At 66.5% G+C, this 57249-nt stretch carries 52 protein-coding genes and 3 tRNA genes (2 of these 55 cut by a window edge); 47 read left to right on the plus strand and 8 right to left on the minus strand.

Features of this window, described 5'->3' with window-relative positions; all coding sequences use genetic code 11:
* The 7 genes from aroC to IMX13_RS07215 form a co-directional block, all read left to right on the plus strand.
* A protein-coding gene (aroC, locus tag IMX13_RS07185; protein ID WP_053516854.1) for a chorismate synthase crosses the window boundary here: on the plus strand, positions 1 to 24 show its final stretch. It extends 1080 nt beyond the left edge of the window; 24 of the gene's 1104 nt are visible here — the last part of the coding sequence; its start codon lies off the left edge, out of view; the stop codon is at positions 22 to 24.
* The gene (locus IMX13_RS07190; RefSeq protein WP_053516856.1) at positions 17 to 1054 is read left to right on the plus strand and encodes a D-glycerate dehydrogenase; all 1038 of its coding nucleotides are present in this window, start codon (positions 17 to 19) and stop codon (positions 1052 to 1054) included. Before aroC ends, IMX13_RS07190 begins: the two co-directional genes overlap by 8 nt.
* Positions 1055 to 1144: 90 nt before the next feature.
* Positions 1145 to 2173 carry an aspartate-semialdehyde dehydrogenase gene (locus tag IMX13_RS07195; RefSeq protein ID WP_053516858.1) on the plus strand — a complete coding sequence of 343 codons (1029 nt, stop codon included), beginning with the start codon at positions 1145 to 1147 and terminating at the stop codon, positions 2171 to 2173.
* Positions 2174 to 2243: 70 nt separating this feature from the next.
* Positions 2244 to 4160, plus strand: a complete 1917-nt coding sequence (locus IMX13_RS07200; protein WP_193396101.1) for a FimV/HubP family polar landmark protein — start codon at positions 2244 to 2246, stop codon at positions 4158 to 4160.
* 26 nt (positions 4161 to 4186) lie between these two features.
* Positions 4187 to 4546 carry a VOC family protein gene (locus IMX13_RS07205; protein WP_074900255.1) on the plus strand — a complete coding sequence of 120 codons (360 nt, stop codon included), beginning with the start codon at positions 4187 to 4189 and terminating at the stop codon, positions 4544 to 4546.
* Between the two features lie 32 nt (positions 4547 to 4578).
* Complete coding sequence (gene truA, locus IMX13_RS07210) at positions 4579 to 5349, plus strand: tRNA pseudouridine(38-40) synthase TruA (protein ID WP_053520070.1); 771 nt, start codon at positions 4579 to 4581, stop codon at positions 5347 to 5349.
* Positions 5346 to 6002, plus strand: a complete 657-nt coding sequence (locus IMX13_RS07215; RefSeq protein ID WP_053520071.1) for a phosphoribosylanthranilate isomerase — start codon at positions 5346 to 5348, stop codon at positions 6000 to 6002. Before truA ends, IMX13_RS07215 begins: the two co-directional genes overlap by 4 nt.
* A gap of 23 nt (positions 6003 to 6025) precedes the next feature.
* Here the strand turns inward: IMX13_RS07215 and IMX13_RS07220 are convergent, their stop codons facing one another.
* Entirely contained in the window at positions 6026 to 6913 is an 888-nt protein-coding gene (locus IMX13_RS07220; protein ID WP_053520072.1) for a LysR family transcriptional regulator, read from the minus strand.
* A 96-nt stretch (positions 6914 to 7009) separates the two neighbouring features.
* On the opposite strand from IMX13_RS07220, the gene trpB reads away from it, so the two are divergent.
* The 5 genes from trpB to glmM all read left to right on the plus strand — a co-directional run bounded on the left by trpB (position 7010) and on the right by glmM (position 12169).
* Complete coding sequence (gene trpB / locus IMX13_RS07225; RefSeq protein ID WP_193396102.1) at positions 7010 to 8227, plus strand: tryptophan synthase subunit beta; 1218 nt, start codon at positions 7010 to 7012, stop codon at positions 8225 to 8227.
* Positions 8224 to 8913 carry a hypothetical protein gene (locus IMX13_RS07230; protein WP_193396103.1) on the plus strand — a complete coding sequence of 230 codons (690 nt, stop codon included), beginning with the start codon at positions 8224 to 8226 and terminating at the stop codon, positions 8911 to 8913. Before trpB ends, IMX13_RS07230 begins: the two co-directional genes overlap by 4 nt.
* A 1-nt stretch (position 8914) precedes the next feature.
* A complete protein-coding gene (trpA, locus tag IMX13_RS07235) occupies positions 8915 to 9724 on the plus strand; it encodes a tryptophan synthase subunit alpha (RefSeq protein WP_193396104.1) in 810 nt (269 codons plus the stop codon).
* Between the two features lie 205 nt (positions 9725 to 9929).
* Positions 9930 to 10805, plus strand: a complete 876-nt coding sequence (accD, locus tag IMX13_RS07240; RefSeq protein ID WP_053520076.1) for an acetyl-CoA carboxylase, carboxyltransferase subunit beta — start codon at positions 9930 to 9932, stop codon at positions 10803 to 10805.
* Positions 10805 to 12169 carry a phosphoglucosamine mutase gene (gene glmM / locus IMX13_RS07245; protein WP_053520077.1) on the plus strand — a complete coding sequence of 455 codons (1365 nt, stop codon included), beginning with the start codon at positions 10805 to 10807 and terminating at the stop codon, positions 12167 to 12169. The genes accD and glmM overlap by 1 nt, the downstream gene beginning before the upstream one ends.
* An 85-nt stretch (positions 12170 to 12254) precedes the next feature.
* On the opposite strand, the gene IMX13_RS07250 is transcribed toward glmM, so the two are convergent.
* From IMX13_RS07250 to IMX13_RS07260, 3 genes are read right to left on the minus strand one after another with little or no spacing between them, the layout of a single operon-like run.
* Positions 12255 to 13112 (minus strand): polysaccharide deacetylase family protein, encoded by an 858-nt coding sequence (locus tag IMX13_RS07250; RefSeq protein WP_193396105.1) that lies wholly within the window; start codon positions 13110 to 13112, stop codon positions 12255 to 12257.
* A complete protein-coding gene (locus tag IMX13_RS07255; RefSeq protein WP_053520079.1) occupies positions 13105 to 14250 on the minus strand; it encodes a glycosyltransferase family 4 protein in 1146 nt (381 codons plus the stop codon). The genes IMX13_RS07250 and IMX13_RS07255 overlap by 8 nt, the downstream gene beginning before the upstream one ends.
* Before the next feature lie 19 nt (positions 14251 to 14269).
* Positions 14270 to 16153 carry a DUF3413 domain-containing protein gene (locus tag IMX13_RS07260; protein ID WP_193396106.1) on the minus strand — a complete coding sequence of 628 codons (1884 nt, stop codon included), beginning with the start codon at positions 16151 to 16153 and terminating at the stop codon, positions 14270 to 14272.
* Positions 16154 to 16302: 149 nt separating this feature from the next.
* Here IMX13_RS07260 and IMX13_RS07265 point away from each other — a divergent pair, with 149 nt between their 5' ends.
* The 28 genes from IMX13_RS07265 to IMX13_RS07400 all read left to right on the plus strand — a co-directional run bounded on the left by IMX13_RS07265 (position 16303) and on the right by IMX13_RS07400 (position 45785).
* Positions 16303 to 17280 carry a 2-oxoglutarate and iron-dependent oxygenase domain-containing protein gene (locus IMX13_RS07265; protein ID WP_111186385.1) on the plus strand — a complete coding sequence of 326 codons (978 nt, stop codon included), beginning with the start codon at positions 16303 to 16305 and terminating at the stop codon, positions 17278 to 17280.
* A gap of 621 nt (positions 17281 to 17901) precedes the next feature.
* Positions 17902 to 18657, plus strand: a complete 756-nt coding sequence (tpiA, locus tag IMX13_RS07270; protein ID WP_193396107.1) for a triose-phosphate isomerase — start codon at positions 17902 to 17904, stop codon at positions 18655 to 18657.
* A 33-nt stretch (positions 18658 to 18690) separates the two neighbouring features.
* A complete protein-coding gene (gene secG, locus IMX13_RS07275) occupies positions 18691 to 19128 on the plus strand; it encodes a preprotein translocase subunit SecG (RefSeq protein ID WP_065175541.1) in 438 nt (145 codons plus the stop codon).
* Positions 19129 to 19179: 51 nt separating this feature from the next.
* Positions 19180 to 19264: transfer RNA gene (locus tag IMX13_RS07280), tRNA-Leu, on the plus strand.
* Between the two features lie 111 nt (positions 19265 to 19375).
* Positions 19376 to 19732: an NADH-quinone oxidoreductase subunit A gene (locus IMX13_RS07285; RefSeq protein ID WP_053519909.1), complete on the plus strand. Its 357-nt coding sequence runs from the start codon at positions 19376 to 19378 to the stop codon at positions 19730 to 19732.
* Positions 19723 to 20277 carry an NADH-quinone oxidoreductase subunit B gene (locus IMX13_RS07290; protein WP_005410463.1) on the plus strand — a complete coding sequence of 185 codons (555 nt, stop codon included), beginning with the start codon at positions 19723 to 19725 and terminating at the stop codon, positions 20275 to 20277. The genes IMX13_RS07285 and IMX13_RS07290 overlap by 10 nt, the downstream gene beginning before the upstream one ends.
* Positions 20278 to 20310: 33 nt before the next feature.
* Positions 20311 to 21057: an NADH-quinone oxidoreductase subunit C gene (locus IMX13_RS07295; RefSeq protein WP_065181852.1), complete on the plus strand. Its 747-nt coding sequence runs from the start codon at positions 20311 to 20313 to the stop codon at positions 21055 to 21057.
* Positions 21054 to 22361, plus strand: coding sequence for an NADH-quinone oxidoreductase subunit D (locus tag IMX13_RS07300; RefSeq protein ID WP_193396108.1), 1308 nt, complete (start codon positions 21054 to 21056; stop codon positions 22359 to 22361). The genes IMX13_RS07295 and IMX13_RS07300 overlap by 4 nt, the downstream gene beginning before the upstream one ends.
* 97 nt (positions 22362 to 22458) lie before the next feature.
* Entirely contained in the window at positions 22459 to 22986 is a 528-nt protein-coding gene (gene nuoE / locus IMX13_RS07305; protein ID WP_006381132.1) for an NADH-quinone oxidoreductase subunit NuoE, read from the plus strand.
* A 4-nt stretch (positions 22987 to 22990) separates the two neighbouring features.
* On the plus strand, positions 22991 to 24331 hold the full coding sequence (gene nuoF, locus IMX13_RS07310; protein ID WP_193396109.1) for an NADH-quinone oxidoreductase subunit NuoF: 1341 nt from the start codon (positions 22991 to 22993) through the stop codon (positions 24329 to 24331).
* Positions 24328 to 26562 (plus strand): NADH-quinone oxidoreductase subunit NuoG, encoded by a 2235-nt coding sequence (gene nuoG, locus IMX13_RS07315; RefSeq protein ID WP_193396110.1) that lies wholly within the window; start codon positions 24328 to 24330, stop codon positions 26560 to 26562. Before nuoF ends, nuoG begins: the two co-directional genes overlap by 4 nt.
* Positions 26559 to 27653 carry an NADH-quinone oxidoreductase subunit NuoH gene (gene nuoH / locus IMX13_RS07320; protein WP_193396111.1) on the plus strand — a complete coding sequence of 365 codons (1095 nt, stop codon included), beginning with the start codon at positions 26559 to 26561 and terminating at the stop codon, positions 27651 to 27653. Before nuoG ends, nuoH begins: the two co-directional genes overlap by 4 nt.
* A 4-nt stretch (positions 27654 to 27657) precedes the next feature.
* The gene (nuoI, locus tag IMX13_RS07325) at positions 27658 to 28146 is read left to right on the plus strand and encodes an NADH-quinone oxidoreductase subunit NuoI (RefSeq protein WP_053519915.1); all 489 of its coding nucleotides are present in this window, start codon (positions 27658 to 27660) and stop codon (positions 28144 to 28146) included.
* Positions 28147 to 28155: 9 nt separating this feature from the next.
* On the plus strand, positions 28156 to 28815 hold the full coding sequence (locus tag IMX13_RS07330; protein ID WP_053519916.1) for an NADH-quinone oxidoreductase subunit J: 660 nt from the start codon (positions 28156 to 28158) through the stop codon (positions 28813 to 28815).
* Positions 28812 to 29117: an NADH-quinone oxidoreductase subunit NuoK gene (nuoK, locus tag IMX13_RS07335; RefSeq protein WP_053519917.1), complete on the plus strand. Its 306-nt coding sequence runs from the start codon at positions 28812 to 28814 to the stop codon at positions 29115 to 29117. Before IMX13_RS07330 ends, nuoK begins: the two co-directional genes overlap by 4 nt.
* 7 nt (positions 29118 to 29124) lie before the next feature.
* Positions 29125 to 31287: an NADH-quinone oxidoreductase subunit L gene (nuoL, locus tag IMX13_RS07340; RefSeq protein WP_193396112.1), complete on the plus strand. Its 2163-nt coding sequence runs from the start codon at positions 29125 to 29127 to the stop codon at positions 31285 to 31287.
* Positions 31288 to 31310: 23 nt separating this feature from the next.
* Positions 31311 to 32819, plus strand: a complete 1509-nt coding sequence (locus tag IMX13_RS07345) for an NADH-quinone oxidoreductase subunit M (protein WP_193396113.1) — start codon at positions 31311 to 31313, stop codon at positions 32817 to 32819.
* A gap of 15 nt (positions 32820 to 32834) precedes the next feature.
* Positions 32835 to 34295 carry an NADH-quinone oxidoreductase subunit NuoN gene (gene nuoN / locus IMX13_RS07350; protein WP_053519920.1) on the plus strand — a complete coding sequence of 487 codons (1461 nt, stop codon included), beginning with the start codon at positions 32835 to 32837 and terminating at the stop codon, positions 34293 to 34295.
* A 126-nt stretch (positions 34296 to 34421) separates the two neighbouring features.
* Positions 34422 to 34498 (plus strand) — tRNA-Met (locus tag IMX13_RS07355).
* An 82-nt stretch (positions 34499 to 34580) separates the two neighbouring features.
* Positions 34581 to 34657, plus strand: a tRNA-Met gene (locus IMX13_RS07360).
* Positions 34658 to 35024: 367 nt separating this feature from the next.
* Positions 35025 to 35615, plus strand: coding sequence for a ribosome maturation factor RimP (gene rimP, locus IMX13_RS07365; RefSeq protein WP_053518672.1), 591 nt, complete (start codon positions 35025 to 35027; stop codon positions 35613 to 35615).
* Between the two features lie 4 nt (positions 35616 to 35619).
* On the plus strand, positions 35620 to 37131 hold the full coding sequence (gene nusA / locus IMX13_RS07370; RefSeq protein ID WP_053518673.1) for a transcription termination factor NusA: 1512 nt from the start codon (positions 35620 to 35622) through the stop codon (positions 37129 to 37131).
* 92 nt (positions 37132 to 37223) lie between these two features.
* Positions 37224 to 39866: a translation initiation factor IF-2 gene (gene infB, locus IMX13_RS07375; protein ID WP_065181857.1), complete on the plus strand. Its 2643-nt coding sequence runs from the start codon at positions 37224 to 37226 to the stop codon at positions 39864 to 39866.
* A 123-nt stretch (positions 39867 to 39989) separates the two neighbouring features.
* Positions 39990 to 40373: a 30S ribosome-binding factor RbfA gene (gene rbfA / locus IMX13_RS07380; RefSeq protein WP_053518676.1), complete on the plus strand. Its 384-nt coding sequence runs from the start codon at positions 39990 to 39992 to the stop codon at positions 40371 to 40373.
* Between the two features lie 111 nt (positions 40374 to 40484).
* Positions 40485 to 41393, plus strand: coding sequence for a tRNA pseudouridine(55) synthase TruB (gene truB / locus IMX13_RS07385; protein ID WP_193396114.1), 909 nt, complete (start codon positions 40485 to 40487; stop codon positions 41391 to 41393).
* Between the two features lie 172 nt (positions 41394 to 41565).
* Positions 41566 to 41826, plus strand: a complete 261-nt coding sequence (gene rpsO / locus IMX13_RS07390; RefSeq protein WP_005417886.1) for a 30S ribosomal protein S15 — start codon at positions 41566 to 41568, stop codon at positions 41824 to 41826.
* A 151-nt stretch (positions 41827 to 41977) separates the two neighbouring features.
* A complete protein-coding gene (gene pnp, locus IMX13_RS07395) occupies positions 41978 to 44086 on the plus strand; it encodes a polyribonucleotide nucleotidyltransferase (protein ID WP_053518678.1) in 2109 nt (702 codons plus the stop codon).
* 136 nt (positions 44087 to 44222) lie between these two features.
* On the plus strand, positions 44223 to 45785 hold the full coding sequence (locus IMX13_RS07400) for a winged helix-turn-helix domain-containing protein (RefSeq protein ID WP_193396115.1): 1563 nt from the start codon (positions 44223 to 44225) through the stop codon (positions 45783 to 45785).
* Here IMX13_RS07400 and IMX13_RS07405 read toward each other — a convergent pair.
* Positions 45754 to 46800, minus strand: a complete 1047-nt coding sequence (locus IMX13_RS07405) for a serine hydrolase (protein ID WP_227255344.1) — start codon at positions 46798 to 46800, stop codon at positions 45754 to 45756. The genes IMX13_RS07400 and IMX13_RS07405 overlap by 32 nt on opposite strands.
* A gap of 260 nt (positions 46801 to 47060) precedes the next feature.
* Here IMX13_RS07405 and IMX13_RS07410 point away from each other — a divergent pair, with 260 nt between their 5' ends.
* Entirely contained in the window at positions 47061 to 48251 is a 1191-nt protein-coding gene (locus IMX13_RS07410; protein WP_065181860.1) for a glycoside hydrolase family 18 protein, read from the plus strand.
* Positions 48252 to 48288: 37 nt separating this feature from the next.
* On the opposite strand, the gene IMX13_RS07415 is transcribed toward IMX13_RS07410, so the two are convergent.
* The 3 genes from IMX13_RS07415 to IMX13_RS07425 are packed head-to-tail and all read right to left on the minus strand — an operon-like array spanning position 48289 to position 50418.
* Entirely contained in the window at positions 48289 to 49848 is a 1560-nt protein-coding gene (locus tag IMX13_RS07415; RefSeq protein WP_128988813.1) for a PepSY-associated TM helix domain-containing protein, read from the minus strand.
* 10 nt (positions 49849 to 49858) lie between these two features.
* Positions 49859 to 50122 (minus strand): hypothetical protein, encoded by a 264-nt coding sequence (locus IMX13_RS07420; protein WP_053518684.1) that lies wholly within the window; start codon positions 50120 to 50122, stop codon positions 49859 to 49861.
* Positions 50122 to 50418 carry a hypothetical protein gene (locus IMX13_RS07425; protein ID WP_053518685.1) on the minus strand — a complete coding sequence of 99 codons (297 nt, stop codon included), beginning with the start codon at positions 50416 to 50418 and terminating at the stop codon, positions 50122 to 50124. Before IMX13_RS07425 ends, IMX13_RS07420 begins: the two co-directional genes overlap by 1 nt.
* A 431-nt stretch (positions 50419 to 50849) precedes the next feature.
* On the opposite strand from IMX13_RS07425, the gene thrS reads away from it, so the two are divergent.
* From thrS to pheT, 6 genes are all read left to right on the plus strand, one after another.
* Complete coding sequence (gene thrS, locus IMX13_RS07430) at positions 50850 to 52751, plus strand: threonine--tRNA ligase (protein WP_193396117.1); 1902 nt, start codon at positions 50850 to 50852, stop codon at positions 52749 to 52751.
* A gap of 63 nt (positions 52752 to 52814) precedes the next feature.
* Complete coding sequence (infC, locus tag IMX13_RS07435) at positions 52815 to 53342, plus strand: translation initiation factor IF-3 (protein WP_075076340.1); 528 nt, start codon at positions 52815 to 52817, stop codon at positions 53340 to 53342.
* A gap of 266 nt (positions 53343 to 53608) precedes the next feature.
* A complete protein-coding gene (gene rpmI, locus IMX13_RS07440) occupies positions 53609 to 53806 on the plus strand; it encodes a 50S ribosomal protein L35 (protein WP_005410436.1) in 198 nt (65 codons plus the stop codon).
* An 11-nt stretch (positions 53807 to 53817) separates the two neighbouring features.
* Positions 53818 to 54177 carry a 50S ribosomal protein L20 gene (rplT, locus tag IMX13_RS07445; protein WP_005410435.1) on the plus strand — a complete coding sequence of 120 codons (360 nt, stop codon included), beginning with the start codon at positions 53818 to 53820 and terminating at the stop codon, positions 54175 to 54177.
* Between the two features lie 190 nt (positions 54178 to 54367).
* Positions 54368 to 55363 (plus strand): phenylalanine--tRNA ligase subunit alpha, encoded by a 996-nt coding sequence (locus tag IMX13_RS07450; protein ID WP_065181862.1) that lies wholly within the window; start codon positions 54368 to 54370, stop codon positions 55361 to 55363.
* Positions 55364 to 55448: 85 nt separating this feature from the next.
* Positions 55449 to 57249, plus strand: partial view of a phenylalanine--tRNA ligase subunit beta gene (pheT, locus tag IMX13_RS07455; protein WP_193396118.1) — the 5' portion only. 581 nt of this gene lie beyond the right edge of the window; only the first 1801 of its 2382 coding nucleotides appear in the window; its start codon is at positions 55449 to 55451; its stop codon lies beyond the right edge, outside the window.

The raw sequence follows: 57249 nt of genomic DNA on the forward strand, positions 1-57249 counted from the left end.
ATTCCCGGGCAGGTCGATGGCTGAAACGCGGCCGACGGTGTGGGTGAGCCAGCCGCTGATCGAGGCGGCCATCGCGCCGCTGCGTGATCGCGTGCAGCTGCGCACCACCGACGCCGTCACCGTGTGGTCGCCTGAGCAGATCGCCGCACAACTGGCCAGCGCCGATGGCGCGATCATCACCCTCAACGAGCGTATCGGCGCGGCCGAGCTGGCCAATGCCTCGCGGCTGCAGGTCGTTGCCAACGTCGGCGTGGGCTACAACAACCTGGATGTGACCGCGCTCAGCGCGGCGGGCATCCTGGCCAGCAATACCCCCGACGTGCTTACCGAGACCACCGCCGATCTGGGCTTCGCACTGCTGATGGCCGCCGCGCGCCGGATCACCGAATCCGAACGCTGGCTGCGTGAAGGGCACTGGCAGCAATGGTCGTTCCAGACCATGCTCGGTGCCGACATCCACGGCAGCACCCTGGGCATTCTCGGCATGGGGCGGATCGGCCAGGGCATCGCCCGTCGCGGCGCGCATGGTTTCGGCATGAAGGTGCTGTACCACAACCGCTCGCGACTGCCAGCAGATGCCGAAGCAGCAGTCGGTGCCGCTTATGTCGATCTGGATACGCTGCTGGCGCAGTCCGACCATCTGGTGCTTGTGCTGCCTTACACCCCGGCCTCGCACCACCTGATCGACGCCGCTGCGCTGGCGAAGATGAAACCGACGGCCACGCTGGTGAACATCGCGCGCGGAGGCCTGGTCGACGAAACAGCGCTGGCCGATGCACTGGCCCATGGGCGCCTGGCCGCTGCCGGGCTGGACGTCTACGAAGGCGAGCCGGCCGTACGCCCGGAACTGCTGGCGCTGCGCAACGTCGTGCTGACCCCGCACATCGGCAGCGCTTCGCTGGCCACGCGTACGGCGATGGTGCAGCGGGCCGTGGACAACCTGCTGGCCGCGCTCGGCCTGGCCGGCGGGCCGGCGCACATGCCGAGCGCGATCAATGCCGACGCGGCGCTGGCCGCACGTGCCGCCCTGGGCAAAAAAAACGGGAAACGATAGGGAGCCTCCGCGCGTTCCGTCCGAGGAGGTTCCCCGAACCCAGCTGTCGTGCGTGAATTTTTCCCATCCGTTTTCTTGAGAGTTCCCCCCATGAGCAATGCACAACGCCGCTTCCATGTCGCCATCGTCGGTGCCACCGGCGCCGTCGGCGAGACCATGCTGGCCATCCTGGCCGAGCGCGGTTTCCCGGTCGGAACCCTGAGCCTGCTTGCCTCCGAGCGTTCGGCCGGTGGTGAGGTCGAGTTCAACGGCGAGAAGGTCAGGATCCAGGACCTGGCGAGCTTCGATCCGAAGGGTGTGGAGATCGCCCTGTTCTCCGCAGGTGGCAGCGTCTCCAAGGAGTACGCACCGAAGTTCGCCGCCGCCGGTGCGGTGGTGATCGACAACTCCTCGGCCTTCCGTTACGACGATGACGTGCCGCTGGTGGTATCGGAGGTCAATCCGGACCAGATCGGCAATCGTCCGCGCGGCATCATCGCCAACCCCAACTGCTCGACCATGCAGATGCTGGTCGCGCTGGCGCCGCTGCATCGTCGCTATGGCATCGAGCGCATCAACGTCTCCACCTATCAGTCGGTGTCCGGCGGTGGACGCTCCGCACTGGAGGAGCTGGGCAAGCAGACCGGCCAGCTGCTGAGTTTCCAGGAGATCGATCCGCAGCGTTTCCCGGTGCAGATCGCCTTCAACCTGATCCCGCACATCGACGACTTCCAGGACAACGGCTTCACCAAGGAAGAAATGAAGCTGGTGTGGGAAACCCGCAAGATCCTGGGCGACGACAGCATCCTGGTGAACCCGACCGCGGTGCGCGTGCCGGTGTTCTACGGCCATTCCGAGTCGGTGGCGATCGAGACCCGCGACAAGGTCACCGTGGCCGAGGCCCGTGCGCTGCTTGAACAGTCGCCCGGCATCGAGGTGGTCGACCGCCATGAAGCCGGCGGCTATCCGACGCCGGTCACCCACGCATCGGGCACCGATGCGGTGTACGTCGGCCGCATCCGCGAGGATCTGTCGCATCCGCGTGGCCTCAATCTGTGGATCGTGTCGGACAACGTGCGCAAGGGCGCAGCCCTGAACGCGGTGCAGCTGGCAGAGCTGGTCGCTGCCGAGCAGCGTTGATCGACAGCCCGGGCGCCCTGGGCTGCTCTGTGCGTGCGGACCCCGGTCCGCACGCTTTATAGTGTCGCCCATGAATAAACGGGCCAAGGGCGCATCGCGCCCGCTCACCTATCTGTCTGCCGCACTGCTGGCTCTGGCCAGCAGTCCGGTGTTCGCGCTGGGGCTGGGCGACATCCGCGTCCTGTCCAGACCCGGTCAGCCGCTGCTGGCGGAGATTCCGGTGGTGTCCGCCGATCCTTCGGAGCTGGAGAATCTGCGCGTGGCGCTGGCATCGCCAGCCACGTTCGAACGTGTCGGCCTGCAACAGCCGACCGGCCTGGTGGGCGAGCTCCAGTTCGAGCTGACCCGCAATGCGCAGGGGCGGGCCGTGGTGCGGGTCACCTCGCAGATGCCGGTGGAGACGCCGTCGCTGAGCTTCCTGGTCGAGGCCGACTGGGGACAGGGACGGTTGGTGCGCGAGTATTCGGCCCTGATCGATGCGCCCTCCAGCGCGCTGGCCGTGGCGGAACCGGAAATCGTCGCACCGGCGGGCACGCTCTCCAATACCATCGCCCGCGATCCGCCCGCCGAGGCGGCGGTACCGGCGCCTGCACAGGGCGGGACGCCGGCCAGTGCGACCACGGCGGCTGCACCGGTGCGTCCGCGCGCTGCCGCTGCACCGTCGTTGCCGCCGGCTGCCGATGGCAGCATCACCGTGCAGCGCGGGCAGACCTTGTCGCAGATCGCCAGCGCGGTCGCCCGCGGCAACCAGGTCAGCCGCAACCGGGCGATGATTGCGCTGCTGCGTGCCAATCCCGAGGCCTTCATCCGGGGCAACATCAACCTGCTCAAACAGGGTGCGGTACTGCGCATGCCCGGCAGTGACGCGCTGGCGGCGGTGGATGCGGCCGAAGCCGGTGCCCTGGTCCGCGAACACGCCGCGCAGTGGCGGCAGGCGCGTACCGTGCCGCAGCCGGCAGGCGTTCCTGCACCTGCGGTCGCTGCGCGGGCCACTTCTCCGGCCGCCGCGGCCGGGGCACGACTTGAGATCGCCCCGGCGCTGGCGTCCGACGCCGCGCACGCGGGCACAACCACCGGCACCGGAGCCGGCAGCGAGGGTGACATGCTGGGCAACGAACAACTTCGCCAGGCGCGCGAGGACATCGCCACCCGCGATGCCGAGATCGGCGAGCTGAAACAGCGTGTGGCCGAACTGGAAACGCTGAAGGCACAACAGCAGTCGCTGATCGCGATGAAGGACAACGACCTGGCGGCGGCCCAGCAACGGCTGGCACAGGCGCCGGGCGCGCGTGACGCCGGAACGCCGTGGTACTGGCTGGGACTGCCGGTGCTGCTGGTGCTGGCAGGCGCCGCATGGTTGCTGCGCCGTCGCAAGCCATCGCCGCTGCCGCCGCTGCGCGAGGAGGACGATGCCGCAGCTCTGGCGGCGGCCGTGCCGGCCGGTGCCGCGCTCGATACTCTGGCCGAGCAGTCTGCGTGGTCTACCGCCGATGCCGACAGCGGGCGCCAGGAGCCGGCGATGCCGGCCTGGGCGACGATCGCCGACGCCCGATCCGAAGACGGATCGGGCGGCACGGACAAGCAGCCGTCGGGCGATGGCAAGGACGAGGCACCGTTGCCGGAACCCGTGACCGACCTGCCGCGCTGGGACGAACCGGTGGACGAGAGGGGTGTTGGCCGGCCGACGGCCCAGGAAGCCGATTCCGGGGTTTCGGTCCCGGACTACGCGCTGCATGCCGAGCAGCAGCCGCAGTTCCGCGGCGTGTTCGACCTGCCCGCCGATCTGCAGGACAACGACGCCCCGTCGGTGGAGGATGCCGGCGACACATGGTCGCCCCGCGCCGGGCAGGAACGCCTGGAACTGGCGATCGCCTACCTGGATCTGGGCGACGCACAGACCGCGCGTACCCTGCTGCTGGAGGTTGCCGAAGGGGGCGACCCGGACTGCCAGGCGCAGGCGCGCGAGCTGCTGGCCCGGCTGCCGTGACCGATACCTTCGACAAGGACCCTGCCATGACCCGCGAGCGTCGCATCGACTATGTTGAGTTCGCGTCCCGCGACCCGGCCGCCAGCCGTGCCTTCTTCGAGAAGGTGTTCGGCTGGTCGTTCGTCGATTACGGCAGCGACTACACCGCCTTCGACGATGGTCGCCTGCAGGGGGGCTTCTTCCGCGGCCAGCCGCAACGCGCTACTGAAGGTGCCCCGCTGCTGGTGCTGTACGCCGATCAGCTGGCCCCCGCCGAAATGGCCGTGCGCCAGGCGGGTGGTGAGGTGGTGCGGCCGGTGTTCTCCTTCCCGGGCGGCAGCCGCTTCCAGTTCGTCGAACCCGGTGGCAATGAACTGGCGGTCTGGTCGGAACGCGATCCGGCCTGAGCGTCGTCCACTCCGCAACATCGAGGTAGCACATGCGTTATGCGCTTGGCGTCGAGTACGACGGCAGCGATTTCAGAGGCTGGCAGAACCTGGGAGAGGGCGGTCCCAGCGTCCAGGCCAGTCTTGAGCAGGCCCTGTCTTCGGTGGCCGACGCGCCGCTGCAGGTGGTCTGCGCTGGCCGAACCGACGCCGGCGTGCACGGCCAGTGCCAGGTCGTGCATTTCGATACCGACGTAGTGCGCGACCCGCGCGCCTGGATGCTGGGTACCACCACCCGCCTGCCGCGCTCGATCGCGGTGCGCTGGTGCGTACCGGTGGCGGAGGATTTCCATGCGCGGTTCTCAGCGCGGGCGCGCCGCTACCGTTACCGGCTGCTCAATCGCGAAGTACGGCCGGCGCTGGACCGGCAGACGCTGAGCTGGGAGCGTCGCGCACTGGACGCGACGCTGATGCACACGGCCGGGCAGGCGCTGCTGGGTGAGAACGACTTCAGCGCGTTCCGCTCGGTCCAGTGCCAGGCCCTGCATGCGCGGCGCGAGCTGCAGTCACTGCAGGTCAGCCGCCACGGCGAGGTGATCGAGGTGGCGGTACAGGGCAATGCATTCCTTCATCACATGGTTCGCAATATCGTCGGTTCGCTGATCCTGGTCGGCAGCGGCGAGAAACCGGTGGAGTGGATCGCCGAGCTGCTGGCCGGAAGGGATCGCACCGTAGCCGGTCCCACTGCACCGCCGCAGGGCCTGGTGTTTCTTGGACCGCTGTACCCCGACAACTGGCATCTGCCCGCCGAGGTCACGCTATGAGCCGCTCCTACTACCGTACACGCATCAAGTTCTGTGGAATGACCCGTGCCGGCGACGTGCGCCTGGCCGGCGAGCTCGGCGTGGATGCGGTGGGTTTCATCTTCGCCCGCGAGAGCAGCCGCCGGGTTGCGCCCGCCGAAGCGCGCGCGATGCGCCAGGCGATCGCGCCGATGGTCGACGTGGTGGCGCTGTTCCGCAACAACAGCAAGGAAGAGGTGCGCGAAGTGCTGCGCACCGTGCGGCCCACCCTGCTGCAGTTCCATGGCGAGGAGGACGAGAGCTTCTGCCGCAGCTTCAACATGCCTTACCTGAAGGCGGTCGCGATGGGGGGGCGTGAGGAAGTCAACGCGCGTACCCTGCAACTGCGCTATCCGAGCGCGGCCGGCTTCCTGTTCGACAGCCACGCACCGGGTGGCGGTGGCGGTACCGGTGTTGCATTCGACTGGACCCGCATCCCGACCGGGTTGCATCGGCCATTCCTGCTGGCCGGCGGTCTGACCCCGGACAATGTGTACGACGCGGTGCTGGCGACCCTTCCGTGGGGCGTCGACGTCTCCAGCGGCATTGAACTGGAGCCGGGCATCAAGGACGGCTACAGGATGCGCACCTTCGTCGAGGAAGTGCGCCGCGCCGACTGCACCGTGCTGGAGTAGGACCGGGAGGCTGCGGCGTCACGTTACCTCAGCTGGGCCGCGACCCAGTCCGCCAGGGCGTCGACGCGTGCGTCGGCCTGGCCCTCCGGCCGCGCCAGGACCCAGAAGCCGCCCGTGGCGGCGAAACCCCATGGGGCCAGCAGCCGGCCTGCCGCGAGATCCTCAGCGACCAGCGGCTCCGGCGCGATCGCTGGACCCAGCCCTGCCACCGCCGCTTCCAGCAGGTAGTAAAGGTGTTCGAAACCCGTGCCCAGCCGCAGCCGGGCGGGGTCGAGATCGTGCGCCTGCGCCCACGTCGGCCACGCCTGTGGCCGTGAGCTGGTGTGCAGCAGCGTCTCCTGCAGCAGTGCCGAGGGCGGCACATGGCGCAGGCGCTGCGCCGCCGGATGTGACGGTGCCACCACCACGCCCACCCGCTCGGGCGCCAGCTCGCGCACCTGCCAGCCCCGTGGCCACGGCCCCTGCGCCAGCAGCAGGACCGCATCCAGTGCCGCCTGCGCCTCGGTGAAGCTGCCGTCCAGTGCCGACCACTGCAGGCGCACACCGGGCAGTGCGGCCTGCAGGGCGGGGAGGCGCGGAATCATCCAGCGCGCCAGCACGCTGCCGCTGCAGCCCAGTACCAGCGCTGGCGACGCCGCGGGCCGCCGCAGCTCGCGCACGCAGTCTTCGATGCCGGCGAAGGCTTCGCTGCAGGCCGCCTGCAACAGTGTTCCCGATGCGGTCAGGCGCAGGCCACGCCCGGCGCGCTGGAACAGGGCCAAGCCCAGATGATCCTCCAGCAGCTTCAGCTGCCGGCTGACTGCACCGTGGGTGACATGCAGGTCCTGCGCGGCGCGGCCCACACCGCCCAGACGGGCGGTGGCCTCGAACGCGCGCAGGGCATTGAGTGGCGGCAGCAGGGATCGGCTCATGTGAGATTTCCTGACGATATGTGCCAGATAATATCCATTTTCCGGTCATGACCCGTGCGCTAGAGTATCCACCTGTCTGAATCACCGGTCCCTGCCATGTCTGCCTCCCCCATTGCCGACTACCACGCCTTCCCGGATGCCGAGGGCCACTTCGGCCGCTATGGCGGCAGCTTTGTCGCCGAAACCCTGGTCGGTCCGCTGCAGGAGCTGGCCCAGGCCTATGACCAGGCCCGCCAGGACCCCGCGTTCCAGGCGGCCTACGACCGCGATCTGGCTCATTACGTGGGCCGGCCGAGCCCGATCTATCATGCCCAGCGCCTGAGCGACCACGTGGGCGGCGCACAGATCCTGCTCAAGCGCGAGGACCTGAACCACACCGGCGCGCACAAGATCAACAACACCATCGGCCAGGCGCTGCTGGCGGCGCGGATGGGCAAGACGCGCATCATCGCCGAGACCGGCGCCGGCCAGCATGGCGTCGCCAGCGCCACCGTTGCCGCACGCCTGGGCCTGGAGTGCGTGGTGTACATGGGCGCCACCGACATCGAGCGGCAGAAGATCAATGTCTACCGGATGAAGCTGCTCGGCGCGACGGTGGTGCCGGTCACCTCCGGTTCGGCGACCCTGAAGGATGCGCTCAATGAAGCGATGCGCGACTGGGTGACCAACGTGCAGGACACCTTCTACATCATCGGTACCGTGGCCGGCCCGGACCCGTATCCGCGCATGGTGCGCGATTTCAATGCCATCGTCGGCCGCGAAGCGCGCGAACAGATGCTGGCTGAGTATGGCCGGCTGCCGGATGCGATCACGGCGTGCGTGGGTGGCGGCAGCAACGCGATCGGCCTGTTCCATGCCTTCCTCAACGACCGCCAGGTCGAGATCGTCGGCGCCGAAGCGGCCGGTGACGGTATCAACACAGGCCGCCATGCCGCCTCGATCGCAGCAGGGCGTCCAGGCGTGCTGCATGGCAACCGCACCTACGTGCTGTGCGACGACGACGGCCAGATCATCGAGACCCACTCGGTGTCGGCCGGCCTGGACTATCCGGGGGTCGGCCCGGAGCACGCGTTCCTGGCCGACAGCGGGCGCGCACGCTATCTCGGCATCACCGACGAAGAAGCGCTGCAGGCGTTCCATCTGCTGGCACACACCGAGGGCATCCTGCCGGCGCTGGAGTCCAGCCACGCGCTGGCGCAGGCGATCAAGCTGGCGCGCGAGCGTCCGCGCGACCAGATCGTGCTGTGCAATCTGTCCGGGCGTGGCGACAAGGACGTGCATACCATCGCCGCACGCGAAGGGCTGGTGCTGTGAGTCCCATGCTGCGCCATGGTGGCGCGCTGGTACTGGCAGTGGGGCTGGGCGGCTGCACGCCGCCCGATCCGCCGGTGCTGGCGCCCGCGGCGACGTCTCCGGCGGCCATCGCCCCGGCCCGCCAGGTGGCCAGCAACGACGACGATGCCGCCCATCACCCGATCGAGGATGCACCGTTGCCTGCAGCAGGGGAGGTCACGGATGACGGGGCCGCGCCGACGGTGGCTTCGGTCGCGCTGGACCATGCCGGCGAGGTGCTGATCGGCCAGCCTTTCAGCGAACTGCAGGCCGAGGCGCAGTGGCACTCGGCTGGCCTCGCCGAGGCGACGGCCGGGCGCTGCGACTATTACGAGCGCGGCACGCTGCCCGAGGGCGTGGCGATGCTGGTGCAGGACGGCAACGTGGTGCGTTTCGACCTGGCTCCGATCGACGATTCGGGACTGGTGGTGACCCAGCCCGGGCCGTTCGGACTGCGCCTGGACATGCCGCGTGCGCAGGTTCTGCAGCAGATGCCGCGGGGCGTCATCGCAGCTGCGCTGGGCGTTGATGCCGACGCCGGAGAATCCCTGCTCTGGCAGGACCCCGGTTCCGATCTGGCGATCCGCGTGGAGATCGTGGATGGCACCGTATCCAGAATGCATTGGGGCGCCAGCGGCGCCGTTGACCTGATCGAAGGATGTACCTGACATGTCCGTATCCCGACTCGACGCCTGTTTCCAGCGCCTGCGCGAACAGCAGCGCAAGGCACTGATTCCCTTCGTCACCGCTGGCGATCCTCTGCTGGAAGCAACCGTGCCGGTCATGCATGCACTGGTTGAGGCGGGCGCCGATGTGATCGAACTGGGGGTGCCGTTCTCCGATCCGATGGCCGACGGCCCGACCATCCAGCGCAGTTCCGAACGTGCGCTGGCGCGCGGTGCAGGCAGCCGTTACGTCCTGCAGGCGGTAGCGCAGTTCCGCCAGCGCGATGCGCAGACGCCGGTGGTGCTGATGGGCTATCTCAATCCTGTGGAGATCCATGGCTACGCGGCATTCGCCAAGGCCGCGGTGACCGCTGGCGTGGATGGCGTGCTGCTGGTCGACCTGCCGCCGGAGGAAGCCGGCGAAGCCCAGCAGGCCTTTGATGCGGAAGGCCTGGCCCTGGTCCTGCTTGCCTCCCCGACCACCAGCCCGGCACGCGCGGACAAACTGCTCGCGCTGGCGCGGGGCTACCTGTACTACGTCAGTTTTGCCGGTGTCACCGGTGCGTCAGACCGCCTCGACAGCGAGGCCGCCAGCGTACGCCTGCAGGCGCTGCGTGAACGGGCCACGGTCCCGGTGGTGGCCGGCTTCGGCATCCGCGATGCCGCCAGTGCGGCGGCCATGGCGCGCGAGGCAGACGGTGTGGTGGTGGGCAGCGCCCTGGTCGCGGCACTGGCCGAAGCGACCTCGGCCGAAGAGGCGGCCCAGCGGGCGCACGCATTCCTGGCGCCCCTGCGCCAGGCCCTGGACGCCTGACGGCAGCGCCCGGCCATGCCCGGCGGTGCGCGCTACGGCGTATCCGCCGGGCGTGGCCCGGCGCTGCCTGCGCTAAACGTACGTCCCAGCATGGTTTTTCCGCCGCCGCCCACAGGCCGGCAAGGGGTGCACGGGCGGGGAAAGCGGAGCTAGACTGTCCGCCTTTGCGGCCCCCGGGCCGCCCTGAACGGAAGTGTCCTCCCGCATGAGTTGGCTCAGCAAGTTGATGCCGTCCGGCATCCGCACCGACAACACCCCCAGCAAGAAGCGCAGCGTCCCCGAGGGCCTGTGGGAAAAGTGCAGCAACTGCGGCAGCGCGCTGTACCGGCCGGAACTGGAAGAGAACCTGGAGGTCTGCCCGAAGTGCGGTCACCACATGGCGATCCGCGCGCGCGCGCGCCTGGCCGCGCTGTTCGATGCGGACAGCACCACCGAGATCGGTGCGCGCCTGGGGCCGACCGACCTGCTGAAGTTCAAGGACCAGAAGAAGTACAGCGAGCGCATCAAGATCGCGCAGAAGAACACCGGCGAGTACGACGCGCTGATCGCCATGCGCGGCCTGCTCAAGGGCCGTCCGCTGGTCGCATCCTCGTTCGATTTCGCCTTCATGGGCGGTTCGATGGGTTCGGTGGTCGGCGAGCGTTTCTCGCTGGCGGCCGAGGCTGCCGTGGAGATCGGTGCGCCTTACGTCTGCTTCTCCGCCAGTGGCGGCGCGCGCATGCAGGAAGGCCTGTTCTCGCTGATGCAGATGGCCAAGACCTCGGCTGCGCTGGGCAAGCTGCGTGAAGCCGGCCTGCCGTACATCTCGGTGCTGACCCATCCCACCACCGGTGGCGTGTCGGCCTCGTTCGCGATGCTGGGTGACATCAACATCGCCGAGCCGCAGGCGCTGATCGGATTCGCCGGGCCGCGCGTGATCGAACAGACCGTGCGCGAAAAACTGCCGGAAGGTTTCCAGCGTTCGGAATTCCTGCTGGAGCATGGTGCCATCGACCAGATCTGCGACCGCCGCGAAATGCGTGACCGCCTGTCCGACCTGCTGGCGATGCTGGGCCGCCAGCCGGCGCCGGAGGTGGCTTGATGGGAGGCCGCAAGTACTTCGGTACTGATGGCATCCGCGGACGTGTCGGTGAGGGAGCGATCTCGGCCGACTTCGTGCTGCGCCTGGGCAATGCGCTGGGCCGCGTGCTGGTGGCCCGGCACGGCCAGGACGGGCGCCGCCCGATCGTGGTGATCGGCAAGGACACCCGCATTTCCGGCTACATGTTCGAGGCGGCGCTGGAGGCGGGCCTGGTCGCCGCCGGCACCGATGTGCAGCTGCTGGGCCCGATGCCCACCCCGGCGGTGGCGTTCCTGACCCGCACCTTGGGCGTTGATGCAGGCATCGTCATCAGTGCTTCGCACAATCCGCATTACGACAACGGCATCAAGTTCTTCTCCGCACAGGGCGAGAAACTGGACGACGCCACCGAACTGGCGCTGGAAGCCGCACTGGACGTGCCCTTCACCACGGCCGAATCGGAGCGGCTGGGCAAGGCGTCGCGCGCGCGCGAGGCGGTAGGCCGCTACATCGAGTTCTGCAAGGCCAGCGTGCCGCGTGCGTTCGATCTGCGTGGCGTACGTCTGGTGCTGGACTGCGCGCATGGTGCCACCTACCAGATCGCCCCGCTGCTGTTCCGCGAGCTGGGTGCCGAGGTCATCGGCATCGGTGCCGAGCCGAACGGGGTGAACATCAATGCCGGCGTCGGTTCGACCCATATCGACAACCTCGCCGCCAAGGTCCGCGAGACCCGTGCCGATCTCGGCATCGCCTTCGACGGTGACGGTGATCGCGTGCTGATGGCTGACGACCAGGGCAATCCGGTCGACGGCGATGACCTGCTGTACATCCTGGCACGCACCTGGCAGGCGGAAGGTCGCCTGCGTGGGCCGGTGGTCGGCACGCTGATGAGCAACTATGGACTGGAGAAGGCGCTGGCCGACCTGCAGATTCCGTTCCAGCGCAGCAACGTCGGCGACCGCTACGTGCACCAGGCACTGATCGAAGGTGACGGCGTGCTCGGTGGCGAAGCGTCGGGCCATCTGCTGTGCCTGGACCGGGCCACGACCGGTGACGGCATCGTCAGTGCGCTGCAGGTGCTGCTTGCGCTGCGCAGCAGCGGACAGACGCTGCGGCAGGCGTTGCAGCCGCTGGTGAAGGTCCCGCAGAAGACGGTGAACGTGCGCTTGGGCAATGTCTCGGCCAAGACCACCGTGCAGGCCGAAAGCGTGCAGTCGGCACTGCTGGAGGCGCAGCAGGCCGTGGCCGGCCGTGGGCGCGCATTCCTGCGCCCGTCCGGCACCGAGCCGGTGGTGCGGGTGACGGTCGAGGCCGATGACGCAACACTGATGCAGGACACGCTGGATCGCCTGTCGGCCGCAGTGAAGGCCGCCGCCGCGGCCTGAGCCCGCAGGTGGTTCCGCAACGGACAACGCCCCGGACGACCGGGGCGTTTTCTGTTCAGGGGGCCGCTGCTGGGCCGAGGCGGACTCAGGGGCCCGGCACCATCTTCTTCTGGCGGGCCTTGAAGCCGTTGAACAGCGGCGCGATCAACGGGTTGTAGCTCTGCGCGATGCGCTTGCGCAACCAGCTGGCCGGCCGGTTGCGGATCGCGAAGCGGTAGATGCGTTCGGGATCGCCGCCGATCACGTTGCGGCCGAACGGGTGGGTGGTATGCAGGTAACGGAACCCCTGCTCGCGCGCGACTTCGACATGGTCATCGTCGAAGTCACCGTACGGCCAGCACAATGTGTCCGAAACTGCGCCCAGCTTGTCCTGCAGGACCTGGCGCGAGAGTGCCAGGTCGTTGCTGATGCCGGCCCGGCGCTGCGCGCGGTCCAGGTCTTCGCGGCGCAACCAGCGTGTATGGGTGTGGGTATGGCAATGCACCTCGAAGGTGCCCGCGTCGATCGCCGCGCGCGCTTCGCTCCAGCGCATCATCACATCGTCGCTGCGCCCCTGCTCGTAGATGGCGGCCTCGCAGCCGCGATGGTCCGGCGTTGCCGGCAGTACCGCGCCGGGCAGGCCTGCATGCGGCCGCACCGAGCCTTCGCCCATCCATCCGGTGACCACGAACACCACCGCGTGCATGCCGTACTTCTGCAGGATCGGATGCGCGTAGACCCAGTTGTCCAGGTAGCCATCGTCGAAGGTGATGACGATCGACCGGCGCGGCACCGGCCTGCCGGCCAGGAACCCGGCGTACTGCTCCAGTGTCAGTGAGGTCCAGCCACTGTTGGCCAGCCAGGCAATCTGGCTTTCGAAATTCTCCGGCGACACCGTGATCATGCCGGGCGACGGACTGACGTGATGGTGCATCAGCACCGGTACGGTTCGGGCATCAGCCATGTCCCAGCTCCTTCAGCCACTGGCGGTAGTAGTGTTCGGTGGTCTCGCCGTGGCCGGTGGGTGTGAAGCGGTGCGCAGCGCGCATCCATTCCCAGCCGGCACGGCCCATCTGCCGGCGCCGTTCCGGATCGTCCACCAGCAGGCGCAGAGCGCCCGTCAGGGCAGCATTGTCGCCCAGCCGGGTGAGGATTGCATTGCTGCCGTCCACGACCATCTCCGGCACGCCACCAACCCGCGTCGCCACGATCGGCACGCCGACGTACGCCGCTTCCAGAAACACGGTGCCGGCGGCTTCCTTGTGCGAGGCGAGGGCGAAGATATCGAAGCCGGCCATCAGCCGGCAGGCGCCGTCGCGGTAGCCGAGCAGGTGGACCTGCGACTGCAGGCCGTGCTCGGCGCACATCGCCTGCAGGCGCTCCATCACTGGCTGCCCGTCGCCGATCACCACCAGGTGCAGGTTCGGATTGGCCTTGCACAGCGGCACCATTGCCTGCAGCAGATCGGCATGGCCCTTGGGCTCGCGCAGCACCGCCACGCAGCCGACCACGATGTCCTGTTCGCCGAAGCCGAGCTCGGCACGGACTTCGGCACGCACGTCCTGCAGGCACTGCCACGGATCTTCCTTGCGGATATCGGTCCAGCGCGGTGGAACCGCGATCGGCGGCACGATGCCGATGCGCTCAGCGGGAATGCCACGGTCGGCCAGCAGCTGCTTGACGAAGCTGCTGACGGTCAGCACCCGGTGCGGCAGGCCGGTATAGGTCAGCAGCGAGTTGACCGGACTCATCAGGTGGCGCGAGCGCACCACCAGCGGCGCACCGCCGAGGCGGGCGCCGGCGGCGGCAATCAAGGCGTCGCGACGGCTGGTGGTGTTCACCACGTCATAGCGTTCGCGGCGCACCAGGCGCGAAACCGACCAGATGCCGCGCAGCAGGCGCGCCAGCCCTCCCATGCGCAGCGTATGCACGGTGAAGCCGTCATCGCGCGCCAGCTGCGCCAGCCGTGCCTCGGGCTGGCACAGCAGCGAGACGTCGTGGCCGCGCGCGCGCATGGCCTGCATGTGGCGGAAGATGTAGATCTCCTGCCCGCCCATTCCCTTGGCGGCTTCGGTGTGCAGGATGCGCAGCGAACGTTTCATGCGGACTCGATCCTTGATATCAACGATTGCGGAAGCGCGTCAGCGCTTCCCAGGCGGAACGGATCGCGGCTGCGTCCGGCGCCTGTTGTGGCAGTGGGCGATAGTGCCGATCCAGCGCGGTGGCATTGCCGAACTTGTCGAACACGTAGAGGGCATCGCCGTGGCGGACGGCGCGCTGCGACCAGCTTTCCACCACCAGGGCACGGAGCCCTTCCGGGGCCGCCAGCAGATCCTGGCCGGTGCTGTAGTCGGCCAGCGGGTTCTCGCAGCCCAGGGCGTGCCGCATCAGCGTGGGCACCCAGTCCTCATGCGAGCTGGTGCGCGCATCACGGCCGCTGGCCTCGCCCGGCCAGTGCAGCACGAACGGCACCTGCAACTGGTAGTCGGAGAAGTTGCCGTTGTGGCCCCAGTAGTTCAGTGCGAGGTCGTTGAACTCCTCTGCGTGATCGCCAGTGACCAGCACGATGGTGTCCTGCTCCAGGCCCTGCGCACGCAGGGTATCGAGCAGCGATCCGACCAGGCTGTCGGCGTAGTGGACGGAGGTGTGATAGCGGTTCAGTTCCGGCGTCGGATCGTGGTCCGGCCCGAACTTGAGGAAGTCGATGTCCGCGGCCATCGGCGTGGCCAGGGGCGGATAGTCGGCCGGCAGGTGGTAGGGCGCGTGGGTGGAGTCGAGGAACACGAAACCGAACCACGGGCGCTGCGCGGCCTGGCTGTTACGGATGTCCTGCTGCAGCGACGCGACGATGGCACGGTCGCGGCCATCGGGCTTCAGTGCCGACGGCCCCTGGTGCAGCTGGTCACGGACATCGGCGAACACGGTGCGGTCGAATTCCGGGCTGTACATCGGCGCGCTGCCGTACAGGTGCAGGTCATAGCCCTGCTGTCCCAGGACCTGGAACAGCTGCGAGCCACGCTGCTCGTCAAGCATGCTTGCCCAGTAGCCACCGGGAAGGCCGTAGAGCAGGCCGAACAGGCCGTAGCGGGTGGCGTTGCCGGTGCTGAAGTGATGCTCGTAGACGCGGGAGGACTGCGCCAATGCCGTGGTGTTCGGCATGATCTGTGGCGTCAGCACATCGTGGCGGAGTGATTCGAGTACCACCATCAGCACGTTCGGCCGCTGGTGGCTCTGGCAGCGCAGCGGATGCAGCGGGTAGTGCAGCTGGGCATGGCGGGGGTCGGGCAGGCCCGCCTGCTGCTGGCTGACCACGCCCAGGCGACGCATGAAGCTCTTGGCGGTGATCGGCTGCGCCCAGGGCAGGTAGTTCCACTGGCTGATCACGTCACGCTCGCCGCGTGCATCGTAATAGGCGGTCGCCACCTGGCCACCTGCCATCAGCAGGATGACCAGTGTCCATGCCTGCAGGACGTGGCGCCGTCGGGGCAGGGCGGGCAGCAGCTTCCAGCAGGCCCACGCCAGCAGGGCTTCGGCGGCGAAGATGGCCGATACCAGGGCGATCGCCTGCAGCCAGGTCTTCCACGACAGCGCGACCTGATCGTGCAGCGCGCCGCCGAACACCATGTTCGCCACCATGGCATTGAGGTGGAAGCGGTACAGCGCGAACACCTTGGCATCGACCAGCAGCAGGCACAGCCACAGGCCCTGCAGCACCACCGCGCCGATGCTCAGAGGACGCGCGCTGCGGGCCCACAGACCGAGCAGCAGCGGCAGCAGGCCGGCCAGCGCGCCGAACGCCAGCAGGTGGCCGGGCAGGGCAACGGCCAGATACGCCAGGCCGACGGGGCCGCCGGGGTTGTCCCGCAGCGGCACGTTGCCCAGGGTGATGACGGCTGCCAGTACGGCGTTCGCCGCCACGAACAAGGACCACCAGGCCAGCCGGCGCCAGTGCTGGGTACAACCGGGTCGGGAAGCTGGATCGGCGGCGGGTGGAGCGGAGGGCATCGTCGGTACGTGTTCAGCAGGAGCGGGACAAGGGGGCGGCGCCGCCGCGGCCGGCGGAACCGCGCGCGGGTCGCGCATTGTATCGGTTTGTTTCAACGTATCGGTGTCGACCTGCGGGCGATCTGTCACAATGTTCAGGTGCGCCCTGAATGCGGCGCCCCTCCAGACCCAATGACAAGCCAGGAACCGCTGTGAGCCAGATCCCGACCCTCGACATCACCCGTTTTGACAGCGACCGCGAGGCCTTCGTGGCCGAGCTGGGGGCGGCCTATCGCCAATGGGGATTCGCGGGCATCCGCAACCACGGCATTCCGCAGGCCGACATCGACGCGGCCTACGATGTCTTCAAGGCCTTCTTCGCCCTGCCGGAGGAGGTCAAGCGGAAGTACCACGTGGCTGGCGGCGGCGGTGCACGCGGCTATACCCCGTTCGGCGTGGAAACCGCGAAGGGGTCCAAGCACTTCGATCTGAAGGAGTTCTGGCACATCGGCCGGGAGATCGGCGACGACTCCAGGTACCGCGACGTGATGCCGCCGAACCTGTGGCCGACCGAGGTCGAGGGCTTCCGTGAGCGGGGCTACGGCCTGTATCAGGCGCTGGACAACCTCGGGTCGCGCGTGCTGTCGGCGCTGGCGCTGCACATCGGCCTGCCGGAGGATTTCTTCGCCGACAAGACCAATTTCGGCAACTCGATCCTGCGCCCGATCCATTACCCGCCGATCACCACCGACGACATTCCCAACGTGCGTGCCGGTGCGCATGGCGACATCAACTTCATCACCCTGCTGGTCGGTGCCAGTGCGGCGGGCCTGGAGGTGCAGTCGCACGATGGCAAGTGGGTGCCGTTCACCTCGGATGCGGACACCATCGTGGTCAACATCGGCGACATGCTGCAGCGCCTGACCAATCACGTGTATCCCTCCACCATCCATCGCGTGGTCAATCCCCCGGGCGAGCTGGCCCGCCAGCCGCGCTACTCGGTGCCGTTCTTCCTGCACCCGAACCCGGACTTCCTGATCGACGTGCTGCCGTCCTGCATCACCCCGGAGAACCCGAGCCGGTATCCGGAGCCGATCACCGCCCACGGCTTCCTCGAGGAACGCCTGCGCGAGATCAAGCTGAAGTAATGAAAAGGCCGCCGCGAGGCGGCCTTTCCATTACGGGTAGCGCCGGGCCGTGCCCGGCGAGCCAAAGCCAAAGCGGCTCTGGGATGTTCCGTGGGGAGGCGGGGAGGCGTCGGATGGCGGGGACGGCGTAAACCCATCCCTGGGGGCTTGGCCGCGGCATCCATGCCGCGGACACCCCGCCATCCGACACCTCCCCGCCTTCGACAGTTTCCCGGTGACGGATGGATGGGATCTGTCACACCGAGGTGGGGCAGGGGTCAGATCCGGATCTGACCCCGGCAGTCACCCGCAATGCCGCTTTTGCCTTTGATCTTCTTTTCTCTTTCCGTGGCGGGCGGAACCGCCGGAATGTGTCAGAGGCCGGACGGGTGGGGATGGCGGGGGTGTCCGCGGCATGGATGCCGCGGCCAAGCCCCCAGGGATGGGTTCACGGCGTCCCCCGTCATCCCCACCCGTCCGGCCAACCCCGCGAGTCCACCCGGGGCTCCCCGCGACCAACCCCACCTCCGCCACGAGGGGCCGCGCCGTTGGCTGGAAATCCATGTAACCGCTTACACGGAAACGGATTTTTGCCGTAGCGGGTATCATGACCGGCTGACTTCACACAGGAGCCACCCGCTCATGCGCCGCAAGATCGTCGCCGGAAACTGGAAGCTGCATGGCAGCCGTCAATTCGCCAATGAACTGCTGGGGCAGGTGGCTGCGGGGCTGCCGCTGGACGGGGTCGATGTCGTCATCCTGCCGCCGCTGCCGTACCTGGGCGAGCTGGTCGAGAAGTTCGGCGCGACCGGCATGACCTTCGGTGCCCAGGACGTGAGCAGCAACGAGAAGGGGGCCTACACCGGCGAAGTGTGCGCGGCCATGCTGCACGAGGTCGGTGCCCGTTACGGCCTGGTTGGACATTCCGAGCGTCGCCAGTACCACCACGAGAGCAGCGAACTGGTTGCCCGCAAGTTCGCCGCTGCCCTGCATGCCGGCCTGGTGCCGGTACTGTGCGTGGGTGAGACCCTGGAGCAGCGCGAGGCCGGACAGACCGAAGCGGTCATCGCCAGCCAGCTGGCGCCGGTGCTGGATCTCGTCGGCGCCGACGGTTTCGCCAGCGCCGTGGTCGCCTACGAGCCGGTCTGGGCGATCGGCACCGGCCGCACCGCGAGCAAGGAGCAGGCACAACAGGTGCACGCGTTCATCCGTGGCGAAGTCGCGCGCATCGATGCTAGAATTGCTGATTCACTGCCCATTCTTTACGGCGGCAGCGTGAAGCCCGACAATGCCGGGGAACTGTTCGCGCAGCCGGATGTCGATGGTGGGCTGGTCGGCGGCGCCTCCCTGGTGGCCGCGGACTTCCTGGCCATCGCGAAGGCGGCGGCCGCGAACTAAATCCTAGAAGTATTGTCCGAGGGCGGATTTCCAATGCTGATGTTGATCCTCAATGTCGTCTACGTGCTGGTTGCCGTAGCCATGATCGCGCTGATCCTGATGCAGCGTGGCTCGGGCGCAGCGGCTGGTTCGGGCTTTGGTGCCGGTGCCTCGGGAACGGTGTTCGGTGCGCGTGGCGCCTCGAACTTCCTGTCCAAGTCGACCAAGTGGCTGGCCGTGGTGTTCTTCGGCATCAGTCTCTTCATGGCCTGGTATGCCGGCCACGGCAGCCGTCCTGCCGCCGAGCAGGACCTGGGTCTGATGTCCGCCCCGGCGGCCAGCGCTCCGGCAGCCCCTGCAGGCGAACTGCCGGCCGTTCCGAAGGCCGATGAGGTCCCGGCAGCCCCGGTTCCGGCGGCGACTGTGCCGGCTCAGGCGGAATCTTCGGTTTCTGGTGAAGAAAAGCCGTCGGAAGGCTCCCAGAAAGACTGAAGCCGGTTACAATACGCGGCGCATCGGGAAGATAGTCTGATGTGATCGTTTGCCCAGGTGGCGGAATTGGTAGACGCACTACCTTGAGGTGGTAGCGACGCAAGTCGTAGGGGTTCGAGTCCCCTCTTGGGCACCATTTGTAAGTAAAGCGGGTTCACCTGGCGCGCAATGCGCCAGGGCGATTCCCGTCCACTCCCCCATGCCAAAGCGCCTGCAGGCGCAGCGGCAGAGGCAAGAGAGAATCGCTGTGCTGGCCGAATATTTGCCGTCTCTGCTGTTTCTGATCGTTGCCACCGGTATCGGCGTCGTGCTGATGCTGGTCGGCCGACTCCTCGGTCCCCGCCGCCCTGATCTGGAAAAGCTCTCGCCGTACGAGTGCGGCTTCGAGGCGTTCGAAGACGCGCGCATGAAGTTCGATGTGCGCTATTACCTGATCGCGATCCAGTTCATCGTCTTCGACCTGGAAATCATCTTCATCGTGCCGTGGACCCAGGTCTTCATGGAGCTGGGTGCCCGTTCGCTGGTCACCATGGGCCTGTTCGTCGGCATGCTGTTCCTCGGTTTCATTTACGTCTGGAAGAAGGGAGCGCTGGAATGGGAGTGATTCAGACGCTCGATGGCCTGATGAACAATCCGACCCCGGAAGGGCGGGTTGATGACATCCTGCGGCCGGAAGGCGACAACCCCCTGCTGGAAAAAGGCTTCGTCACCACCAGCGTCGACGCCCTGCTGAACTGGGCGCGTACCGGCTCGATGTGGCCGATGACCTTCGGCCTGGCCTGCTGTGCCGTGGAGATGATGCACGCCGGCGCCGCGCGCCTGGACCTGGACCGCTACGGCGTGGTGTTCCGCCCGTCGCCGCGCCAGTCCGACGTGATGATCGTCGCCGGTACGCTGGTCAATAAGATGGCCCCGGCACTGCGCAAGGTCTACGACCAGATGCCCGACCCCAAGTGGGTGATCTCCATGGGCAGCTGTGCCAATGGCGGTGGTTATTACCACTATTCCTATTCTGTCGTGCGCGGCTGTGATCGCGTGGTGCCGGTGGACGTCTACGTCCCGGGCTGCCCGCCGACCGCCGAGGCGCTGGTGTACGGGATCCTGCAGCTGCAGAAGAAGATCTGGCGTACACAGACCATCGCCCGCTGACCCCTTCACCTGACAAGAGCGCGCCAAGCCCCCATGGCAGAGCAAGCATCCTTCATCGACCGACTCTCCGCACGTTTCGCTGGTGCGAAGGTCATCGTGGTCGAACCCCGCGGCGAAGTGACGCTGGAAGTGCCTGCCGCCGAGTGGCACGCCACCGCCCTGGCGCTGCGTGACGAGTTTGGTTTCGAGCAGGCCGTGGACCTCTGCGGCGTCGACTACCTGGGCTACGGCTCCGACGAATGGGACACCGCCGACGTGTCCTCGCACGGCTTCAGCCGCGGCGTCGAGGGCAAGGCGCAGGGCCGCTTCGCGTGGGGCGAGTTCCCCAGCGAGGAGAGTGCCGAAGGCGCCCGCCCGCAGCACATGCCGACCCAGCGCTTTGCCGTGGTGGCGCAGCTGCGCTCGTACCAGCACAACCTGATGATGCACCTGCGCTGCTTCGCACCTGACGAAGCGCTGCCGGTGGTGTCCTCGCTGACCGGCATCTGGCCGGGCCTGAACTGGTTCGAGCGCGAAGCGTTCGATCTGTATGGCGTGATCTTCGAAGGCCACCCGGACCTGCGCCGGATCCTGACCGACTACGGTTTCGTCGGCCATCCGTTCCGCAAGGACTTCCCGCTGATCGGCAATGTCGAAGTGCGCTACGACGAAGAAAAGAAGCGCGTGATCTACGAACCGGTCACCTCGGTTGAGCCGCGTGTCGGCGTGCCGCGCGTGATCCGCGACGACGCCCGTCTGCAGACCGCAGCCGGCGAGCGCGCGCAGGAGGCAGTGAAGTGAGCCACGTACACCAGGCCGGCGAAGCGTTCGCCAGCAATGCCGCCGAAAGCCGGCAGGAAATCCGCAACTACACCATGAACTTCGGCCCGCAGCATCCGGCCGCGCATGGCGTGCTGCGCCTGATCCTGGAGATGGACGGCGAGACCATCATGCGCGCCGACCCGCACGTCGGCCTGCTGCATCGTGGTACCGAGAAGCTGGCCGAGTCCAAGCCGTTCAACCAGTCGATCGGTTACATGGATCGCCTGGATTACGTGTCGATGATGTGCAACGAGCACGCCTACGTGCGCGCGATCGAGACCCTGATGGGGATCGAGGCGCCGGAGCGTGCGCAGTACATCCGTACCATGTACGACGAGATCACCCGCATCCTCAACCACCTGATGTGGTTGGGTTCCAACGCGCTCGACCTGGGTGCGATGGCGGTGATGCTGTATGCCTTCCGCGAGCGCGAAGAGCTGATGGACTGCTACGAAGCGGTTTCCGGCGCGCGCATGCACGCGGCGTACTACCGGCCGGGCGGTGTCTACCGCGACCTGCCGGACCACATGCCGAAGTACAAGGAATCCCGTTGGCACAAGGGCAAGGCGCTGAAGCAGCTCAATGCTTCGCGCGAGGGCTCGCTGCTGGATTTCCTGGAGAACTTCACCAATGAGTTCCCGGGTCGCGTCGACGAATACGAAACCCTGCTGACCGACAACCGCATCTGGAAGCAGCGCACCGTCGGCATCGGCGTGGTCACTCCGGAACTGGCGCACCAGTGGGGCATGACCGGCGTCATGCTGCGCGGTTCGGGCGTCGCCTGGGACCTGCGCAAGAAGCGTCCGTATGCCAAGTACGATGCCGTTGATTTCGACATTCCGCTGGGCAAGGAAGGCGACTGCTACGACCGTTATCTGGTCCGCGTCGCCGAGATGCGCGAGTCCAACCGCATCATCAAGCAGTGCGTGGCATGGCTGAAGGCCAACCCCGGCCCGGTCATGGTCAAGAACTTCAAGGTCGCTCCGCCCAGCCGCGAGGACATGAAGGACGACATGGAAGCGCTGATCCACCACTTCAAGCTGTTCAGCGAAGGCTACTGCGTGCCGGCCGGCGAGACCTACTCGGCGGTGGAGGCCCCGAAGGGCGAGTTCGGCTGCTACCTGGTTTCCGACGGCGCCAACAAGCCCTTCCGCGTGCACCTGCGTGCGCCGGGCTTCGCCCACCTGTCCTCGATCGACTCGATCGTGCGCGGCCACATGCTGGCCGACGTGGTGGCGATGATCGGTACCTACGATCTGGTGTTCGGCGAGGTTGACCGGTAATGCCGTCTGCCACGCCAACGCCTGCTGCAGGCAGCCGGCGCAAGCCGGCGCCGCAGTTCCTGGAATTTCACGTTATGCATTTCGCTGAGGTCGGCCGATGAAGGCGACAGGTAATTTCGAGGCGGCGCGCGACGTCGACCCGATGGTGGTGCTGAGCGACAAGACCCGCGCTCACATCGATCACTGGCTGTCCAAGTTCCCGCCGGACCGCAAGCGCTCTGCCGTGCTGCAGGGCCTGCATGCGGCCCAAGAGCAGAATGAGGGCTGGCTGACCGACGAGCTGATCGCCGGCGTGGCCAAGTACCTGGACCTGCCGCCGGTGTGGGCCTACGAGGTCGCCAGCTTCTACTCGATGTTCGAGACCGAGAAGGTGGGCCGCAACAACGTGGCCATCTGCACCAACATCAGCTGCTGGCTCAATGGCGCCGAGGACATCGTGCGCCACTGCGAGAAGAAGCTGGGCATCAAGCACGGCGAATCGACCCCGGACGGCCGCGTCTACCTCAAGCGCGAGGAAGAGTGCCTGGCCGGCTGCGGCGGTGCGCCGATGATGGTCATCAACGGTCACTACCATGAGCGTCTGACCCTGGAAAAGGTCGACGAGCTGCTGGACGGGCTGGAGTAAGGGCATGGCACATCACCACGAATCCAAGGGTCCGGTCGGTCCCGCCCCGCTGCCGCACCAGGTGGTCTACACCACCCTGCATTACGACACTCCGTGGTCGTACGAAAGCTACCTCAAGACCGGTGGCTACGCTGCCCTGCGCAAGATCCTCGAAGAGAAGATCCCGCCGGAGCAGGTCATCGAGATGGTCAAGGCCTCCGGCCTGCGCGGCCGCGGTGGCGCAGGCTTCCCGACCGGCCTGAAGTGGTCCTTCATGCCCAAGGGCAACATGCAGAAGTACATCCTCTGCAATTCGGATGAATCCGAGCCGGGCACCTGCAAGGATCGCGACATCCTGCGTTACAACCCGCATTCGGTGGTGGAAGGCATGGCGATCGCCTGCTACGCCACCGGTTCGACCGTGGGCTACAACTACCTGCGCGGCGAGTTCCACCACGAGCCCTTCGAGCACTTCGAACAGGCCCTGGCCGACGCCTACGCGAACGGCTGGCTGGGCAAGAACGTGCTGGGCGCAGGCGTGGACATCGACATCTACGGTGCTCTCGGTGCCGGTGCCTACATCTGCGGCGAAGAAACCGCGCTGATGGAATCGCTGGAAGGCAAGAAGGGACAGCCGCGCTACAAGCCGCCGTTCCCGGCCAACTTCGGCCTGTACGGCAAGCCGTCGACGATCAACAACACCGAGACCTACGGCTCGGTGCCGGCGATCATCCGCAACGGTCCGGAGTGGTTCAAGGGCCTGAGCCGGACCGCCAATGGCGGCCCGAAGTGCTTCTCGGTCTCCGGCTGCGTGCAGAACGGCGGCAACTTTGAAGTGCCGCTTGGCACCACCTTCGACGAGCTGCTGGAAATGGCCGGTGGCCTGCGCCCGGGCCGTACCCTGAAGGGTGCGATTCCGGGCGGCGTCTCCATGCCGGTGCTCACCGCGGCGGAGCTGAAGGGCCTGCCGATGGACTACGACACCATCCGGGCGCTGGGCTCCGGCCTGGGTTCCGGGGCGGTCGTGGTGCTGGATGACAGCGTGTGCTGCGTCAAGTTCGCCTGCCGCATCAGCCAGTTCTTCCACAAGGAATCCTGCGGCCAGTGCACGCCGTGCCGTGAAGGCACCGGCTGGATGCACCGCGTGCTCGAGCGCATCGTCGCCGGCAAGGCCACGATGGAAGACCTGCACCAGCTGAAGGCGGTGGCCGGCCAGATCGAAGGCCACACCATCTGTGCGTTCGGCGAAGCGGCGGCATGGCCCATCCAGGGCTTCCTGCGCCAGTTCTGGGACGAATTCGAGTACTACATCGTCAACGGTCATTCGATGGTTGACGGCAAGAAGGTGGAGGCAGCCGCCGCATGAGCGCGCAACCCGTAAACCCGAACGTGCCACCGGACCATGTGACCATCGAGATCGATGGCAAGTCCCTGGTCGTGCCCAAGGGTTCGATGATCATCCAGGCCGCCGACAAGGCCGGCATTCCGATTCCGCGCTTCTGCTACCACGAGAAGCTGCCGATCGCCGCCAACTGCCGCATGTGCCTGGTGGACGTGGAGAAGTCGCCGAAGCCGGCGCCGGCCTGCGCCACGCCGGTGATGGACGGCATGAAGGTCGCCACCCGCAGCGAGAAGGCGCTGAAGTTCCAGCGCTCGGTGATGGAGTTCCTGCTCATCAACCATCCGCTGGACTGCCCGATCTGCGATCAGGGCGGCGAGTGCGAGCTGCAGGACGTGTCGCTGGGCTATGGCCGTTCGGTCAGCCGCTTCAACGAGCGCAAGCGCGTGGTCCCGGACGAGGACATGGGTCCGCTGGTCGCCACCGAGATGACCCGCTGCATCCAGTGCACCCGCTGCGTCCGTTTCACCGCCGAAGTGGCGGGCACCTATGAACTGGGTGGCATGTACCGCGGCGAGAACCTGCAGATCGGTACCTACGACGGCAAGCCCCTGACCACCGAACTGTCCGGCAACGTCGTCGACGTCTGCCCGGTCGGCGCGCTGACCAACAAGGTGTTCCAGTTCCGTGCCCGTCCGTGGGAGCTGACCGCGCGCGAGTCGCTGGGTTACCACGACGCGATGGGGTCGAACCTGTTCCTGCATGTGCGCCGCGGTGAAGTGCTGCGTTCGGTGCCGCGCGACAACGAAGCGGTCAACGAATGCTGGCTGTCCGACCGCGACCGCTACTCGCACCAGGGCCTGTACAGCGAAGACCGTGCGGTCAAGCCGCTGCGCAAGGTCAACGGCGAGTGGAAGGAAGTGAGCTGGGCCGAAGGCCTGGCCGCTGCCGCCGACATCCTCAAGGCGAACCAGGGCGACACCCTGGGCGTGCTGGTGCACCCGTCGACCTCCAACGAGGAGGGCGCTCTGCTGGCGCGCCTGGCCAAGGGCCTGGGTTCGGGCAACATCGATCACCGCATCAACAACCGCGATTTCTCCGACGCCGCCACCGCCGAAGTGTTCGGCCTGCCGCTAGCGGAGATCGAAGGCGCTGACCGCATCGTGGTTCTGGGCAGCAACATCCGCCATGAACTGCCGCTGCTGCATGCCCGCCTGCGCAAGGCGCAGACCCAGAACGGCGCGAAGATCCACGTCGTCAACCCGGTCGACTTCGACTTCGCCTTCAGCATCGCCGGCAAGCAGATCGTCGCACCGTCGCAGTTCGTCGATGCCCTGGCCAATGCCGAGCTGCGTTCGGCGGTGCAGGGTGGCAACAACACCGTGCTGATCGTCGGTGGCATCGCCGAGAACCACCCGCAGGCTGCCGCGATCCGCGCCGCCGCGCGTGATTTTGCCACCGCCACCGGTGCCCGCCTGTGCCGCATTCCGCAGGGCGCCAACGCCGTCGGCCTGACCCGTGCGGGCGTGCTGCCGGCCGGCAGGGACGTCGCCGCGATGCTGGCGCAGCCGCGCCAGGCCTACGTGGTGTACGGCCTGGAGCCGGGCCTGGACTTTGCCGATGCGCCTGCCGCGCGCAAGGCGCTGGCCGGTGCCCAGGTCGTGGCGTTCAGCTACTTCGCCTGCGCCTCGACCCGCGACGTCGCCGATGTGATCCTGCCGATCGGTGCGCTGCCGGAAATCGACGCCACCCTGACCAACCTCGATGGCCGCGAACAGTCGGCCCGTGCCGGCGGCAAGCTGCCGGGCGAGGCCCGTGAAGGCTGGCGCGTCCTGCGTGCGCTGGGCGGTGAGCTGGCGGTGGCCGGTTTCGACTTCATCGATCTGGCGGGCCTGCGTGCCAGCCTGGCACCGGTATCGGTCACCGTGGCTGCGTCGGCCCAGCCGGCCGTTGCAGGCGAAGGCCTGGAAGTGGCCTCGACGGCGGCGATCTACCGCACCGATGCCGTGGTCCGCCGCGCTCCGGCGCTGCAGTCGCATCCGCTGAACAACGCCCCGCGCATCGTCCTCAACACGGAAGATGCCGCACGCCTGCAGCTGCAGGAAGGGCAGATGGCCAAGGTCGGCACCGATGCCGGTCGCGCCACCCTGCCGGTGGTGGTCGACGCCCGCGTCGCTGCGGGTTCGGTCTGGATTGAATCGGGCCACGGCGCGACCGCGCCGCTGGGTGCCGCTCGCGTAACGGTGGTGGCTGCATGAACGAATTGCTGTTGAACGCGGTCGATCCGCTGCACCAGTGGCTGCTCGGCCTCGGTGACATCGGCGCGCTGCTCTGGATCATCCTGAAGATCCTGGTGATCACCGTACCGGTGATCGTCTCGGTGGCCTTCTACGTGGTCTGGGAACGCAAGCTGATCGGCTGGATGCACGTCCGCCATGGCCCGATGTACGTGGGCATGGGCATCTTCCAGGCCTTCGCCGACGTCTTCAAGCTGCTGTTCAAGGAAGTGGTCCAGCCGAGCAACGCCAACAAGGCGATCTACCTGCTGGCACCGCTGATCACCCTGGCCCCGGCGTTCGCGGCCTGGGCGGTGATTCCGTTCGATTCGCAGATCGTGCTGTCCAACGCCAATGCCGGCCTGCTGTACCTGCTGGCGATGACCTCGCTGGGCATCTACGGCATCATCCTGGCCGGCTGGGCGTCCAACTCGAAGTATGCGTTCCTGGGTGCGATGCGTGCCTCGGCGCAGATGATCAGCTACGAAATCGCGATGGGCTTCGCCCTGGTCGGCGTCATGATCGCTTCGGGCAGCCTGAACCTGAGCAACATCGTGATGGCCCAGGCCGGCAGTTCCGGCTTCTTCGACTGGTTCCTGATTCCGCTGTTCCCGCTGTTCGTCGTGTACTGGGTGTCCGGCGTGGCCGAGACCAACCGTGCGCCGTTCGACGTGGTGGAAGGCGAGTCGGAAATCGTCGCTGGCCACATGGTCGAGTACTCGGGCGGCGCGTTCGCGCTGTTCTTCCTGGCCGAGTACGCGAACATGATACTGATCAGTTTCCTGATCTCGATCTTCTTCCTCGGTGGCTGGCTGAGCCCGATCCAGGGCTGGGTCGATCCGGGCAATGTGTCGCCGCTGGTCGACTGGATCTGGAAGGGTGGCGCGCCGTGGCTGTTCGTCAAGGTGTTCTTCTTCGCCAGTGCCTACATCTGGTTCCGTGCCAGCTTCCCGCGCTTCCGCTACGACCAGATCATGCGCCTGGGCTGGAAGGTCTTCATTCCGCTGACCATTTTCTGGATCGCGGTCACCGCCGTCATGGTGTTCTTCGGCGTGATTCAAAAGGGCGTCTAAAGTGATGAACAGGATTACCCATTACTTCAAGAGCCTGCTGCTGCTCGAACTGCTGGCCGGCCTTTGGCTGACGCTGAAGTACAGCGTCAGGCCGAAGTACACGATGATGTACCCGATGGAGAAGTTCCCGCAGTCGCCGCGCTTCCGTGGCCTGCATGCGCTGCGCCGCTATCCCAACGGTGAAGAGCGCTGCATCGCCTGCAAGCTGTGCGAGGCGGTCTGCCCGGCGCTGGCCATCACCATCGATTCGGCCAAGCGCGAGGACGGCACCCGCCGCACCACCCGCTACGACATCGACCTGTTCAAGTGCATCTTCTGCGGCTTCTGTGAGGAAAGCTGCCCGGTGGACTCGATCGTCGAAACCCACATCCTCGAGTACCACTTCGAGAATCGTGGCGAAAACATCGTTACCAAGCCGCAGCTGCTGGCCCTGGGCGACCGTCTCGAGTCCGAGATCGCCGAGCGTCGCGCCGCCGATGCCGCTTACCGCTGAGGTCGAGAGATGGATTGGGTAAATATCGCTTTCTGGGTCTTCGCCATCGTGGCCGGCATCTCCGCCGCGGCGGTGATCAGCGTGCGCAACCCCGTGCACGCCGTTCTGTGCCTGGTGCTGACCTTCTTCTCCGTTGCCTGCGTGTGGCTGCTGGTGGGCGCCGAGTTCCTCGGTGTGGCGCTGGTGCTGGTCTACGTCGGCGCGGTGATGGTGCTGTTCCTGTTCGTGGTGATGATGCTCGACATCGATCCGTCGAACCTGCGTGAGGGCTGGGTGCGTTACCTGCCGGTCGGCCTGGTCGTGGCCGTGGCGATGCTGGTGCAGATGCTGATGCTGATCGGCGTCAAGGGCAGGGCGGTCAACCCGTTCCCGGCCGACAATGCCGCCGCTCTGGCCGCTGACACGTCCAACGTCACCTGGCTGGCCCGCAGCCTGTTCACCGAGTACCTGCTGCCGTTCGAGTTCGCCGCCGTCATCCTGACCGTGGCCGTGGTGGCCGCGGTGATGCTGACCCTGCGTCGCCGCGAAGGCCTGAAGACCCAGAACCCGACGCAGCAGACCATGGTCAAGGCGCACGATCGCCTGCGCGTGGTCAAGATGAGTGCCGAGCAGCCGGTGGTGCACAGCAACAGCACGCCTGCGGCGGGCGAAGAGGAGACCAAGGCATGATCACTCTGGGCCATATCCTGGCGCTGGGCGCGGTGCTGTTCTGCATCAGCCTTGCCGGCATCTTCCTCAACCGCAAGAACATCATCGTGCTGCTGATGTCCATCGAGTTGATGCTGCTGTCGGTGAACATCAACTTCGTCGGATTCTCGCGCCAGCTGGGCGATCCATCCGGCCAGCTGTTCGTGTTCTTCATCCTGACCGTCGCCGCTGCCGAGGCCGCCATCGGCCTGGCGATCCTGGTGACCCTGTTCCGTACCCGCCGCACGATCAATGTCGGCGAAGTCGATTCGCTGAAGGGCTGATCCACAGATGGAAATCACTCTCTCCAAGAGTCTGTTGATCGCAGTGGTGCTTGCACCGCTGTTCGGCAGCATCATCGCCGGCCTGTTCGGTCGCCAGGTCAAGCGCTTCGGCGCGCAGACCATCACCATCCTCGGCGTTGCGGTTGCGTGCGGCCTGTCGATGTACACGCTCTACCAGCTGCTGTGGGGTGGGGCGCAGCCGTTCAACCACAACGTCTACACCTTCTTCGAAGTCGGCCAGTACTCGGCCCACGTCGGTTTCATGGTCGACAAGCTGACCGCGATGATGATGGTGGTGGTGACCTTCGTGTCGCTGCTGGTCCACATCTACACGATCGGCTACATGCAGGACGATCCGGGCTACCAGCGCTTCTTCAGCTACATCTCGCTGTTCACCTTCTCGATGCTCACCCTGGTGATGAGCAACAACTTCCTGCAGCTGTTCTTCGGCTGGGAAGCGGTGGGCCTGGTGTCGTACCTGCTGATCGGCTTCTGGTTCAAGCGCCCGACCGCGATCTTCGCCAACATGAAGGCGTTCCTGGTCAACCGCGTCGGTGACTTCGGCTTCCTGCTGGGTATCGCCGGCGTGCTGTGGGTGTTCGGCACCCTGGACTACTCCGAGGTGTTCTCGCAGGCCAGCATGCTGGCCGACCCGCGCGCCCAGCTGCAGATCTGGGACGGCACCCTGTTCGGGATGCAGCTGCTGAACGAGCCGGTGATCTGGTCGATCGCCACCCTGATCTGCATCTGCCTGTTCATCGGCGCCATGGGCAAGTCGGCCCAGGTCCCGCTGCACGTGTGGCTGCCGGATTCGATGGAAGGCCCGACGCCGATCTCGGCGCTGATCCACGCCGCGACCATGGTGACCGCCGGTATCTTCATGGTCACCCGCATGTCGCCGCTGTTCGAGCTGTCGCAGACCGCGCTGGACTTCATCCTGTTCATCGGTGCCACCACGGCCTTCTTCACCGGCCTGATCGGTATCGTGCAGAACGACATCAAGCGCGTGGTCGCGTACTCGACGCTGTCGCAGCTGGGCTACATGACCGTGGCGCTGGGTGTTTCGGCCTATTCGGCTGCCGTGTTCCACCTGATGACCCACGCCTTCTTCAAGGCGCTGCTGTTCCTCGGCGCCGGTTCGGTCATCATCGCCATGCACCACGAGCAGGACATGCGCAAGATGGGCGGCCTGCGCAGGTACATGCCGATCACCTTCATCACCATGTGGATCGGTACCCTGGCCCTGGTCGGTACGCCGTTCTTCTCCGGCTTCTACTCGAAGGACACCATCATCGAGGCCGCCGAGATCCATGCGCATATCCAGGGCAGCTGGGTGGCCACCTATGGCTACTGGGCGGTGCTGGGCGGCGTGCTGGTGACCAGCTTCTACAGCTTCCGCCTGCTGTTCATGACCTTCCATGGCAAGGAGCGCTTCCGCGACGCGCATGACGATCATGGCCACGGCCATGACGATCACCATGCCGCTGATGCGCACCATGCCGACGCCCACCATGACGACCACGGTCATGGCCACGGCGCGCACGAGCCGCACGAGACCCCGTGGGTGGTGACCCTGCCGCTGATCCTGCTGGCCATCCCGTCGATCGCCATCGGCTTCTTCAGCATCGGTCCGATGCTGCACGGCACCGACTGGGCCGGCCACCACGCCCATGAGGCGATCAAGGGCCAGGCGACCACGTTCTTCACCGGCATCGTCGACTTCTACGATCCGGCCAAGAACACCGTGGCCTTCCTCGGCGAGGAGTTCCATGGCCCGGTGGCGTTCGCGCTGCACGGCATGATGCTGCCGCCGTTCTGGCTGACCCTGGCGGGCTTCCTGCTGGCCGCGTTGTTCTACCTGTGGAAGCCGGACCTGTCGGGCAAGGCACGCAAGGCCTTCGCCCCGCTGGTGTCGGTGCTGGAAAACAAGTACGGCTTCGACAAGCTGTGGATCGATGGCTTTGCCGGTGGCAGCGTCAAGCTCGGCAGGGTCTCGCGCTGGATCGACAGCAACATCGTCGACGGCGTGGTCAATCTCTCGGCACGTGTTGTGGACGTCGCAGCCGGCGTGCTGCGTCGTACCCAATCCGGTTTCCTCTATCACTACGCCTTCGCGATGATCATCGGCCTGATTGCCCTGCTGGGCGTGCTGATGCATTACCTGCGTTGATGACCTGTACGGAATAAGAAGACGTGTCGAACTGGCCTCTACTCAGTGTCCTCATCTGGCTGCCGATCATCGGTGGTGCCCTGATCCTTGCGATCCGTGATGCTCAGACCGCCCGCTGGGCGTCGCTGGGCGTGGCGGTGCTGACCTTCGTGGCGAGCCTCTCGCTGCTGGGCGGCTACAACCCGGGCATCGATGGCCTGCAGTTCGTCGAGACCCATGCGTGGATCCCGGCGTACAAGATCGGCTACAACCTGGGCGTGGACGGCATCGCCGTGGCGCTGATCCTGCTGACCACCCTGGTCAGCGTGCTTGCCCTGATCGGTGCCTGGAGCGCGATCGACAAGCGCGTCAACCAGTACGTGGCGGCCTTCCTGATCCTGGAAGGCGTCACCGTCGGCATCTTCGCCGCGACGGACGCGATGCTGTTCTACGTGTTCTTCGAAGCGATGCTGATCCCGATGTTCCTCATCATCGGTGTCTGGGGTGGCCCGCGTCGCATCTACGCCGCACTGAAGTTCTTCCTCTACACCTTCCTCGGCTCCGTGCTGATGCTGGTGGCGCTGATCTACCTGTACATGAAGGGCGGCAGCTTCCAGCTGGCCGATCTGTACGCGCTGCCGCTGACGGCCAAGGAGCAGACCTGGATCTTCTTCGCCTTCCTGATCGCCTTCGCGGTCAAGGTGCCGATGTTCCCGGTGCACACCTGGCTGCCGGATGCGCACGTGGAAGCGCCGACCGCCGGTTCGGTGATCCTGGCCGCCATCGCGCTGAAGATCGGTGGTTACGGCTTCCTGCGCTTCAACCTGCCGATCGTGCCGGATGCTTCGCTGGAGTGGGCCTGGCTGGTGATCGCGCTGTCGCTGATCGCGGTGATCTACGTTGGCCTGGTCGCCCTGGTCCAGGACGACATGAAGAAGCTGATCGCGTACTCGTCGATCGCGCACATGGGTTTCGTCACCCTGGGTACCTTCATTGCCCTGTGGCTGGTGCGTGAAGCCGGCAACGTCGATGCGGCCCGCCTGGGCCTGCAGGGCGCGATGGTGCAGATGATCTCGCACGGCTTCGTGTCGGGTGCGATGTTCTCCTGCGTCGGCGTGCTGTACGACCGCATGCACAGCCGCCGCATCGCCGATTACGGCGGTGTGGTCAATGTGATGCCCTGGTTCGCCACCTTCGCCATGCTGTTCTTCATGGCCAATGCGGGCCTGCCGGGCACCAGCGGTTTCGTCGGCGAGTTCATGGTCATCCTGTCCGCCTTCCAGCGTAACCCGTGGATCGCCCTGGGCGCGGCCACCACCCTGATCATCGGTGCGGCCTATACCCTGTGGCTGTACAAGCGCATCTTCTTCGGCGAAGTGGCCAACAGCCATGTCGCCGAACTGAAGGACATCAACGGCCGCGAATGGCTGGTGCTGGGCGTGTTCGCCATCGGCGTGCTTGCCCTGGGCGTCTACCCCAAGCCGCTGACCGACCTGATGGAGCCCTCGATCGCGAAGCTGGCGATGCAGATCGCATCCAGCAAGCTGCTGTAATTCCAGGATTTGATGATGACCACCTCGCCGCTGCTGCCATTGACCGCTGCTGACCTGCCTCCGCTCGCCCCAGAGCTGGTGCTGATCGGCAGCGCCTTCGCCCTGATGATCCTCGACCTGTTCGTCAGCGAGCGGAACAAGATCGTCACCCACCTGTTCTCGGTTGCTGCACTGGCCGTCGTGCTGTTCATGCTGGCGACCGGCGTGGGCGGGCAGGGAGAGGTCTTCCATGGCATGTTCGTGCGCGATACCGCCGCGGACGTGATGAAGACCGGGATCGTGCTGCTCAGCGGCCTGACCCTCGTGTACGGCTGGCGCTACCTGCGCGACCGCAACCTGTTCCAGGGCGAGATCCCGGTGCTGATCCTGTTCGGCACGGCCGGCATGATGATCCTGGTCTCGGCCGGCAGCCTGCTGATGGTCTACCTGGGCCTGGAACTGCTGGCGCTGTGCTCGTATGCACTGGTGGCCAGCAACCGCGACAGCGGCCTGGCCTCGGAAGCGGCGATGAAGTACATCGTGCTCGGTTCGCTTGCCTCCGGCCTGCTGCTGTATGGCATGTCGCTGATCTACGGCGCCACCGGCAGCCTGCACCTGGACGTGATCCGCGATGCCATCCCGCATTCCGAAGAGCGCGTGCTGCTGATCACCGGCGCGGTGTTCATGATCGCGGGCGTGGCCTTCAAGCTGGGCGCGGCACCGTTCCACATGTGGCTGCCGGACGTCTACCAGGGTGCGCCGGCGCCGATCGCGCTGTTCATCAGCTCGGCACCGAAGCTGGCTGCGTTCGGCATGGCCTACCGCCTGCTGGAAATGGGCGTGGGTCCGCTGTCGACCGAGCTGCAGCTGCTGATCGCCGGCCTGGCCGCCGTATCGCTGGTGATCGGCAACCTGATGGCGATTGCGCAGAGCAATCTCAAGCGCATGCTGGCGTTCTCCACCGTCTCGCACATCGGCTTCCTGCTGATGGGCATCGCCGGTGGTGGCTCGCAGGGCTACGCTGCCGCGCTGTTCTATGCGCTGGCCTACGCCATCATGTCCACCGCTGCCTTCGGCGCGATCATCGCGCTGTCGCGTGCCGGCTTCGAGGCCGAGAACATCGAGGACTTCAAGGGCCTGAACGCCCGCAACCCGTGGATGGCCGGCCTGGTGCTGTGCATCATGGCGTCGCTGGCGGGCATTCCGCCGTTCCTCGGCTTCTGGACCAAGCTGGCGGTGCTGGGTGCGGCCGTCAACGGCGGCCTGCTGTGGCTGGCGATCCTCGGCGTGCTGTGCGCAGTGGTCGGCTGCTTCTACTACCTGCGGGTCATCAAGGTCATGTACTTCGATGAGCCGGTGGGCGAGGCCATTCCGCGCAGCAACGACCGCGTGCTGGGCCTGGTGCTGGGCGTGAACGCGCTGGCGCTGCTGGCCCTGGGCCTGGCCTGGAACCCGATCATGGTCTGGTGCCAGCAGGCTTTTGCGCATCTTGCATAAAAGTTGACACAAAGCTGCGCGATTCGTGTAATATGCGCAGCCTGAGTTGTCACTGCAGCGGTTCAGCCAGAACATCGTTGCAATGGCCCCCTCGTCAGGGTGGGGCAGCAGTTCAAACACTTCCGGTGCGGGGTGGAGCAGTCTGGCAGCTCGTCGGGCTCATAACCCGAAGGTCGCAGGTTCAAATCCTGCCCCCGCTACCAACATCGGGCCGGCGCCATCCGGCTTGATGAATGAGGGAAAGCTTGCATTTATTGCACTTATGCCTCATGATTCCGCTTCTGATGCGGGGTGGAGCAGTCTGGCAGCTCGTCGGGCTCATAACCCGAAGGTCGCAGGTTCAAATCCTGCCCCCGCTACCAAGTAAAGAGATCGCCTTCGAAGTCCTGCTTCGAAGGCGTTTTTCTTTGAGGTCTGTGTGCTTTCCACGTGTTCGGGGTCAGATCCCTTTTTCCGTGGAAAAGGGATCTGACCCGGGTCCCTGCCTTGCACCAGCGCGGTGCAGCCGCTATCATCATCGGCCTAAGCAGTACCCCTGAAGGCGGCGCTCCCCTGGGGAGACCTCACCCGGAAGGAGGGCTCGCAACATGCCTTCGCGGCGTGCTGCAACCGGAATCCAGTCACCGGAGTCTTTCCGGAAAAAGGGGCCCTGCGGGCCCTTTGTCGTTTCCGGGGCGTCATGTTCACGCCGGCCATGGCCGGCACCCAACCAAGAGATCAAGGCAGGCTGTGAGCGACAAGGCAACCGACATCGCGAATCTGCTCGCCCCGACCGTTGTGTCGCTGGGCCTGGAGCTGCTGGGCGTTGAGTATCTGCCGGCCCCCGGCGGTGCGACCCTGCGCCTTTACATCGACGTGCCGCTGGCTGAACAGCCCGAGCGCATCATCAATGTCGACGACTGCGAGCGGGTCAGCCGCGAAGTGTCGGCGCAGCTGGACGTCGAAGACCCGATCAGCGGCAACTACACGCTGGAAGTGTCCTCGCCGGGCGTCGATCGTCCGCTGTTCAACCTGGAGCAGTTCACTCGCCACCTGGGGGAGTCGGCCAAGGTCACCCTGAAGCTGCCGCAGGACAACCGACGTCGCCTGCAGGGCCGTATCGAAGCGACCGACGAGGCTGCGGGCACCATCACCTTCATCGTCGACAAGGCCGAAGTGGTCGTGTCGGCGGACAACATCGACAAGGCACGGATCCTGCCCGACTGGGTGGCGCTGGGGCTGGCCCCGAGCAAGCCGACCGGTCCGGCACCGAAGCGTCCGAAGCCGAACAAGAATTCTTCTTCCAACGAGCCGGCGGCAAAGAAGCCGCGCGCGGAGTGAGCCAATGAGCAAGGAACTGTTGCTGGTAGTCGACGCGGTCGCCAACGAGAAGGGCGTGCCGCGTGAAGTGATCTTCGATGCCATCGAGGCCGCCCTGGCCTCGGCAGCGAAGAAGCGCTATCCCGACGAGGAAGTGCTGACCCGCGTGGTCATCGACCACAAGGATGGCAGCTACGAAACCTTCCGTCGCTGGGAAGTGGTGGCCGATGACGTGGTCATGGAGTCGCCCGACCGCCAGATCCGCCTGATGGACGCCATCGATGAAGCCGAGGGCGTGGACGTCGGCGATTACATCGAAGAGCAGATCGAGAACCCGGACTTCGGCCGCATCGCCGCCCAGGCCGCCAAGCAGGTGATCGTGCAGCGCGTTCGCGAAGCCGAGCGCCAGCAGGTCGTGGACGCATGGAAGGACCGCGTCGGCGAGCTGATCACCGGTGTGGTCAAGCGTGCCGAGCGTGGCAACATCTACGTCGACCTCGGCGGCAACGCCGAAGGCTTCATCCCGAAGGACAAGGGCATTCCGCGCGACGTGCTGCGCGCCGGTGACCGCGTCCGCGGCTACCTGGCCGAAGTGCGCTCGGAGCCGCGTGGCCCGCAGCTGTTCATCAGCCGCGCCGCACCGGAGTTCATGATCGAGCTGTTCAAGCTGGAAGTGCCGGAAGTCGGTCAGGGCCTGGTGGAAATCAAGGCCTGTGCCCGCGATCCGGGCGACCGCGCCAAGATCGCCGTGCTGGCCCACGACCAGCGCACCGATCCGATCGGTGCCTGCATCGGCATGCGCGGTTCGCGCGTGCAGGCGGTGTCCAACGAGCTCAATGGCGAGCGCGTGGATATCGTGCTGTGGAACGACAACCCGGCCAACTTCGTCATCAATGCGATGGCGCCGGCCGAGGTGCAGTCGATCATCGTCGATGAGGACAAGCACTCGATGGATCTGGCCGTTGCCGAGGACCGCCTGGCCCAGGCGATCGGCAAGGGTGGCCAGAACGTGCGCCTGGCCAGCCGCCTGACCGGCTGGCAGCTCAACGTGATGACCCAGGACCAGGTCACCGCCAAGTCGGAGGCCGAGCAGGCTTCGGCCCGCCAGCTGTTCATGGACAAGCTGGAAGTGGACGAGGAGATCGCCGGCATCCTGGTCAGTGAAGGCTTCGGCACCGTCGAGGAAATCGCTTATGTCCCGGTCGGCGAACTGCTGGCCGTGGAAGGTTTCGACGAGGATATCGTCGAAGAGCTGCGCGCTCGTGCCCGCGATGCGCTGCTCAATGAGGCCCTGGCAGTCGAGGAAGGCCTTGAAGACGGCCAGCCGGCGCAGGACCTGCTGTCCCTGAAGGGCATGGACGAAGCCACCGCGTATGCGCTGGCCGGCCACGGCGTGCGCACCAGCGAGGATCTCTCCGACCTGGCAGCCGACGAGGTCGTGGACTTCGGCATCGAAGGGCTGGACCAGGAGCGCGCCGCCGCGCTGATCCTGGCCGCGCGTGCCGAGGAGATCGCCCGACTGGAACGCGGCGAATGAGCCGGCAATGAACAGGGCCCTGAGCCGCTCAGGGCGTAGAATCCGCGCCACCTCCAGATGCGGGGGGGCGCCCACAAGATCATAGGATCCGAATGTCGCAGCAAACCACCATCCGCAAGCTTGCCGAACTGGTCAACACACCGGTCGAAAAACTGCTTGAACAGCTGGCCGGTGCCGGCATGAAGTTCAGCGGTCCCGACCAGGTCGTGACCAGCACCGAGAAGGTGAAGCTCCTGGGCTTCCTTCGTCGTTCGCACGGCAAGCCCGAGCAGGCGCCGGAAGAGACCGATCAGTCTGCAAAGAAGATCACCCTCAACCGCCGTAAACAGCAGGAAGTGACGGTCAATTCCGGTCGCAGCAAGACGACCGTGAATGTCGAGGTGCGGCAGAAGCGTACCTACGTCAAGTCCGATGGTGGTCGTGCGATGACTCCGGACGAAGAGCGCGCCGACATCCTGCGCAAGCTGGAAGAGTCGCGCGCCCGCAACCTCGCCGAACAGCAGGCATTGGCCGAGAAGGACCGTCTGCGCGACGAGGCCATCGTCCGTGCACGCGAGGAAGAGATTGCCGCCAAGGAGCGTGCCGAAGCCGAGAAGAAGGCTGCAGAGGAAGCAGCGGTTGCCGCCAAGGCCGCCGAGGCGCTGGCCGCCAGCCAGCCGAAGACGCGCGCTCCGATCGACGAAACCGCACCGCGTCCGCCGCGTACCCCGGCCGCAGCCCCGGCTGCCCCGCGTGGCGCTCCGCCACGCAGCGAGGACCGCAACAACCGCAGCGCGCCGCGCAACGAGCGTGGCCCGGGCGATCGTTTCTCCGGCCAGATGCACCTGTCGGCCGCCGACCGTGCACGTCGTGGCAACAGCAACAGCACGACCCGTGGTCGTCCGGGCGGCCGGAACCAGGCCGGCGGCCGTCGCGACATGTCGCGCGGTGGCAGCAACGCCGGTCCGCATGCCTTCGAACGTCCGACCGCCCCGGTCGTGCGTGAAGTGGCGATCGGCGACACGATCACCGTGGCCGACCTGGCGCAGAAGCTCGCGCTGAAGGGCGGCGAGGTGGTCAAGGCGCTGTTCAAGATGGGCGTGATGGCCACCATCACCCAGTCCATCGACCACGACACGGCGGCGCTGGTGACCGAGGAACTCGGCCACAAGGCGATCCGTGCCAACGACAACGACGCCGAAGACGCACTGCTGGCATCGACCGGTGAAAACCAGGGCGAAGCCGTGCAGCGCCCGCCGGTGGTCACCATCATGGGCCACGTCGACCACGGCAAGACCTCGCTGCTGGATTACATCCGCCGCACCAAGGTCGCCACCGGCGAAGCCGGCGGCATCACCCAGCACATCGGTGCGTACCACGTGGATACGCCGAAGGGCGTGATCAGCTTCCTGGATACCCCGGGCCACGCAGCCTTCACCTCGATGCGTGCCCGCGGTGCCAAGCTGACCGATATCGTGGTGCTGGTGGTCGCTGCCGATGACGGCGTGATGCCGCAGACCAAGGAAGCGATCCAGCATGCCCGTTCCGCCGGCGTGCCGCTGATCGTGGCAATCAACAAGATCGACAAGTCCGACGCCGATCCGATGCGGGTCAAGAACGAACTGCTGACCGAGCAGGTCGTGGCCGAAGACTTCGGTGGCGACACCCAGATGGTGGAGATCTCGGCCAAGACCGGCCTGGGCATCGACGACCTGCTGGACGCCATCTCGATCCAGGCCGAACTGCTGGAGCTGAAGGCTGTCGATGAAGGCCGCGCGTCCGGCGTGGTGATTGAATCGTCGCTGGACAAGGGCCGCGGCCCGGTCGCCACCGTGCTCGTGCAGCAGGGCCGCCTGAAGAAGGGCGATTACCTGGTGTGCGGCATCCAGTACGGCCGCGTGCGAGCGCTGTTCGACGAAACCGGCAAGCAGCCGGAGTTCGCCGGCCCGTCCATCCCGGTGCAGGTCCTGGGCCTGTCCGGCGTGCCGGAAGCCGGTGACGACTTCGTGGTGGTCGAGGACGAGCGTCTGGCCAAGGACGTTGCCCAGCAGCGTGAGACCAAGCGCCGCGAGTCGCGCCTGGTCGCCACGGCGGGCAGCCGGATGGAAGACATCATGGCGACCCTGGGCAAGGGTGAGGGCCAGCAGGTCCTCAACCTGGTCATCAAGGCCGACGTGCAGGGTTCGGTGCAGGCGCTGAGCCAGGCCCTGGTTGCGCTGTCCAACGACGACATCCGCATCAACGTGATCCACTCCGGCGTGGGCGGCATCACCGAGTCGGACGCCAATTCGGCTGCCGCCTCCAAGGCCACCGTCATCGGCTTCAACGTGCGTGCGGATGCTTCGGCCCGTCGCATCATCGAATCCAACGGCGTGGACCTGCGTTACTTCTCGATCATCTATGACGTGATCGATCAGGTGAAGCAGGTGGCCTCCGGTCTGCTGGGCGTGGAGATCCGCGAAGAGATCATCGGTATCGCCGAGGTCCGCGATGTCTTCCGCAGCTCCAAGCTGGGCGCCGTCGCCGGCTGCATGGTCATCGAAGGCGTGGTCAAGCGCAGCAAGCCGATCCGCGTCCTGCGCGACAGCGTGGTGGTGTTCGAAGGCGAGCTGGAATCGCTGCGTCGCTTCAAGGAAAACGTCGAGGAAGTCCGCAACGGTACCGAATGCGGTATCGGCGTGAAGGCTTACAACGACGTCAAGCCGGGCGACCAGATCGAGTGCTTCGAGCGCATCGAAGTGCCGCGTACCCTGTAATGCTGCAACGGACCGGCCCTCGCGGGCGGGTCCACCCCTGGTGGCGCCCGACCCCGGTCGGGCCGTCTCTCCCGGTAGGGCCCGACCTTGGTCGGGTCACATTCAATTCAAGAGCCCGACCGCGTGCCCAAGACTTTCCATCGAACCGACCGTGTCTCCGCCCAGCTGCGCCGTGAACTCGGCACCCTGGTGCACAACGCCGTGCGCGAGCACGGGTTGCCCTCGGTGAGCGTGTCCGACGTGGAAATCACCCGCGACATGGCCCATGCCAAGGTCTTCGTCACCGCGCTGATGCCGGAACGTTCGGCCGAAGCGGTGGCCGGCCTGAAGGAACTGGGCTATCGCCTGCGCATGGACCTGGCCCGGGCGATGAAGCTGCGCCACGTGCCGGAGCTGCATTTCCATTACGACGACTCGGTTGATCGGGGCGAGCACATCGACAACATCCTGCGCGATCTGCCCGACACCGTGGCTGCCGAGAAGCGCCGCGAAAGCGACGAAGAATAACCGCGCGACGCCGGGCATGCCCGGCGTTGCTGCATTCCGGCTGCGCGATGTCTGATGCAGGCCGCGCCGCGCGCTTGCCGGGCATGGTCCGGCGCTACACCCGTATCTGTCATGACCCGAATTCAGTTCCGCCGCCTGGACGGCATCCTGCTGCTCGACAAGTCGACCGGCATGAGCTCCAACGCTGCCCTGCAGGTGGCGCGCCGCCTGTTCCGTGCCGAGAAGGGCGGGCATACCGGCAGTCTCGACCCGCTGGCCACCGGCCTGCTGCCGTTGTGCTTCGGCGAGGCGACCAAGATCGCCGGCCTGCTGCTGGGCTCGGCCAAGGCCTATGACGCCGAGATCGTGCTCGGCCAGACCACCGACACCGATGACGCCGAAGGCGAGGTGCTGCTGCAGCGCCCGGTGCCGCAGATCACTGCTGACGTCCTGCAGGCCGCGCTGGCACCGCTGACCGGCAGCATCCGCCAGCGGGCCCCGATCTATTCAGCGCTGAAGCAGGGAGGCGAGCCGCTGTACGTGAAGGCCCGCCGCGGCGACGCCATCGAGGCGCCGGAGCGGCAGGTCCAGGTGCATGCCATCGAAATCCTGGAACAGCAGCCCGAGCGGCTGCGGCTGCGCGTCACCTGTGGCTCGGGTACCTACATCCGCAGCCTGGCGCGTGATCTCGGCGAGGCGCTGGGCTGTGGTGCGCACATCAGCGCCCTGCGCCGGCTGTGGGTGGAGCCGTTCCGCGAGCCGGCGATGGTCACCCTGGACCAGCTGCGGGCCATGGTCGAAACGGGCGACCTGGCGGCCATGGATGCGCTGCTGCTGCCGCTGGCCGACGGTCTGGCCGGGTATCCGCGGGTCGAGCTGGACGCCGGCCAGACGCAACGGTTCTGCATGGGGCAGCGGTTGCGCGATGCCGGCTGGCCGCGCGGTCTGGTGGCGGTGTTCGGTCCGGACGCCGCTGTCCAGGGCCTCGGTCAGGTCGATGACAGTGGCCTGCTGGCCCCGCAGCGCCGATTCAACCTCTGAACAGGGCGGGGCGGTTCAGCCCCGGTCCTTGTCCCCGGAGCCCCTGGCCGTTACAATTTCGCGGCCATTTTCTGGCAGCCTGCCCCGCGCAGGTTTCATCCCCGTAGTCCACGGCGAGCCTGGCGGTGCGCGAAGCGCGTTCCTGCCGGCCACGCATCACTGAGAAAAAGACATGTCGATCGACACCCAGAAGGTCATTGAAGACAACAAGCGCAGCGCCGCCGACACCGGCTCCCCGGAAGTCCAGGTGGCCCTGCTGACCGCCCGCATCGAACTGCTGACCGGCCACTTCAAGACCCACAAGAAGGATCACCACAGCCGCCGCGGCCTGCTGCAGATGGTCAACCGCCGTCGCAGCCTGCTCGACTACCTGAAGAAGAAGGACGTCGAGCGTTACAAGGCCCTGATCGAGAAGCTTGGCCTGCGTCGCTAAGCAACGAATCCCCCGCGGCGCAGCGATGCGCCGCGGTTTTGTTTTGTAGTACCGCAATCCCCGATTCAGGCCGGAACGATCCGGTCACCCGCTGGCGGCAAGGGTCGCCGACGGTCCAAATTCGCAGACAGCATCCCCAAGGACACCCTCCGTGGCAAAAATCACCAAAACCTTCCAGTACGGCAAGCACACCGTCACGCTTGAGACCGGCGAAGTCGCCCGTCAGGCCAGCGGCGCCGTCATCGTCAAGATGGACGACACCGTACTGCTGGTCACCGCCGTCGCCGCCAAGAGCGCGCGCGAAGGCCAGGACTTCTTCCCGCTGACCGTCGACTATCAGGAGAAGTTCTACGCCGGCGGCCGCATTCCGGGTGGTTTCTTCAAGCGCGAAGGCCGTGCGACCGAGAAGGAAACCCTGATCTCGCGTCTGATCGACCGTCCGATCCGTCCGCTGTTCCCGGAAGACTACAAGAACGAAGTGCAGATCATCGCCACGGTGATGTCGCTGAACCCGGACGTGGACGGTGACATTCCGGCCCTGATCGGTGCTTCGGCGGCCCTGGCTCTGGCCGGCACCCCGTTCATGGGTCCGATCGGCGCTGCCAAGGTCGGTTACAAGAACGGCGAGTACATCCTGAACCCGACCGTCAGTGAACTGGCTGACTCGCAGCTGGAACTGGTCGTTGCCGGTACCTCCAACGCCGTGCTGATGGTCGAATCCGAAGCCGCGCTGCTGTCGGAAGAAGTGATGCTGGGCGCCGTGACCTTCGGTCACCGCGAAATGCAGAAGGTCATCAACGCGATCAACGAGCTGACCGTCGAAGCCGGCACCAAGCCGTCGACCTGGGAAGCCCCGGCCAAGAACGAAGCGCTGATCGCCGCCCTGAAGGAAGCCATCGGCCCGCGCCTGGGCGAAGCCTTCCAGGTGCGTGACAAGCTGCAGCGTCGCGACGCCATCTCGGCGATCAAGAAGGACGTGGTCGAAGCCCTGGCCGGCCGCGTGGCTGCCGAAGGCTGGAACCCGGCCGAGCTGTCGAAGGAATTCGGCGAACTGGAATACCGCACCATGCGCGACTCGGTGCTGGACACCAAGGTCCGCATCGACGGCCGTGCGCTGGATACCGTCCGCCCGATCTCCGTGAAGACCGGCGTGCTGCCGCGTACCCACGGCTCCTCGCTGTTCACCCGCGGCGAAACCCAGGCCATCGTGACCATCACCCTGGGCACCGCCCGCGACGGTCAGGTCATCGATGCCGTTGCCGGTGAGTACAAGGAAAACTTCCTGTTCCACTACAACTTCCCTCCGTTCTCGGTGGGTGAGTGCGGCCGCATGATGGGTCCGAAGCGCCGCGAGATCGGCCACGGTCGCCTGGCCAAGCGCGGCGTGCTGGCTGTCATGCCGTCGCTGGAAGCCTTCCCGTACACCATCCGCGTCGTCTCGGAAATCACCGAGTCGAACGGTTCCTCGTCGATGGCCTCGGTCTGCGGTTCGTCGCTGGCCCTGATGGACGCCGGCGTGCCGGTGAAGGCCCCGGTGGCGGGTATCGCCATGGGTCTGGTCAAGGAAGGCGACCGCTTCGTCGTCCTGTCCGACATCCTGGGTGACGAAGATCACCTGGGCGACATGGACTTCAAGGTGGCCGGTACCGCTGAGGGCATCTCCGCCCTGCAGATGGACATCAAGATCGAAGGCATCACCGAAGAGATCATGAAGCAGGCGCTGCAGCAGGCCAAGGCTGGCCGTCTGCACATCCTGGGCGAAATGGCCCACGGCCTGACCGCTCCGCGTTCGGAACTGTCCGACTACGCGCCGCGCCTGCTGACCATCAAGATCCACCCGGACAAGATCCGCGAAGTGATCGGCAAGGGTGGCTCGACCATCCAGGCCATCACCAAGGAAACCGGCACCCAGATCGACATCCAGGATGACGGCACCATCGTCATTGCCTCGGTCAACGCGATCGCTGCCCAGGCCGCCAAGGCCCGCATCGAGCAGATCACCTCGGACGTCGAGCCGGGCCGCATCTACGAAGGCAAGGTCGCCAAGATCATGGACTTCGGCGCGTTCGTCACCATCCTGCCGGGCAAGGACGGCCTGGTCCACGTCTCGCAGATCTCCAGCGAGCGCGTCGAGAAGGTCGGCGACAAGCTGAAGGAAGGCGATGTGGTCAAGGTCAAGGTGCTGGAAGTCGACAAGCAGGGCCGTATCCGCCTGTCGATGAAGGCCGTGGAAGAAGGCGAGGGCGCCAGCGCCGAATGATCGACCCACGGTCGATCACGGCAGGTGTCAACCCGGGTTGAGCACCGCCGCTGACATCGCTGGAATGAGAAAGCGGGCTTCGGCCCGCTTTTTCTTTGTCCGGCATCCTGAGCGGGCTTGCCGCTATGCTGTTGTCATGGACCTCCTGCGCCTGCTCGACCTGGACATCGACCGCCCGGCGCAGCGCGTGAGCCGGGCCGGTGAGGCCCTGCCCATCAGTGGCCTGAGCTGGACCCTGTTCGACGTGCTGCTTGCACACGGCACCCGTGTGGTGGATTTCGACACGTTGGCGGCCCAGGTCTGGGCACCTGCGGTGGTTGGCGAGGATGCGGTCAGTCAGCGGGTGAAACTGCTGCGGCAGGCACTCGGCGATGATAGCCGTCGGCCGCGCTACATCCGTTCGGTGCGTGGGCGTGGCTATCAGCTGTGCGCCGCACCGATACCGATGGCACCGCCGCCAGTGATCGGATCGTCACGAGGGCGCTGGTGGTGGGCTGCAGCGCTGGTGGCGGTGGGCGGGTTGGCGGTGGCGGTGCTGGCGTGGCCGGACCAGGCTCCGCGCGCCGCAGCGACGTCCCTGCTGCAGCGCGCGGACTATTACGCCGGCATCGGCCAGGCGAGCAACAACGAACGCGCGATCGCCCTCTACCGCCAGGCACTCCAGGTCGATCCCGAATCCAGCGCGGCCCGGCGTGGGCTGGCACGTGCATTGTCGGCGCAGGGATGCCTGTTCAACGGTTCTCCGCAGCAGATGCACGAAGCGCTGGCGCTGGCCAACTCCGAACGTGCACGAGCGCCGCATGACGGTGCCACGTACGCCCTGCGCGGGTATGCGCATGATTGCCTTGGGCGGATGGACGATGCCGTAGCCGACTACGCGCGCGCGATCCAGCTCGATCCTGCGGACGAGCGCACCCGCGCATCGCTGGCCTACCTGCAGCAGGAGCAGGGCCACCTGTCGCTGGCGCTGCGCGCCAACCTCGCGCTCAAGGCACCCGAACGCATCCGCTTCCGTGATGTGCAGGTGGCGCGCGAAATGGAACTGCTCGGTTTCACCCAGGCGGCAGCGCAGCGCCATGCGCGCAACTTCCAGCTTTACCCGGACAACGTGTTCGCCAACATCGCGTGGCCGCGCAGCCTGTACGTTGCCGGGGCCGCCGGGCGCGCCCGGGAGGAGCTGGCCATCGCATTGACGCGTGGCACACCACACCCCCAGCTGCTGCGCCTACAGGGAGAACTGGCATTGCTGGCCGGTGACACCGCGGCGGCGGCCGAGGCGTTCGCGACGGCGCACCGGCTGCGGCCGCAGCAATCGTTGGGAGAGACGCTGGCGGGCCTGTACGGATCGACGGCCATCGATCCGGCATGGGCACGTGCGCGATTGCAGCGCCTGCCGGCGGGGAGTGGTGATGGTTGGGCCGATGCTGCGCTCGAGCGGGCTCTGCTGTTGCAGTCGGTGGGTGATGCGAAGGCCGCCGTGGCCGCGCTGCACCAAGCGGTGGACGATGGCTTCCGCGATGCGGCATGGCTGCGTGCCACGCCGCTGTATGCTCCGCTGCGCAGCGCGCCGGAGTGGGAGCCGCTGCTGGCGCGTATCGATGCGGATGTCGCCAGGCAGCGCGCGCAGGTCCTCGCCGCCGCATGGCGACCCTCCGATCTGTCCGGTCTCAGCGCAGTGCCGGAAGCAGGAACTCAGTGAGAATCCGCCGCGACTGCGGATGGGCGAAGCTGCGGTTGTAGGCTTGGCTGGTGACTACGGCCACGGCATTCCTGTCAGGAATCAGGAAGACATAATTGCCACCGTTGCCGGACATCGCCCACACGGTCCGCTGCCTGCCCTGCACCGTCAGCTGCAGGCCCCACCATTGGTAGCCGTACTCGCTGCCATCGCCAGTGCGGGCCTGTGGCTGGATCATTGCAGCGATGAAATCACGGGGAACCAGTTGCCGGCCATTGCCGCGCCCCTGATCCAGCACCAGCTGCCCCAGCCGCGCCAGGTCGCGGCTGCGGTAGCGCGTGCCGCCGCCTCCCATTCCGATGCCCTCCGGTGAACGGTTCCAGTGGCTCTCGGTGATGCCCAGCGGACGCTCCAGTGCCCGGGCGGCATAGTCCGACAGTGGCATGCCGGTGGCCCTCTCGAGCACGGCGCCGAGCACGAACGAGTCGGCCGTACAGTACGCGAAGGAACGGCCATGAGGGCTGTCCTCCGGTCGCTGCATCCAGGGCGCGAAGCCCTTCACCGGCAGGGACAGGGCAAAGTCCAGCCAGCGCTCGCTCACGTACATGCGCTCTTCGTGGCCGCTCGAGAACGGGTTCTCGTCGTCGCATTCCCACAGGCTGCTCATGGTCAGCAGATCCTGCAGGGTGATGGCGCGCAGGCGCGGGTCGACGACGTGGCGCGCGGTGAATCCGGGGAAGTAGTCGTAGACCCGGGCCTGCACGCCCGGCAGCGCCCCCTCGCCGATGGCGGCGCCGATCAGCAGTGCTGTCACGCTTTTGCTGGCCGAGCGCACATCGTGCAGGGTGCCCGCGTCCGCGCCGTTGAAGTAGCCCTCGTAGACGACGTTGCCGTCGACCTGCAGCAGCACGCTGCGGATCTGCTTGAGGTCATCGCGGGCGATGGCCTGCTCCAGGGCGGGCAGGCGGACGGAGGCGGGCGTTGCGGCGCCGGTGGTGTGGGGCATGAATGCCAGCAGCAGAAGGAGGAAGGACATCAACGGACGCATGGTCGGGCTCCATCGGAAAGGAGACTGGATTGAGCCCGGTCCTTCGCTGAAGTGCTGGAAGCGTGTCTGAAGAATTCTGAAGGGCCAGTACCGGTGACGGCAGCGCGCTGTCCTGCCGTGGGGCGTCAGGGACATGCCGATGTCATCCTGCGGGCGTCCGTGCCTGTCCAGTGGATGACATTCGATGAAGCCGCGCCGGGGCGTGATCGGTTTGCTACCGTGGCTGCGCCTTCGAACCGGGAGATCCCATGTTCCGCCAGACCCTGGCCGTCCTTGCCGTACTCGTCACCGCTGCCGTGCCCGGCGCAGTGCACGCTGCGCCGGCGCAGTCGCCGATCTTCGGCGCCTACTACCCCGGTGGCTCGGCCGGGCGCTATCCGGTGTCGAGCATTCCAGCCGAGCGCCTGACGCATCTGTTCTACGCGTTCTCCACCATCGAAGACGGCCGATGCGTGATCGGTGCGGACGCATCGAAGAACGTTGCCGAGCTGGCTGACCTGAAAAAAGCGCATCCGCATCTGCGCACGCTGATCTCGATCGGCGGCTGGGGCGCCGGTGGGTTCTCCGATGCCGCGCTGACCGAAGCCAGCCGCAGGCGCCTGGTCGACTCCTGCATGGCGCTGTTCTTCGAACGGCACGCAGGCAGCTTCGATGGCGTGGACATCGACTGGGAGTTTCCGGTCAGTGGCGGCCCGAAGGAACTGGCCCATCGTCCGCAGGACCGGGCCAACATGACGCGCCTGGCGCAGGCGTTCCGTACCGCGCTCGATACGTACGGGCGCAGGGCAGGGCAGCCGATGCTGCTGACCGCCGCGCTGGCCGCTGGCCGGCTGCAGACCGATGGCCCCTATGATCCCGCCGCCAGCTACGACCTGCCGGCGCTGGCCCGGATACTCGATTTCATCAACCTGATGAGCTACGACATGGGTACCGGTTTTTCGGCCGTGTCGACCTTCAACGCGCCATTGCATGAAGTGCCGGCCGACCCGCTGGCGCCGGAACTGCGGCGCTGGAACAACGTGGCCGGTGCGGTGCAGTACTACCGCGAACATGGCGTGCCGGCGGACAAACTGGTGCTGGGCGTGCCGTTCTACGGGCGCGGCTTCAAGGTGACCGGGGAGACTGCCGACGGCCTGTACCAGGCTTACAGTGCGCCGGCCGATGCCGGCGACTGGCGGGTGATCAAGGCGCGTTACCTCGATCAGCCGGGCTGGACCAGGCACTGGCACCCGCAGGCGCAGAGCCCGTGGTTGTACAACCCGCGGGAGAACGTCTTCATCAGCTATGAAGACCCGCGTTCGATTGGCCTGCGGGCGCAGTTCGCCCGCGAACAGGGGCTGGCCGGTGTCTTCATGTGGGAGCTGACCGGCGACGATGAACAGGCCAGCCTGCTCAACGCGATGCTGGCGCCCTGGCACAAGGCCCGCGTGGGCGATTGAAGGCGCCGCGCTCCGCCGGCATGGCCCGGCGGGGCGGTCAGTCGGCCCAGACGCTGTTGGGGTCGCCGTTGCGCGCCCGGCGTTGGCTGGCCAGCGCCAGGCGCGCAAAGCCGAAGGCCATCGCCAGGGCGACGGCGTCGATCCAGAACAGCGGCCAGTGCCCGGCAGCGGCGGCACGCCACAGCCAGTCACCGTTCAATGCACCATGCAGGACCGGCACCAGCGCGGTCGCGGCCGCAGCGGCCCACAGCAGTTCCCGGGCAGCCTGTGCGGGCCTGCGCAGGAATGCCCACAGCGCGCACGCGGCCCAGCTGCTGAAACAGGCCCAACGGATGCCCGGGTCGACCGCCGCGGGTGCTGCGCGTTCGAGCACCAGCGCTACCACGAACGCCAACGAGATCGCCACGCACAGGCCGATGCAGACACCGACGGTGGCACGCGCCATGTTGACGGCCGCACGCGACTGCTCGGGCTGGCGTCGCTTGCGTCGCGATTCGATCCACAGCAGGTTGCCGGAATAGAACAGGAAGGCGCCGCCGAGCCCCATCAGGAAGTACAACCAGACCACCACGCCGTTGCCGAACTCACCGAAATGAAGCGCATAGGCGGCGCTCAGCGTAGCGTGATTGGCATCGCGCTGGCCCGGCAGCTGCGTGGCCAGCACGTCGCCGGTGGCCACGTCCAGGGCGACCGCGCCCAGCGGGCCCAGCGTGCCGGTGGATTCGCCGGTGATCTCGATGGTGGCCTTGGCGTCGCCACCATTGGCCAGTTTCAGATAGGCCGGTTCGAAGTTGGCCACGCCCTGGGCGCGGGCCACTTCCAGGGCGCGCGCATGCAGGACCTGCAGGCTGCCCGGCGGTGCCGGAACGCCGCTGGCCTCGCGCACCGGAGCGGTATCCATCGCGGTCGGCACGGCCTGCAGCAGTTTGCCATCGAAGATCAGCGGATTGAGCAGTGCCATCTGTACGAACGCCAGGCAGAGCAGGGCGCCGGTAACGGCGAACATCAGATGGAAGGGCAGACTGAGCACGCCGATCACGTTGTGCGCATCCTGCCACTGCTGCTTGAGGTTGCGGCCCGGGCGCAACGCGAACAGGTCACCCAGCAGTTTCGGCAGGTGGATCACCAGGCCGCTGAGCAGGGCCATGCCGTACAGCAGGCTGACGATGCCCATTACATACACGCCGGCCACCGGCAGGCCCAGGCTGTAATGCAGCTCGTTGACCAGTTCGGCCAGACCGGTCTGCGGCGGCGTCGGGCTGCCGGCGGTGTGTCCCGGCCACGCATAGCGCCAGCTGCCGTCATCGGTCTGCCAGTAGGCCAGCGGCTGCGGATGGTCGGTGCCGGGGAAGGTCATGCCGACATGGCGGCGTGCCTCCGCGTGGGCTGCCAGCACGTCCTCGAGCAGGTGCTGTGCGTCATCCAGGTCCGCGGGCAATGCCGTCGCCGCGCCCGGCGTCTGCCACAACGGCAGGTCATGGTGGAAGAGGGTCAGGGCGCCTGCATAGAAGGCCACGAACAGGCCAAAGCCGGCGACCAGGCCGACCCAAGTGTGCAGGGTGGTGAACGTTCGCAGCGTCTGCGAGGAGAACTTCATGGGGACGGTCTCATTGCACCGCACCGGCCAGGCGCAGCAGGCCGAGCACGGCGAAGCCGGCGCCAGCACTGCCGGCCAGGGCCAGCCAGGCGTGTGCGGCGCGGCGGAAGCTGAACGCCCAGAGGGCGGCCAGCATCCACAGCGGGATGAAGGCGATCAGGGCCGGTACCAGGGCGTGCTGCCATGGGCCGGGCGGCAGCCAGGCCACCAGTCCGGTGGCGGCCGCGGCCAGCAGGAAGCCGGCGAAGATGCCGGCGAGGGCGCGGGCCCACATCAGCGCGGCTCCGCGCCGGGGCGGTGCCAGGCGGCGATGGCCGGCAGCAGCATCGCCGCCAGCATCCAGGTGCACAGCATCGCCACCAGCCCGGCGGCGAAGCCCAGTTCGGCCATCCACAGCCACAGTGCGGCCGCAGCGGCAACCAGGCCGATCTGTCGGCCAAGCCGGCCAGCCCGGCGCAGGCGCGGCCAGCGGCAATGCGGCGAGGCGGCATAGAAGGCCGTCGCCGAGAACATCGCAGACAGCACGCCCAGGCTGCAGAAGCCGAGCGTGGAAAGGCCGACAGTGATCATTGCCGGCAGCCTGCGCGGCGCGAGGGCGGCGAACGCGGGACACGGGCGGGGCCGGCGTAGGCCGGTCGGAGCGGGTGGCGCATCACGAGGTCCTGGGGGAAAGCGGGCAGGCTGGCACGGGGCGGGCTGCCTGGATATGGTAATCATTGCGATTTCAGGCTGCCAGCGACGGCCATTCAGGGGCGCGACGGGGAGTGCTTGGGCTTTCCCGCGCACTGGTCTAAAATCGCAGTCATTATCCTGACTGGAACAAGGTGGCCCGCGCCCAGCGCCGGCCGAGCGTGCGACATGAGCACTACCACCGCCCACGGTTGACCTGCCCCCGAAGGCCCTGCGTTCCAGGCGCCCTCGCGGCGCTTTTTTATTGCCCGGGCGCCTGCCCGGAGCCGCTTTCCAGCCCGCAGCGCGGGCCCCCGCACGAAGCCACTGCGATGATCAACATTACCCTTCCCGACGGCAGCCGCCGCGAGTTCGAAAACCCCGTCAGCGTCATGGACGTCGCCCAGTCGATCGGTGCCGGCCTGGCCAAGGCGACCATCGCCGGCTCGGTCGATGGCGTGCTGGTCGATGCCAGCGACGTCATCGATCACGATGCCAGCCTGCGCATCATCACCGCCAAGGACGAGGAGGGCGTGGAGATCATCCGCCACTCCTGCGCCCACCTGGTCGGCCATGCCGTCAAGCAGCTGTACCCGGACGTGAAGATGGTCATCGGCCCGGTGATCGCCGAGGGCTTCTACTACGACATCTACTCCGAGCGCCCGTTCACCCCGGACGACATGGCCGCGATCGAGAAGCGCATGGGTGAACTGATCGCCCAGGACTACGACGTCATCAAGAAGATGACGCCGCGCGCGGAAGTGATCGAGATCTTCAAGGCGCGTGGCGAGGACTACAAGCTGCGCCTGATCGAGGACATGTCCGACGACATCCAGGCCATGGGCATGTACTACCACCAGGAGTATGTGGACATGTGCCGTGGCCCGCACGTGCCGAACACGCGCTTCCTGAAGGCCTTCAAGCTGACCCGCATTTCCGGTGCGTACTGGCGTGGTGACGCGCAGAACGAGCAGCTGCAGCGCATCTACGGCACCGCCTGGGCCGACAAGAAGCAGCTCGATGCCTACATCAAGCGCATCGAGGAAGCCGAAATGCGCGACCACCGCCGCATCGGCAAGCAGCAGGACCTGTTCCACCTGCAGGAAGAGGCGCCGGGCCTGGTGTTCTGGCACCCCAAGGGCTGGGCGCTGTGGCAGGTGGTCGAGCAGTACATGCGCAGGGTCTATCGCAACAGCGGCTATGGCGAAGTGCGCTGCCCCCAGATCCTGGACGTGAGCCTGTGGAAGAAGTCCGGTCACTGGGACAACTACCAGGACAACATGTTCTTCACCGAGTCGGAGAAGCGCACCTACGCGGTCAAGCCGATGAACTGCCCGGGCCACGTCCAGGTGTTCAACCAGGGCCTGCACAGCTACCGCGACCTGCCGATCCGCTACGGTGAGTTCGGTTCCTGCCACCGCAACGAGCCCTCCGGCGCACTGCACGGCATCCTGCGCGTGCGCGGCTTCACCCAGGACGACGGCCATGTGTTCTGCACCGAGGCGCAGATCGAATCCGAGGTGACCGCCTTCCACCAGCAGGCGCTGGCGGTCTACCGGCACTTCGGCTTCGAGGAGATCCAGATCAAGATCGCGCTGCGCCCGGAATCGCGGCTGGGCGATGACGCCACATGGGACAAGGCCGAGGGCGCACTGCGCTCGGCGCTGGCCAGCTGCGGCGTGGAGTGGCAGGAGCTGCCGGGCGAGGGCGCCTTCTACGGCCCGAAGATCGAGTACCACCTGAAGGACGCCATCGGCCGTACCTGGCAGCTGGGCACGATGCAGGTCGACTTCATGATGCCCGGCCGTCTGGGCGCCGAGTACGTGGACGAGAACAGCCAGAAGAAGCATCCGGTCATGCTGCACCGGGCGATCGTCGGCTCCATGGAGCGTTTCATCGGCATCCTGATCGAGCACCATGCCGGCCAGTTCCCGGCCTGGCTGGCGCCGACCCAGGTGGTGGTGGCCAACATTACCGACGCCCAGGCCGACTACGTCTCGGGCGTGACCAAAACCCTTGCGGAGCAAGGCTTCCGCGTCAGCTCGGATTTGCGTAACGAGAAGATCGGCTATAAAATCCGCGAGCATACGTTGCAGCGCGTGCCCTACCTGCTGGTCATTGGTGACCGCGAGAAGGAAAATGGGGCTGTGGCGGTGCGTACGCGTTCTGGCGAAGACCTGGGCAGCATGAGCCTGCAGGCCTTCATCGAGCGGCTCCAGGCCGAGGGCGCGTAAGCAAAGGTCCGGTCCGGGGGCACAGGCACCCGGACCGGTTCGATACCCTTGGGAGAACGTAATATCAGCACCCCTGACAACAAACAGAACCGCAAGAATCAGGAAATCCGTGTGCCGCGCGTCCGCGTGATCGGCAGTGACGGAGAAATGATCGGCGTGTTGTCGCGCGACGAAGCGCTGTCCATGGCCGAAGATGAAGGCCTGGACCTGGTCGAAATCCAGCCGCAGGCCGATCCGCCGGTCTGCAAGATCATGGACTTCGGCAAGTTCAAGTTCGAAGCGCAGAAGAAGGCCAGCGAGGCCAAGAAGAAGACCAAGCAGGTCGAGATCAAGGAAGTGAAGTTCCGTCCGGTCACGGACGAGGGCGACTACCAGATCAAGCTGCGCAAGATGCGCGGGTTCCTTGAAGAAGGCGACAAGATCAAGGTCAACATCCGTTTCCGTGGCCGTGAAATGAGCCACCAGGAACTGGGTCGCGAAATGGCCAACCGGATCGAGACCGATCTGGGCGAGGACATCGTCATTGAATCCCGTCCGCGCCTGGAAGGGCGTCAGATGGTCATGATGATCGCGCCGAAGAAGAAGACCTGAGGCCTGACGGGCCGCCTTCCGGGGCGCCTGGCTGAATGGTTCAGGGTAAGAGGACGCCACTGGCGTCCCTTTGCTTTTGCAGGATGCCGGTGAAATGCCGGCGCAAGGGGTGCTGGGGCTGGTGGCAGGGCGGTTTTGCCTGTATCATGCCCGGCTCGACCCACCCAGGACGGGTCGTACGCCGATCATGGCAGGACGGAAAGAGCGGCCCAGGCCGCCGCCAGATCAGTCAGAAACCAGGGTCAAATCCCATCAAGGACATTGCAATGCCCAAGATCAAGACCAACCGGGCAGCGGCCAAGCGTTTCCGCAAGACCGCCTCGGGCAAGTACAAGTGCGGCCACGCCAACCGTAGCCACATCCTCACGAAGAAAGCGACCAAGCGTAAGCGTAATCTGCGTCAGACGGGCCATGTCCGTGCAGAAGACGCAGGCCGTCTGGACCGCATGCTCCCTTACCTCTGAGGAACTGAAAAATGGCACGAGTTAAGCGTGGCGTACAGGCGCGTCGCCGCCACAAGAAGATTCTGGATCTCGCCAAGGGCTATTACAACGCCCGCCGCAAGGTCTTCCGCGTCGCCAAGCAGGCGGTCATCAAGGCACAGCAGTACGCCTACATCGGCCGTAAGCAGAAGAAGCGCAACTTCCGTTCGCTGTGGATCACCCGCATCAATGCGGCTGCCCGCATCAATGGTCTGAGCTACAGCCGCTTCATGAACGGCCTGCTGAAGGCCGGCATCACCCTGGACCGTAAGGTCCTGGCTGACATCGCCGTGCACGACGCAGCCGGCTTTGCCGCGCTGGCCGAAAAGGCCAAGGGCGCGCTGGCGGCATAAGTCCTTCCCGATGCCGTTGCCGTTCATCCGGAACGGTGTCAGGTCAAGGCAATGCATGGGGAAGGGCGCAAGTCCTTCCCCATTCTTTTTTGGGTCCCGGCGTGGCCACGGCGACGCGGGGACGGCGGTGGCGACAGGGGTCGGCCCTTCGCCTGCCGCGATGGCAGATCGACTGGAGTTCCGGCCCCCCATGAGCGACATCCAATCCCTCACCACCCAGGCGCTGGCCGAGGTGGCTGCTGCACAGAGCCCCGACGTGCTGGAGCAACTGCGCGTGGCCCTGCTCGGCAAGAGCGGCAGCATCACTGCGCAGCTCAAGCAGCTCGGCGCCCTGCCGGCCGACGAGCGCAAGGCCGCCGGTGAAGCGATCAACCAGGCCCGCGACGCACTGACCCGCGCGCTGGGCGAGCGCAAGGCGCTGCTGGAGGATGCGGCACTGGATGCGCGCCTGGCCGCCGAAGCCATCGACATCACCCTGCCGGGCCGCAATGGCGAACGCGCCGGCCTGCACCCGATCACCCGTACCCTGGAGCGCATCACCGGCATCTTCGGCCGACTGGGCTACGAGTTGTCGGAAGGGCCGGAGATCGAGGATGACTGGCACAACTTCGAGGCGCTGAATTTCCCGCCGCACCACCCGGCGCGCGCCATGCATGACACCTTCTACTTCGGTGACGGCCGCCTGCTGCGCACTCATACCTCCGGTGTGCAGGTGCGCTACATGGGCGACCATGCGCCGCCGTTGCGCATGATCGCCGCCGGCAAGGTGTACCGCAGCGACAGCGACCAGACCCATTCGCCGATGTTCCATCAGGTGGAAGGCCTGCTGGTGGACGAGCATTCGACCTTCGCCGACCTGAAGGGCACGCTGGCCGAATTCGTCCGTGCCTTTTTCGAGCGCGACTTCGAGATGCGCTTCCGTCCCAGCTACTTCCCGTTCGTCGAGCCCGGTGCGGAAGTGGACATCGCCTGGCAGCAGCCCGATGGCAGCACCCGCTGGCTGGAAGTGCTCGGCTGCGGCATGGTCCATCCGAACGTGCTGCGCAGCGTCGGCATCGATCCTGAGCGCTACACCGGTTTCGCCTTCGGCATGGGCGTGGAGCGTTTCGCGATGCTGCGCTACGGCGTCAACGATCTGCGTGCGTTCTTCGAGAACGATGTGCGCTTCCTGAAGCAGTTCGCGTAACGCATTCGGCAACGCCGGGCCCAGCCTGGCGGACTCAAACATTCGACGGCCCAGGCGCCTGCGCCGGGTCCACCAGGGTGACAACATGAAATTCTCCGAAAACTGGCTGCGCAGCCACGTCCCCACCCGCGCGTCGCGCGATGAGCTGAGTGCGGTGCTGACCGCGATCGGCCTGGAAGTGGAAGACGTGACCGCGTTGGGCGAGGGCCTACAGCACGTGGTGGTGGCGCGCATCGTCGAGGCCGTGCGCCATCCCGAAGCGGACCGCCTGCAGGTCTGCCGGGTCGATGCCGGGCAGGGCGAGCTGCTGCAGATCGTCTGCGGCGCACCGAACGCACGTCCGGGCCTGGTCGCGCCGCTGGCGATGGTCGGTGCGCAGATCGGCGAACTGAAGATCAAGCCGGCCAAGCTGCGGGGTGTCGAGTCCAACGGCATGCTGTGCTCGGCGAAGGAGCTGGGCCTGGACAACGATGCTTCCGGCCTGCTGGAACTGCCCGCGGATGCCCCGGTCGGCCAGACCCTGGTCGACTACCTGGGCCTGCCCGATGCCAGCATCGAGATCAAGCTGACCCCGAACCGTGCCGACTGTTTCAGCGTGCGCGGCATCGCCTACGACGTAGCGGCCGCCACCCGCAGCCAGGTGCTGGACTTCGCTGCAGCACCGGTCGCCGCCGTCGGCAGCCGCGAGCTGTCGATCCGGCTCGACGCCGGCGCCGAGGCGCCGCGTTACCTGGGGCGCGTCATCGAGGGCCTGAACCCTGCGGCGAAGACCCCGCTGTGGATGGCCGAGCGCCTGCGCCGCAGTGGCGTGCGTCCGGTGTCGCTGCTGGTCGACATCACCCAGTACGTGATGCTGGAACTGGGTCAGCCGATGCATGCCTATGACCTGGGCACCCTGCAGGGCAGCATCGCCGTGCGACGCGCACGCGCAGGCGAGAACTTGAAGCTGCTCGATGGCCGCGATGCCGTGCTGGACGACAGTTTCCTGGTCGTGACCGATGCTGATCGCGCGGTGGGCCTGGCGGGTCTGATGGGGGGCTTCGATTCCCGTGTGACCGACGCGACCACCAGCGTGTTCCTGGAGGCTGCGCACTTCGCGCCGGCAGCGATCATGGGCCGTGGCCGCAAGCTGGGCCTGCACACCGATGCCGGCCACCGCTTCGAGCGCGGCGTCGATCCGGCGCTGCCGCGCACCGCCATCGAGTACGCCACCCGCCTGGTGCTGGACCTGGCCGGCGGCACCCCGGCACCCGTCACCGAGGCCGTGCGCGAGGCTGACCTGCCCCGGCCGGCCACCATCGCGCTGCGCCGCGCGCGCATTACCCGCGTGCTCGGCATCACCATCGAGGATGCCGAAGTGGAGCGCATCCTGCGCGCGCTGGGCATGGAGGTGGTCGCCACGGCCGACGGCTGGCAGGTCACCGCACCGAGCCGCCGTTTCGATATCGCCATCGAAGAGGACCTGATCGAAGAGCTGGCCCGCATCCATGGCTACGAGCAGATTCCCACCACCCTGCCGGGCGGTGCCGCGCGCGTGGCGATGCCGAGCGAGACCCAGCTCGACACCCTCAGCGTGCGTCGCCAGCTGATCGCGCGCGACCTGCAGGAAACCCTCAATTTCGCCTTCGTCGACGATGCGCTGCTGACCCAGTGGCAACTGCGCGACGATCTGGTGCCGCTGGCCAATCCACTGTCGGCCGAACTGGCGGTGATGCGCCCGTCGCTGCTGCCGGGCCTGGTGGCCACGCTGGGCCGCAACGCCGCGCGCCAGTTGGGCCGGGTGCGCCTGTTCGAGATCGGCCGCGTGTTCGCCCGCCAGGCGGGGGAGGGCCAGCCGGCGCCGCTGGAAACTCCGCGTGTTGCTGCCGCGGTGTGCGGCGATGCGC

Source organism: Stenotrophomonas sp. B2 (assembly GCF_014947095.1).
GTDB classification, from domain to species: domain Bacteria; phylum Pseudomonadota; class Gammaproteobacteria; order Xanthomonadales; family Xanthomonadaceae; genus Stenotrophomonas; species Stenotrophomonas maltophilia_P.

Bases quoted from the DNA above. Each gene is read 5' to 3' on its own strand.
- rpsO (WP_005417886.1), top strand. From the start codon at position 41,566: ATGTCGATCGACACCCAGAAGGTCATTGAAGACAACAAGCGCAGCGCC.
- IMX13_RS07215 (WP_053520071.1), top strand. From the start codon at position 5,346: ATGAGCCGCTCCTACTACCGTACACGCATCAAGTTCTGTGGAATGACC.
- IMX13_RS07200 (WP_193396101.1), top strand. From the start codon at position 2,244: ATGAATAAACGGGCCAAGGGCGCATCGCGCCCGCTCACCTATCTGTCT.
- nuoH (WP_193396111.1), top strand. From the start codon at position 26,559: ATGAACGAATTGCTGTTGAACGCGGTCGATCCGCTGCACCAGTGGCTG.
- IMX13_RS07400 (WP_193396115.1), top strand. From the start codon at position 44,223: ATGGACCTCCTGCGCCTGCTCGACCTGGACATCGACCGCCCGGCGCAG.
- nuoN (WP_053519920.1), top strand. From the start codon at position 32,835: ATGACCACCTCGCCGCTGCTGCCATTGACCGCTGCTGACCTGCCTCCG.
- IMX13_RS07450 (WP_065181862.1), top strand. From the start codon at position 54,368: ATGAGCGACATCCAATCCCTCACCACCCAGGCGCTGGCCGAGGTGGCT.
- nuoK (WP_053519917.1), top strand. From the start codon at position 28,812: ATGATCACTCTGGGCCATATCCTGGCGCTGGGCGCGGTGCTGTTCTGC.
- trpB (WP_193396102.1), top strand. From the start codon at position 7,010: ATGTCTGCCTCCCCCATTGCCGACTACCACGCCTTCCCGGATGCCGAG.
- IMX13_RS07405 (WP_227255344.1), bottom strand. From the start codon at position 46,800: ATGTCCTTCCTCCTTCTGCTGCTGGCATTCATGCCCCACACCACCGGC.
- rpmI (WP_005410436.1), top strand. From the start codon at position 53,609: ATGCCCAAGATCAAGACCAACCGGGCAGCGGCCAAGCGTTTCCGCAAG.
- nuoI (WP_053519915.1), top strand. From the start codon at position 27,658: ATGAACAGGATTACCCATTACTTCAAGAGCCTGCTGCTGCTCGAACTG.
- IMX13_RS07420 (WP_053518684.1), bottom strand. From the start codon at position 50,122: ATGTGGGCCCGCGCCCTCGCCGGCATCTTCGCCGGCTTCCTGCTGGCC.
- IMX13_RS07415 (WP_128988813.1), bottom strand. From the start codon at position 49,848: ATGAAGTTCTCCTCGCAGACGCTGCGAACGTTCACCACCCTGCACACT.
- nuoE (WP_006381132.1), top strand. From the start codon at position 22,459: ATGAAGGCGACAGGTAATTTCGAGGCGGCGCGCGACGTCGACCCGATG.
- accD (WP_053520076.1), top strand. From the start codon at position 9,930: ATGAGTTGGCTCAGCAAGTTGATGCCGTCCGGCATCCGCACCGACAAC.
- truB (WP_193396114.1), top strand. From the start codon at position 40,485: ATGACCCGAATTCAGTTCCGCCGCCTGGACGGCATCCTGCTGCTCGAC.
- IMX13_RS07330 (WP_053519916.1), top strand. From the start codon at position 28,156: ATGGATTGGGTAAATATCGCTTTCTGGGTCTTCGCCATCGTGGCCGGC.
- IMX13_RS07410 (WP_065181860.1), top strand. From the start codon at position 47,061: ATGTTCCGCCAGACCCTGGCCGTCCTTGCCGTACTCGTCACCGCTGCC.
- IMX13_RS07195 (WP_053516858.1), top strand. From the start codon at position 1,145: ATGAGCAATGCACAACGCCGCTTCCATGTCGCCATCGTCGGTGCCACC.
- truA (WP_053520070.1), top strand. From the start codon at position 4,579: ATGCGTTATGCGCTTGGCGTCGAGTACGACGGCAGCGATTTCAGAGGC.
- infB (WP_065181857.1), top strand. From the start codon at position 37,224: ATGTCGCAGCAAACCACCATCCGCAAGCTTGCCGAACTGGTCAACACA.
- IMX13_RS07425 (WP_053518685.1), bottom strand. From the start codon at position 50,418: ATGATCACTGTCGGCCTTTCCACGCTCGGCTTCTGCAGCCTGGGCGTG.
- nuoG (WP_193396110.1), top strand. From the start codon at position 24,328: ATGAGCGCGCAACCCGTAAACCCGAACGTGCCACCGGACCATGTGACC.
- IMX13_RS07290 (WP_005410463.1), top strand. From the start codon at position 19,723: ATGGGAGTGATTCAGACGCTCGATGGCCTGATGAACAATCCGACCCCG.
- IMX13_RS07220 (WP_053520072.1), bottom strand. From the start codon at position 6,913: ATGAGCCGATCCCTGCTGCCGCCACTCAATGCCCTGCGCGCGTTCGAG.
- nuoL (WP_193396112.1), top strand. From the start codon at position 29,125: ATGGAAATCACTCTCTCCAAGAGTCTGTTGATCGCAGTGGTGCTTGCA.
- IMX13_RS07265 (WP_111186385.1), top strand. From the start codon at position 16,303: ATGCGGCGCCCCTCCAGACCCAATGACAAGCCAGGAACCGCTGTGAGC.
- glmM (WP_053520077.1), top strand. From the start codon at position 10,805: ATGGGAGGCCGCAAGTACTTCGGTACTGATGGCATCCGCGGACGTGTC.
- IMX13_RS07250 (WP_193396105.1), bottom strand. From the start codon at position 13,112: ATGGCTGATGCCCGAACCGTACCGGTGCTGATGCACCATCACGTCAGT.
- IMX13_RS07190 (WP_053516856.1), top strand. From the start codon at position 17: ATGGCTGAAACGCGGCCGACGGTGTGGGTGAGCCAGCCGCTGATCGAG.
- thrS (WP_193396117.1), top strand. From the start codon at position 50,850: ATGATCAACATTACCCTTCCCGACGGCAGCCGCCGCGAGTTCGAAAAC.
- secG (WP_065175541.1), top strand. From the start codon at position 18,691: ATGCTGATGTTGATCCTCAATGTCGTCTACGTGCTGGTTGCCGTAGCC.
- trpA (WP_193396104.1), top strand. From the start codon at position 8,915: ATGTCCGTATCCCGACTCGACGCCTGTTTCCAGCGCCTGCGCGAACAG.
- IMX13_RS07205 (WP_074900255.1), top strand. From the start codon at position 4,187: ATGACCCGCGAGCGTCGCATCGACTATGTTGAGTTCGCGTCCCGCGAC.
- IMX13_RS07255 (WP_053520079.1), bottom strand. From the start codon at position 14,250: ATGAAACGTTCGCTGCGCATCCTGCACACCGAAGCCGCCAAGGGAATG.
- nusA (WP_053518673.1), top strand. From the start codon at position 35,620: ATGAGCAAGGAACTGTTGCTGGTAGTCGACGCGGTCGCCAACGAGAAG.
- IMX13_RS07295 (WP_065181852.1), top strand. From the start codon at position 20,311: ATGGCAGAGCAAGCATCCTTCATCGACCGACTCTCCGCACGTTTCGCT.
- tpiA (WP_193396107.1), top strand. From the start codon at position 17,902: ATGCGCCGCAAGATCGTCGCCGGAAACTGGAAGCTGCATGGCAGCCGT.
- rplT (WP_005410435.1), top strand. From the start codon at position 53,818: ATGGCACGAGTTAAGCGTGGCGTACAGGCGCGTCGCCGCCACAAGAAG.
- IMX13_RS07260 (WP_193396106.1), bottom strand. From the start codon at position 16,153: ATGCCCTCCGCTCCACCCGCCGCCGATCCAGCTTCCCGACCCGGTTGT.
- nuoF (WP_193396109.1), top strand. From the start codon at position 22,991: ATGGCACATCACCACGAATCCAAGGGTCCGGTCGGTCCCGCCCCGCTG.